Here is a 56,087-nt window from a genome sequence, read left to right on the forward strand (position 1 = left end):
CGGCGATGTAAACGGAGCACGGCACGTGTTCGCACCTCCGGTCGCACTAAAGGGGTGCGTGACCGGCGCCTTGCTCCGCGCAAGCTGCATTATAAGGAGGATGGCATGGCTGACACTAAGTTTTCCCAGCCCGTGATGGGTCGTCGCACCTTCGTCGGTGGCGCCCTCGCCACGAGCGCCCTGGCCGCTCTCGCCGGCTGCGGCGGCGGTGGCGACAAGGCCGGCAGCGGTGACACCGCTGCTCCCGCCGGCGACAACGTCATGAGCTTCTACCTCTCCGAGCCGGCGTTCATCGACCCGTATAACGCCCAGGAGAACCAGGGCACCGCCGTGGTGGTCGCCGTGTTCGACGGCCTCATGGAGTGGGATTGGGACAAGGGCAGTGCCGTTCCCGCCTGCGCCGCCGAGGCCCCGACCGTCTCCGAGGACGGCCGCGTCTACACCTTCAAGCTCCGCGAGGGCATGAAGTTCCACAACGGCGACCCGGTCGACGCCGAGTCCTTCGTCCGCGGTTGGAAGCGCGTCGCCTCCCCGGACATGGACACCCCCTCCGACATCTGCTATCACCTTGCCCCCGTTGCCGGCTACGCCGAGTTCAACGCCGGCGAGACCGATGAGTTCACCGGCCTCAAGGCCGTCGACGACCTGACCTTTGAGGTCACGCTGACCGACCCCATGGCCGATTTCCCGGCCGTCTGCTGCCACCCCGGCCTCGCCCCGGTTCCGCAGTGCGCCATCGACGACCCCAAGTCCTTCCTCGAGAAGCCCATCGGCAACGGCCCCTTCATGATGACCGACGCCTGGAAGCACAACCAGTACATCGACCTCGCCAAGTTCGATGACTACTACGGCGACGCCCCCAAGATCGACGGCGTGTACATGTCCATCCAGAAGGACCCGCAGACGGCCTTCAACGAGTTCCAGGCCGGCTCCATCGACTTCGCCGCCATCCCGTCCGGCAAGATCAAGGAGACCGTCGAGAAGTACGGCGAGTCCGAGGACGGCTTCACCTCCACCCCGGGCAAGCAGGTCCTGCTGGGCACCGAGCTCTCCACCTACTTCCTGATCCCCAGCCCGAACGACCCGGTCCTCGCCGATTCCAAGGTCCGCCGCGCCGTGTCCCTGGCCATCAACCGCCAGAACATCGTCGACACGCTCTTCGAGGGCTCCCGTATGCCGGCTACCTCCATCATGCCGACCTCCATCGACGACTCCGAGGAGAACGTGTGGGAGGATTGCCGCTACGACCCCGAGGCAGCCGGCAAGCTGCTGGACGAGGCCGGCTACCCGGCCGACGCCTCCGGCAAGCGCGGCGTTGAGATCACGCTGAACTACAACAGCGACGGCGATCACGGCGATCTCATGTCCGCCGTCCAGCTCGACCTCGAGGCCGTGGGCATCACCGTGACCCAGGCGTCGGTCGAGTGGGCTACCTATCTGACTCAGCTCTCCGACGGCGACTTCTCCCTCGGTCGCCTTGGCTGGACCGCCGACTACCCGACCATGGACAACTTCCTGTACCCGAACTTCTTCACCGGTGCTGACAACAATTACGAGGAGTACAGCAACCCGGAGATGGATCAGGCCATGCTCGACGCCCGTCAGATCCAGGACGACGAGGAGCGCAAGGCCGCGTGCCGCAAGATCTGCGCCACCATCGGTAAGGACATGCCGGTCATCCCGATCATGTTCTACGCTCACAACTACGTTGGCTCCGAGCGTCTGAAGAGCTTCATGTACGACGCCCAGACCAAGCCGTGGTTCCAGACTGCCGAGCTCGCCTAAGCGTTTGCCTCGACAGCTCCATAGCGCATGAACGGCAGGACATCACGCAAGCGGTGTCCTGCTTTTTTGGTCGCGTAGCCCGCGTGCGGAATGCATATCTACGCATAATCACCGCAGTATTGATAAATCGGTGACGTACAATTGCAATTTACGCTGCGTCGTACTGTAGCGAAGTGTAGTGTCCAAGAGACTAGGGAGGGTATCGCTGTGCTCAGGTACATCCTCAAGCGAATCCTGCAGTTCATCCCGGTCTTCCTCGGCGTCACGCTCATTCTGTTCATCCTGCAGAATGTCGTGCCCGGCGACCCGATCAAGCTGATCGCCGGCGAGAGGAAGATGGATCCCCAAACGGAGATGAACATCCGTGCGGCTCACGGCCTGATCGTGACCGACGAGAACGGCGACATCGTGTTTGACGAGAACGGCGACACGATCGAGACGCCGATGGTGAGCCGTTACTTCACCTACCTGGGCAACCTGCTCCAGGGCGACCTCGGCACTTCCTACCAGAAGGGCCGTGAGGTCAAGGATATGATCTTCGAGGCGTATCCGTACACGGTCCAGATCGCGGTGGTTGCCATCATCATCGAGGCGATCGTGGGCATTGGCGCCGGCATCATCTCCGCCATCAAGCGCTACTCCTTTTGGGACATCCTGGTCACGCTCACCACGTCCGCGCTCGTCGCCATGCCGGCGTTCTGGCTCGGCCTGCTGCTGCAGCTGATCTTTGGCATCTGGCTCAAGGACGTCACGGGCGGTGCCTTTGCGCTCCCCGTCTCCGGCGTCCCCGGCCCACACCCGCAGTTCCCCGGCTGGACCTACTACATCCTGCCCGCCGTCACGCTGGCGGCGGTATCCACCGCCTACACGGCGCGCATCATGCGCTCGCAGCTGGTCGAGGTCATGAACCAGGATTACATCCGCACCGCCAAGGCCAAGGGTCTCTCCAAGCGCTCGATCATCTTCCATCACGCGCTCAAGAACGCCCTCATTCCCGTCGTCACCTATATTGGTATGGACTTCGGCGCGATGCTCGCCGGCGCCATCCTCACCGAGACGGTCTTCAACTGGCCCGGCGTCGGACAGATGACCTACGTCGCCATCACGCAGCGCGACTGGCCCATCGTCATGGGCTCCATCACGGTCATCGTCATCGTGGTCATGATCATCAACCTCATTGTCGATGTGAGCTACGCGTTCCTCGACCCGCGTATCCGCCTTGGCAACAAGAGCGAGAAGTAGGGAGGGAAGCGCTATGCAGTATCCAATGTCCAAGATGGGCGATCAGGCTCGCGCCGCCGCGGCCGAGGCCCACGTTGTGGCCGACAAGTCCGATAAGCCCACGCGCACCCTGTGGGGCGACGCGCTCAAGCGCCTCAAGGAGAACAAGCTCGCGATGTTCGCCATCGTGTGGATCTTGTTCATCGTCGTCATCGCCGTCACCGCCGACCTCTGGGTTCCCCAGACGCTCGGCAACCCCACGGCGTCCGACACGGCCACCATGGCGGCCAACTCCCGCCTGGCCCCGTCCCTCGAGCACCCGTTCGGCACCGACACGCTCGGCCGTGACGTGCTCTCCCGCGTCATCTACGGCGCGCGCATCTCGCTGACCGTTGGTATCGTGGCCACGGGCATCTCCACCGCCATCGGTCTGGTGATGGGCGCCATCGCCGCCTACTACGGTGGCATCTGGGACACCATCATCATGCGCCTGGCCGACACGTTCCTCGCCTTCCCGTACACACTGTTCGTCATCGCCATGATCGCGGTCGTGGGCAACGGCATCCAGAACGTGTTCATCGCCATCGGTATCCTGGGCTGGCCGCAGATCGCCCGCGTGTTCCGTAGCGCCATCCTCTCCGTCAAGGAGAGCGACTACATCGATGCGGCGCGCTCCATGGGCGCCTCCGACCTCCGCATCATCGCCCGCCACATCTTCCCCAACTCCGTCGCCTCCATCGTGGTGTACGCCACCATGAACATCGGTGGTGCCATCCTGACCGAGTCTGCCCTGTCCTTCCTGGGCATGGGCGTCATCCCGCCGGATCCGTCCTGGGGCACCCTGATCCAGGAGGGCCAGAAGTTCCTGCAGACCGAGCCGTGGCTCATGATTCTGCCCGGCCTCGCCATCCTGACCACCGTTCTTGCGTTCACCTTGCTGGGCGACGGCCTGCGTGACGCTCTCGACGTGAAGATGAAGGACGCGTAAACCATGGCTAAGAAGAACGAGAATTACAAGGACCTCAAGGAGCAGCCGATTCCCGAGGGCCAGCACCTGCTTGAGGTCGACGACCTCAAGATGTACTTCCACACCGAGGACGGCGTGGTGCACGCGGTCGACGGCGTGTCCTACACGCTCGATCGCGGCGAGACCCTCGGCGTGGTGGGCGAGTCCGGCTCCGGCAAGTCCGTGACCGCCATGACCATCATGGGCCTCATCAACATGCCTCCCGGAAAGATCGAGGGCGGCTCGGTGACCTATCGCGGTCACGATCTGCTCGCCATGTCCGAGGAGGAGATGCAGCACGTCCGCGGCAACGACATCGCCATGATCTTCCAGGACCCCATGACCTCCCTGAACCCGGTCTACAAGATCGGCCGTCAGGTGGGCGAGGGCCTGCGTCTGCACCGCGGCTACTCCAAGCAGGAGGCTCTCAAGCGCGCCACCGAGCTGCTCGACCTCGTGGGCATCCCCGAGCCCGAGAAGCGCGTGAACCAGTACCCGCACCAGTTCTCCGGCGGTATGCGCCAGCGCGTCATGATCGCCATGGCGCTCGCCTGCGACCCCGACATCCTCATCGCCGACGAGCCCACCACGGCCCTCGACGTGACCATCCAGGCGCAGATCATCGAGCTCATGCAGGAGATGCAGGAGAAGAACGGCAACGCCATCATCATGATCACGCACGACCTGGGCGTCGTGGCCGACATGGCCGATAAGATCATGGTCATGTACGCCGGTCACCCGGTGGAGTTCGGCACCGCCGACGAGATCTTCTACGAGAGCCGCCACCCCTACACCTGGGGCCTCATCCGCTCGATCCCCGAGCAGGCGACCGACGAGAAGAAGCCGCTCACCCCGATCCACGGCAACCCGCCGTCGCTCGTGAACCTGCCCCAGGGTTGCGCCTTCGCGCCCCGTTGCCCGTTCGCCACGGAGCTCTGCCACAAGGAGCGCCCCAAGAAGTTCGTCATGGGCAACGGCCACTACTCCGAGTGCCACTACGCCGATGATGACGCGTTCGTCAAGAAGTTCGCCCCGGACACGTCCCGCTCGCGCGGCACCATGCCCACCGCGATTCCCGATGACGCAAGCGTTGCAGCCACGAAGGGAGGCGAGGCCTAAATGGCAGACACTTCCATGCCCCTGCTCAAGGTCGAGCACCTGACCAAGGAGTTCCCCACCGGTTCCGGCTTTTTGGGCGGCAAGCTCTCCAAAAAGGTCGTCTCCGCGGTGAACGACGTCTCGTTTGAGATTCGCGCCGGCGAGACCTTCGGCCTGGTGGGCGAGTCCGGCTGCGGCAAGTCCACGACCGGCCGCGCCATCATGCACCTCGACCCGCCGACCTCCGGCAAGGTGTACTTTGAGGGCAAAGACGTCTCCAAGATGAACAAGGCGCAGCTCAAGGACATGCGCCGCGAGATGCAGTTCATCTTCCAGGATCCGTACGCGTCCCTGAACCCCCGCATGACCATCGGCGAGATCATCTCCGAGCCCATGGTGATTCACGGCATCGGCACGCCCGAGGAGCGCATGGATCGCGTGCGCGAGCTGTTGGACGTCGTCGGCCTCAACCCGGAGCACATCAACCGCTACCCGCACGAGTTCTCCGGCGGTCAGCGCCAGCGCGTGGGCATCGCCCGCTCGTTCATCCTGCGCCCCAAGCTCATCATCTGCGACGAGCCCGTCTCCGCGCTCGACGTGTCGATCCAGGCGCAGGTGCTGAACCTGCTCAAGGACCTGCAGAAGGAGTACGGCACCGCCTACCTGTTCATCGCGCACGACCTGTCCGTGGTCCAGCACATCTCCGACCGCGTGGCCGTCATGTACCTAGGCAAGATGGTCGAGCTCTCCGACTGGAAGAGCCTGTACGCTGAGCCGAACCATCCCTACACCCAGTCGCTGCTCTCCGCCGTGCCGATCCCCGATCCGGACGTGCAGAAGAGCCGCAAGCGCATCATCCTCGCTGGCGACCCGCCGAGCCCGATCGACCCGCCGAGCGGCTGCCGCTTCCACACGCGCTGTCCCATCGCGCAGGCCAAGTGCTCCGAGAGCGCGCCTGAGTTCCGCGAGGTCGGCGAGGGCCATTACTGCGCCTGCCACTTTGCCAAGCCGTTCCCCATCAAGGAGTCGCACATCGACCTGTAACGGTTTGCATGCCGCGCGCGATGCGTTCTGAGCTCGCGCGTTCGCTGGGGAGCGCCAAGGCTCCTGCAAGCGGCGAGTTCTTTACGCTTGCGCCATGCGCTTATCGAGAGGCCACCTTCGGGTGGCCTTTCTGCTATCGCGGCTGAATACTGCGTGGATTACGCGGCTGTGTGCGCCTTTTGCTTTAGAGTGGAGACCATGATTAACGCAAGAGCCGGGAGGGCCCGAGATGATCGATAGGCGTACGTTGCTGGGCGGTGCGGCGGGTATTGCCGCCGGCATGGGGTTGTCCGGTTGCGGTAGGGCTGGTAGGGGCTCGGTGACGAGCGCCGAAGACGCCCCCGCCACCTGGGTGACGGTTCGCGTGGGCGTTCCCCAGGCGATCGATCCGCTCCTCGTGTCCGACCGGGCTGGACTGCAGGTCTTACACGCCCTGTTCTGCCCGCTCACGCGCATCGAGGACGGTCGTGCGGTGGGCAACGCGGCCCGCTCGTTCGAGGTGTCCAAAGACGCGCGCACGGTGACGTTCCATCTGGTCGAGGGGGCGACGTTCCATACCGGCGGCGTCGTGACCGCGTCGGCGTTCAAGCGCGCGTGGGAGCGCATCGTCAAGCCGCTTGATCAGGATGAGCGCTCCGGCAAGGACAAGCGGGATGAGGACGCCGAGGAGTTTGCGCACAGCCGATGGGCCGAGCTTCTCTCGGCCGTCGAGGGCTACGAGGCCCTGCATGAGGGGCGAGCCTCGGAGTTGGTGGGCCTGCGCTGCCCCGACGACAACACGCTCGTCGTGACGCTCAGCCGCCCGTTCGCGGGGTTCGCGGAAGTTGCGTCCCATCCGGCGCTCGGCCCCGTTCCCGCCAGTGCCGATCAGGATCCGGAGGCCTTTGCGGCCCAACCCGTCGGCAACGGCCCGTTCGCGCTCAAGGAGCCGTGGGATGGCAAAACAGGCCTGGCGCTCGCCCGTTTTGACACGTGCGCCTATGGCGTGGCGAGCGTCGAGGGCGTGCAATTTGTCATCGCGGGGGAGACCGTGAGCGGCTACCACCAGTTCCAGGCGGGAAACCTCGACATCTGCGACGTCCCCGTGGACCAGCTCGAGGACGCTGAGGAGACGGCGGGAGCCTCTGCGAACGCGTTCGACATGTATCCGGGCGAGCGGCTGGTGCACGGCGCGGAGCCGGGCTTGACGTATCTGGTGTGCAACACACGCGTGTCCCCGTTCGACCGTGCCGAATTCCGGCGCGCGGTGTCCTGCGCGATCGATCGCGAGACGTTGTGCCGCAAGGCCCTCAACTACAGCGCCGAGCCGGCGTGGAGCCTCGTTGCCCCGACGGTCGGTGAGATGCCCTCATGGGAGGCATGCACGTTCGATGCCGAGCGCGCCGTCGAGCTGGTGGAGGCGCTGAGGAGCGAGGCGGTCGACGCGGCGGAGGCAGGCACGGATCCCGCGATGGGCTCCGCCGAGGCCGACGGTTCCGTTGGGGCCGCCGGCTCCGCGACGGCTCCGGAGGACTCCGAAAACTCCGCCGTGGCCGAGCCCGCTGCCGAACCCCTGGAGCTCGACTTCACGCTCTTGCGCCGCAAGGGCGGGGTGCAGGGGCATATCGCCGACCAGGTGACGGCCGACCTCAAGGACGCCGGCGTGACGGTCAAGACGGAGGCGCTGGACGCGAGCGACCTGCTCGAGCGCCTGAGCCAAGGCGAGTTCTCCTGCGCCGTGGTGACCTGCGACCCGGTGGCGGCCACGCCTACGGCGACGGTGGAGGCGCTGTTTGGCGCCTCGGCAGGACGCGCTGCCTGGTCGGGCATGGACGCCGGCGAGAGGTCCGCGGCGGTCGATGCGGTCGAGGCGGCGGCTGACGACGCGGCGCGCGAGGAGCGCGTGCGCGAGGTCGTCACGCTGGCGGGGGAGAGCCTGGACGTGATCCCGCTTGTGCACCCCGCATACACCAAGATCGCGACCGAACGCGTCTCGCATGCCCGGGTCGACCCCTGGGGTGCCGTCGATTGCGCCACGGTCGAGCTCGCCTAGGGCGTGGACGCCCGCCGCAGGCGGCGGTTGGCCGCGGCGCATGGCGGGTTGCCAACTGCAGCCGACGCGTACCGCTGCGTTGAGCGGCGATATACCGGCTCAAGCGCGGCACCGGGATTGACCGCCCGCATGCGCAAAAACTTTTTTGAAAAAGGTCTTGCGCGCTCGGCCAAACTCGGGTTATTATCTTCCACGTTGCAGACGCGGAAACGCGAACACAACAAACGTCGGAGTGGCGGAATTGGCAGACGCGCTAGCTTGAGGTGCTAGTGACCGCTTTTTGGTCATGCGGGTTCAAGTCCCGCCTCCGACACCACGCAATAGACACGCGAGCCCCTTGCGGGTTCGCGTTTTTGCTATATATCGCACGCGATTGTGCGATGCGTACGTCATCTTGCGCGCTCGCGTCGTTTGGACATGGCGGAGGTGGCGCATGGAGCACATGCACAACGAGGAATTGAACGACGTCGCCCGCCTGGTCGAGGTGACGAGCGATGCCGTCGCCATATGCGACGAGGACGGCTCTGTCCGCCATGTCAACCGCCAATTCCTCGCTCTGCGAAAGTCCGGCAGGGCCCAGCTCGTGGGGACTGACATAAAAGACCTGCTGTACAGCACGGAGTTCGAGCGCTCGACGGGGCACCAGATGCCCTTTTCCGCCGACGGCGAAGAGAACACGCTCATGCTCAAGCTCCCCGATGGCTCGTTCATCCCCGTTCGCGTGCGCGCGGTCGAGCTCGGCGAGGGCGGGCAGGGCGACGCGCCCGGCCACCGCTACGTCGTCGCCATCCGCAGCCTTGAGGAGCAATACGCGCACGATCGCAAGACGCAGCGCCTGCTCTCGGAGCTCCAGGCGGCCAACAAGCGCCTCTCGGGCACCCTGTCGGTCATCATGTCCACCGTGGGCTCCAGCGATATGGCCACGCTGCTCGACACGGTGCTCAACCGCATGACCGAGACGCTCGACGCGACGGGCGCCACCATGTACTTCGCCGAGGGCGGAGGCTTTAAGCTGCGCGGGGTGAGTCACGCGCTCGCGGGTCTCTACGTGCCCGATTTCATTCCCTACGGCGCGGGCATCCCCACGCACGTGCTGCGCGAGCAGCGCGCCTGCCGGCTCTCGCTCGTTCCCGCCACGCCCGCCGACCCCACGGCCCCCGGGTCCTTCTACGACTTGGACGCGCGCGTGCGGCACAACTTGCGCCTCCAGGATATGCCGCCCTTCAAGACCATGATCGCCGTGCCCGTGTACTTTGGCACGCAGGTCCTGGGCGTGGTGGAGCTCGGCTGGGCGCGCCCGTGCAATCCGCGCGTGTACGACGTGCGCGTGCTCGAGGTGATTTGCGACTACTTGTCCATCGAGCTGGTGGGCGTGGTGAGCAGCTTGCGCGCGGCGCGCGCCTCGGGGCTCACGCGGTCGCTCAGCCGCATTCGAGAGCTGTTGTACGCCCACGGCAAGGAGCCCCTCGCCGCGTGGACCGAGATGACCGATGAGGTGCGCGATCAGCTCTCGTGCAGGATGCTGCCCGTCCTGCACGATCTTGAGCGCGGCGTGTACGTCATCGACTTCGACGGTGGGAGCAAGGTCGATTTGCCGCGCGATGTCGAGGAGATGTTCTTCTCGGTGACCGCGCCCGCCGCGCGCGTGGGAGCCCCCGCCTCGGCCGACTTGCTGGTGGACGAGACGGGCCCGCTCGCCGTGCCGGCAAAGCCCAAGCAGATCCGTCTGGCGCGCGTGGATCGCATCACCTGGGTGGGCGAGTGGCTCGAGCGCCACGGGCTGCCCTGCCAGGGCGTCTTTGTGGATATGGGGCACGAGTCCGACGAGGGGGCGTTCGTGGAGGACGACGGCCCCTTCGCCGCGGTCCTGCCGCCCCGCCGCTTCCTGCTGCTGCGCGACGGCTCCCAGGAGCCCGTGGACGACATGGAGTTCGATTACCTCACGCACCTGGCGCACGACTTCGAGCTCATCATGGACGGGGCGCTGCAGCAAAAAAGCGAGTGCAGGATCGCGCAGACCCTGCAGGCCGGCATGCGCAACGACCTCGGCTCCGTTCCGGGCATCACCGCGGACTCGCTGTACTCCTCCGCGACGCGCCAGGCGCTCGTGGGTGGCGACTTCTACACCCTCATCCGCCTGCCCGACGATCGGGCCGTCATGATCTTGGGCGACGTCTCGGGCAAGGGCGTGGAGGCGGCGTCCATGTCCGCGCTCGTCAAGACGGCCCTGACCGCCTATGCGTGGGAGGGGGCGAGCCCGGCGCGCATGGCCCGCTCGCTCAACCGCATGGTCATGAGCTTCTCGCGCGTCGAGACGTTCGTGACGGTGTTCATCGCCAAGCTCGACCTGCGCCACGGGCGCGCGACCTACTGCTCCGCCGGCCATCCGCCCACCATGCTCCTGCGTCTCGACGGCGCCGGGCAGGCGGAGGCCGAGCTGTTGAGCGTTCAGTCGGGCGTGGTGGGCGCGTTCTCGACCATGGCGTACGAGAACGGCACCTTCTCGTTTGCCCCCGGCGACATCCTGTTCATGTATACGGACGGCGCGATCGAGGCGCGCGATGCGGGCGGGGACTTTTTTGGCGAGGAGCGCCTGCGCGAGGTGCTGCTCCGCGCCGCCGCCGGTGGGGTGGACGGCCTGTGCGGGAAGGTCCTCGATGAGCTCGACCGCTTTACGGGTTCCGCGCTCGACGACGATATTGCCCTGGTGGCCCTGCGCTTTGATCGAGAGGGGCGGACCGACCGCGCCGCGTTGTAGCGCGCGGTGCGGGGAGGACGGAGGGTTGGCCGGGTCGGTGCGGGCCGGGTGCCGGGGCGGTTGTCCCGTGCCACACCGCGCCGCCCCAAGTCGCGTTGTGCATGCGGGGAAGACGATGGGGGTGGCCGAATCGGGGCCGGGCCGGTTTGGGCACGTTGTGGCGGACGATGCGGGCCGCGCAGGTGCCGGGGTAGGTCAGTGCCGAGCGGCGAACGCGCGGCGCCGGCGAGGCGTCAAGGCGCGGACATGGGGGTATCGAGTCGCGGCGAATGGGGAACCATAGCACCATGAACGAGTGGAACGACATAGCCGTCATAGCGCCCGTGAGCGATATCGACATCGCGACGGTGCCGCGCCTGCGCGAACAGCTGGACACGCTGATCGCGGGGGGCGTGCGCCGCGTGCTGGTGAACTGCCAAAACGTCGCGTTCATCGACTCCACCGGCTTGGCGTTTTTGCTCTCGCGGGCGCGGATGCTCCTTGCGCGAGAGGGCCTGCTCTCGCTGGTGAACACGTCGCCTCAAGTGACGAGGTTCCTCCAGATAGCGCGCCTGCTGGACATCCTGCACGTCTCCGCCTCCGAAAAGCCGCCCATTCCCGTGCTTGCCCCCAACACGCCCCCGCTGTGGAGCAAGACGTTTGTCATCCGCGAGGGCGTTGAGAACCTGGGCTCGTATCGCCATCGCGTGGCTGAGCTGCTGGGGACCTTGCCGCTCTCGCGTGACGATTGCTTCGATACGGCCCTGGCGGTGGGGGAGGCCCTGTCCAACGCGTACGATCACGCGTGCGGCGGCGTGGGCAGTTCCATGACCATCGCCGCCTATGCGGACCGCGTGGTGGTGGATGTGCGCGATTGCGGCTGCGGGTTCGAGATCGCTCCTGACGAGGAGCCGCCCGAGAGCCGCGAGCGCGGACGGGGCATTCGTCTCATGCGGATGCTGGTGGACAGCGTTGAGGTGCGCCGCCGCACCGATGCCCCGGGCACGCGCGTCCGTCTGATCAAGCTGATTGGGTAAGCAAGCGCCCCGCCTGTAAGCGAGCGCCCTGCCTGTAAGCGAACGCCCTACCTGTAAGCAAGTGCCCTGCCTGCAAGCGAGCACCCGGCTTGTAAGCAAGCGGTCGGCTTGTTTGGGTAAGCAAGCGCTCCGCCTGTAAGCGAACGCTCGGCTTGTAAGCGAACACCCTACCTGTAAGCAAGCGCTCAGCTTGGGTCGCAGTGCGCTTCGGATCGTTCCATGGGGATAGGCATAGTTGGTTGCAAAGGCGTTGAGACGGTGAAAGACGCCGGGGCGGTGAAAGGCACTTGAATAGCAAAAAGGGCATCCCGCAGGACGCCCTTTTCTCAAGGTGATGGAGGCGGCTCCCGGATTCGAACCGGGGGTAAAGGCTTTGCAGGCCTCTGCCTTACCACTTGGCCAAGCCGCCGATATAAAAAGAGCCGATTAATCAACCGGCTCCTTGCAAACAATGGAGCGGACAACGGGGCTCGAACCCGCGACCCCAACCTTGGCAAGGTTGTGCTCTACCAACTGAGCCATGTCCGCTTGCGAAGAAGTACTATACGCAAACCGCGCGCATTGCGCAACCCCCCAAATGCAAGTTTGTTTTGCATCGTTCATAACCTGGGCGAATCCTAGCCTTTTGCAAATCGAGGGCGTGAACGTTGAGGATTTGGCGGTTGGAGGATATGAACGATAGGAGGATATGAACGATTAGAAGATATGAACGGTCTTCTCTTGTAGGCCCGCTTGTAAACCACTATTTGCGCAGGTACATGGCATGGTAAAACAGGAGGATATGAATGATTCGCTCATATCCTCTGTTGCTGCCAAGAAAATCGCTCATATCCTCCAACCGTTCATATCCTCATCTGCAGGCCGGCATGTGCAACGACCTTGGCTCCGTTCCGGATATATCAAATTTGAGGTGTGGAGGTGGGAGTCTGGAGCGTTGTGGAGGGTGATGGCGCATTTTTGGATGCATGCGGTGGCGATTCTTCGCGTCGATGTTCATCAAATCGATGCCTCATGCCCCTTGCCGACCCTCTTCTCCGTGGGGTAATAGGCTTGGGCGCTGGAAGAGGTGGACCTGGGCGCCAGAGGAGATGCGTCTTGGCGCCAGAAGGGGTCCGCCTCGGCGCTAGAGGAGACGGGTCTGGATGCTACGGGAGGTCCACCTGCACTCTGGAGGAGATGGGAATGGACGCTAGGGGAGGTTCACCTTGGAGCTGGAGAAGATGGGACTGGATATTTGGGAAAAGCGCGTCGGGGCGTTTGGGGCGATGCTGTGGGAGGGTGTGCATCTGGATAAAGAGAACCGCCTCCCATGGATCCCGCTTTAACGGGCATTGACATGCGATTTTGCTGAAAGAGACTCGGTTGAGGACCGCTCTTCGACACGCGATTCAAAATTTTTTGGAAAAAGTTGTTGCATCATGTTTTGAGCTTCGCTATAGTTATCCCCGCGCTGAAGCGCACCTGAGTTGGGCGATTAGCTCAGGGGGAGAGCACTTCCCTGACACGGAAGGGGTCACAAGTTCAAATCTTGTATCGCCCACCATATGCGGACATGGCTCAGTTGGTAGAGCACAACCTTGCCAAGGTTGGGGTCGCGGGTTCGAGCCCCGTTGTCCGCTCCATTGTATGCGCCAGGGCCGATGAGAGTCGGCCCTTTGCATATACGGCGAAGTGGCCAAGTGGTAAGGCAGAGGCCTGCAAAGCCTTTACCCCCGGTTCGAATCCGGGCTTCGCCTCCATAGACTTGCGGTGGACGTCCTAAGGGCGTCCATTTTTTATGGCGGGTCTTCCGCCGACCGCCATCACAACATGTAGGCTTCCTGCGGTTCTTCTGACGGCGCTCTGACCGTTCGCCGACCACAAACGGAGAACTTGTGGATGGCCCCCGCTCGGCGGCGCACGCGCCGTGTGGGATACCTGCAGGTGGGGGCTTCGTGTACGAACCTCCCCGTTCTGTCAAGTTGCGCGCCGTCAAATGAGCATGAAAATAAGCACATTGCGCTGACCTGCATAAACACAATATGTAGTGGTAGCCATTAAGAGTCACACCAGATGTTGAGCACAAAATGGCGTATCATACCCATACAGGCAATGACGAGCCTCGATTCCCGTCACAACCGATTGGTCGCGCGGGGTCGGGGCTTTCCTATCCAAGCACGGAAGCACGTACGTTCAGGGTCGCGGAGGAGTTCAATGAAGATCATCAAGCGCAGCGGTTCGGAGGTCACGTTCGACCTTCAGAAGATCATCAACGCCATCAATGGCGCCAACAGCGAGGTGAAGAGCGGGGAGCGCCTCACCGACCGTCAGGTTCGCTACGCTGCCGAGAACGTCGCCGAGCGCTGCGAGACCGCCGGCCACACCGTCTCCGTCGAGGAGATCCAGGACATGGTCGAGGACGAGCTCATGGCCCTCGATCGCTTCGAGGTCGCCCGCCACTACATCATCTACCGCTACGTGCAGGGCCTGAAGCGCCAAAAGAACACCACCGACGACAAGATCTTGTCCCTCATCGAGTGCAACAACGAAGAGGTCAAGCAGGAGAACTCCAACAAGAACCCCACGGTCAACTCCGTGCAGCGCGACTACATGGCCGGCGAGGTCTCCAAGGACCTCACCCAGCGCGTGTTGCTGCCCGCCGAGGTGGTCGAGGCCCACAACGAGGGCATCATCCACTTTCACGATTCGGATTACTTTGCGCAGCACATGCACAACTGCGACCTCGTGAACCTCGAGGACATGCTGCAGAACGGCACCGTCATCTCCGGCACGCTCATCGAGCGCCCGCACAGCTTCAGCACGGCGTGCAACATCGCCACGCAGATCATCGCCCAGGTGGCCAGCTGCCAGTACGGCGGTCAGTCCATCTCGCTCACGCACCTTGCGCCGTTTGTCGAGGTCAGCCGTCAAAAGATCCGCCGTCAGGTGGAGGCTGAGCTCGTCGAGCTTGGCGTGGATGCCCCCGAGGAGAAGGTCGTCGAGGTCGTTGAGGGCCGCTTGCGTGATGAGATCCGCCGTGGCGTGCAGACCATCCAGTACCAGGTCGTGACCCTTATGACGACGAACGGCCAGGCTCCGTTCGTGACGGTGTTCATGTATCTCAACGAGGCTCGCAGTGAAGCTGAGAAGCGTGACCTCGCCATGATCATCGAGGAGACCCTGCGTCAGCGCTACGAGGGCGTTAAGAACGAGGCCGGCGTGTGGATCACGCCCGCGTTCCCCAAGCTCATCTACGTGCTCGAGGAGGACAACGTCCGCGAGGGCTCCGAGTACTTCTATCTCACCCAGCTCGCCGCCAAGTGCACCGCCAAGCGCATGGTGCCCGACTACATCTCCGAGAAGAAGATGCGCGAGCTCAAGCTGTCGAAGGGCGAGACGGAGGGCAACGGCGATTGCTACACCTGCATGGGCTGCCGCAGCTTCCTCACGCCCGACCGCTCCGGCAACGGCTACGACAACGTGGCGCGCGCCAAGAACTACGAGCCTGGCAAGCCCAAGTACTACGGTCGCTTCAACCAGGGCGTCGTGACCATCAACCTGCCCGACGTGGCGCTGTCCTCGCATCAGGACATGGATGCGTTCTGGGAGATCTTCGACGAGCGCCTCGAGCTCTGCCACCGCGCCCTGCGCTGCCGCCATGAGCGCCTGCTGGGCACCCTGTCCGACGCCGCCCCGATTCTGTGGCAGTACGGCGCCCTGGCGCGCCTGGACAAGGGCGAGACCATCGACAAGCTGCTGTACGGCGGGTACTCCACCATTTCCCTGGGTTACGCGGGCCTGTACGAGTGCGTGAAGTACATGACGGGCTACAGCCACACCGACGAGCACGGCACCCCGTTCGCCATGGCCGTCATGCAGCGCATGAACGACAAGTGCGCCGAGTGGAAGGCCGCCGAGAACATCGACTACTCGCTGTACGGCACGCCGCTCGAGTCCACCACCTACAAGTTCTCCAAGTGCCTGCAGCGCCGCTTTGGCATCATCCCGGGCGTGACGGACAAGGGCTACATCACCAACAGCTACCACGTCCACGTCTCGGAGGAGATCGACGCGTTCGACAAGCTCAAGTTCGAGAGCCAGTTCCAGCGTCTGTCCCCGGGCGGCGCCATCTCCTACGTCGAGGTACCCAACATGCAGGATAACCTCAAGGCCGTCATCCGCGTGATGCAGTACATCTACGACAACATCATGTACGCCGAGCTCAACACCAAGAGCGACTACTGCCAGGAGTGCGGCTACGACGGCGAGATCAAGATCGTGGAGGACGACGGCAAGCTGGTGTGGGAGTGCCCCCACTGCGGCAACCGCAACCAGGAGACGCTGAACGTGGCGCGCCGCACCTGCGGCTACATCGGCACGCAGTTCTGGAACCAGGGCCGCACCGAGGAGATCCGCGACCGCGTGCTGCATTTGTAGGTGGATTTAGCGTGTGGGGCCTTGCGCTCCCGCTTGATTTGCTTGGACGTGGGTATAGTTAATGACGCAAGCCCCGTGTGACCGCTGGTTTCCATGTCACCGGGGCATCGTCTTATTTTGGAGGTGTAGATGACTCTGGATATTGAGAAGAGCGCTGCGCCTTTGATGTGGATGGAACGCTGGCTTTCTGAGCCACGTCTCAGGAGATATCTTGATGTCTGTCAGGGAGATTTCGCTCGTGCGTTGGAACTGTATGAGTGGAATCTCGATCTTGGCGCCGCGCTCATGAAAGACATCGCGTATTTTGAAGTCGCTCTGCGCAATGCGTATGATCGGATGATGCGTGAGCGATATGTTGAGGGTGGGAATTGGTTACTTGACGACCAATCTCCCGTCAATCGGGAGTTGCCGCGTAAAACCCGTTCCGGAAGCGTGCGTGATGCCAACGCCTTAAATCGGAAGGCAATCAAGGACGCATTGACGCCGGGACGTCGAGAGGCAGCTCCGGGAAGCGTTGTCGCACATCTTCCATTTGGATTCTGGGCGCATCTTTCGGATCGCGCACACGAGCGCGTTCTTTGGATACCTTACCTGCAGCGTGTGTGGCCGCGTGGAACCAATCGTGCCGAGCTTGATGCTCGGATTCGTCTAATCAATGAGCGCCGTAATCGCATCGCTCACCATGAGCGTTTGTTTCAGTCGTCAAAGGCCGAGCTAGAACCTGTTGCGGTCGATCGCATCATCGTCGACCTTCTTTACCAGCTTGTTCCCGAGGGCTCGTGGTTGCTTTCCGATGGGGAAACGCGGGTCGAGCGATTCTTACGCGAGCATCCCCTCGACGCCATCATTTCTTCCAATTGTTCCAAAGCGACATCTACCCAAGAAAGAGCGATTCAGGATTATTTCGCCATGTGGGTCACGCGCGACTTTTCGCGTTTTGATGAGCTGTTTTCGCCTTGTTGCCGGTACGAGGAGTGCTATGGCCCTATTTACGAGGGGACTGAGGAACTTCATCGCTGGATAGAGCATATGCTTGCCATCCAGCATGTGATGGCATGGGATATCCACGATATGGTGTTTGCCGCAGACGGGCGGAGTGTCACCGTTGCATGGACATTTGTCGCGACGGAGCGGGAATCCTACACATTCGACGGCTGTTCGGTCATTCATTTTGACGAGCAGGGTCGCATCGATTCCATTCGGGAATTTGAGGCGAAACATGAACGCCGCTTTCCACAGCGGCGGAAAGAGGGGGCCGGGCAGTGAACTACGCTGAGATCAAGCATTTCGATATCGCCAACGGCGAGGGGGTTCGTACGACGCTGTTCGTGTCCGGATGCCGCCGGGGGTGCAAGAACTGCTTCAACGAGGTGGCGTGGAACTTCGCCGCGGGCAAGCCGTTCACGCGCGAGGTCGCCGACGAGATCATCGAGAGCCTGCGGCCCGACTACGTGGACGGGCTCACGCTGCTGGGCGGCGAGCCCATGGAGCCCGAGAACCAAGAGGGCCTGGTCGAGTTCGTGGAGCGCGTTCGCAAGGAGTTTCCGCGCGGCAGTGGCAAGACCATCTGGTGCTTCACGGGCGACACGTGGGATGTCGAGCTCGTGGCGGGTGGGCGACATCACGCGGAGGTCACCGACCGCCTGCTCGCCTGCGTTGACGTGCTTGTCGATGGCCCGTTCGTGCAGAGTCTCCACGACATCACGCTGCGCTTCCGCGGTTCCTCGAATCAGCGCATCATCGACATGCCCGCCACGCTCGCCGCGCTCGCGGCGGGGGAGGCCCCCGCGGACGCTGTGCGTCTGTGGGGTGACGAGCGCGTCTACGCGACCCATGCGATGGACTGACGATTTTGCCGAATATGCCGCCTGAATGCCGCGCCCCTTTGGGTGTCTGGGGCGCAGTTTTCGGCCGTCTTACTGCGGTGCCGCCCGGCGATCGGTCGGAAAACCGCGGTGGGTGTCGGCGTCCACGGCCTTCCCAACCGCTCCCCACGTGATTTCGTACGTTCACCGCTGCTCTCTATCATTACAACGTAATAACAATATTATGAAGATAATCAGGATGCCATGGGGCGCCCTATCCGGTAGAGGAAGGACGAACGCATGATTACGCTTTGGCAAGCTGCGTTGATCGGCCTTGTGGTGGTCGCAACGCACCTAGACTCGCAGTTGCTTGGCGAATGTAAGCTCCGCGAGCCCGTCGTGACCGGTTTCCTGGTCGGTCTGATCCTGGGCGATGTGACCCAGGGCCTCATCATCGGCGCTCAAATGCAGCTCATGTGGATGGGAGCGACTGCCATCGGTCCAACCGCCGGTCTCGATATCGGCACGGGAGGAACAATCGGAGTCGCGGTCGCTTTGACCACCGGGTCCGGAGTCGAAAGCGCCATCATGTTCGGCGTGCCGGTCTCAGTTGTCATGCAATTCGTCAACACTCTTTTGATGGCCCTGTTTTCCGGGGCTATGGCAATGGCTGATAAAGAGGTCGACAAGCTCAACTTCCGCGGTCTTGCCATGATTCACTGGGGATGCACCATCTTGCTGGTCGCCCTTTACTGGATCCTCACCTTCTCCCTCATGTATTTCGGCAGCGGCATCATCGACACGATCGTCAACGGTCTGCCGGAGTGGGTCAGCAACGGCCTCAACGGCGTCGCCGCCCTGCTGCCCGCGCTCGGCTTCGCCCTGCTGATGAAGATCATCATGAACGGCTCCCTGTGGCCCTATTTCATCCTCGGCTTCGTACCCGCTGCCTTTGTCGGCTTCGACATGAACATGGTCGGCATGGCTGCCGTCGCGGTCGCCATTGCGCTCATCATATTCCAGATCAAGAGCGGTCAGGGCCAGGCTGTCCAGCCCGCGGTCGCAACTTCTGTCACCGATATCGCTTCCGACGACGAGTGGGAGGACTAGAACATGTCTGAGATTCTCAATAACGAGGCGACGGCTGCCGATAATGGCCATGTCCTCACCAATGCGGATTTCCGCGGTATCACCCTTCGCAGCTTCACCCTCATGAGCTCCTTCAACTACGAGCGCATGCAGTCGCTGGGCTTCCTATACGGCATCATGAAGCCGCTGCGCAAGATCTACGCCGGCGACGACGAAGGTCTGCGTGAGGCGATGCATCGTCACATGGCCGCCTTCAACATGACCTGCGCCCCCTCGACGTTCGTCATGGGCATCGCGCTCGCCATGGAGGAGATGTACGCCAAGGACAAGACCATGGACACCTCCGGCGTCAACGCTATCAAGGTCTCCCTCATGGGACCGCTGTCCGGTATCGGCGATACGTTCTTCTGGGGCATCTTCCGTATCCTCGCCTGCTCGCTCGGTGTCAGCTTCGCCGCGCAAGGCAACCCCATCGCCCCGTTCATCTTGCTGTTTGTCTTCAACCTGCCCAACGTCCTGGTGCGTTGGTTCGGTATCAAGCTCGGCTACACACAGGGCTCCAGCCTGATCGAGAAGCTCGAGAAGGGCGGTCAGATGCAGCTCGTGACCCACTGTGCCGGCATCATCGGCGCGGTGTCCATCGGCACCATGATCGCCATGTGGGTCTCCATCAACTGTCCGCTCGTTTTCCAGATCGGTGAGATGGAGATCATCATCCAGGACTACCTGAACCAGATTTTTCCCAAGCTCCTGCCGCTCGCCGCGACGCTCGGCGTGTACGGTGCGCTCAAGAAGGGGCTTAACACCTCTGCCATCATCGGCGGCATCGTCGTGATCGGCTTCGTCCTGGGCGTGCTCGGCGCCGTCTCGATGTAGGGATGTGGGTGCAGTGGCTATCGTAGACGCTCGCATCGATGACCGCCTGATCCACGGCCAGGTGTGCAGCTTTTGGATTCCAGAGTATCGCGTCGACCGCATTGTGATCGTCGATGACGATATCGCCAAAGACGAGATGCGCAAGACCGCATTGAGGTTCGGTTGCCCCGGTGAGTGCAAGCTGTCAATCTTCGACACTGAGAAGGCCGCCGACAAGTTCCTCGCGAACATCGACCGCGGAATCCGCGTGATGATCTTGTGCAACCGCCCCCAGCCCATCCTCGCCATGGCGCGCAACGGCTTCAAGGTGGACCATGTCACGGTCGGCAACATGTCGACTAAAGACGATGCCAAGCAGGTGCGCAAGACGGTGTTCGTCTCGCCTGAGGAATGGCGGGCGTTCCATGACCTTGCAGAGGTGGGGATCCCGATCTTCGATCAGATGATCCCCACCGACGCGCGTGAAGAGATCACGAATTTGTTCAAGTGACGTGTGGGCGGGGTCGCGATCGAGCGCCCGCCCCCGACTGATTGGAAGGCAATCATGGCAGAAATCGCCCAGACGGTGCTTGATAACATCAGGTACCAGCCGACCGTGCTCCCCGAGGTGCTCGCCGGCCGCTCGGCGTTCGTCGACCCGTTCGTCGAACTGGTCCAGGAGCATGACATCAAGAAGGTCATCTTCTTCGGGTCCGGTACCTCCTACAACGTCTCCCAGATAGCAGCGTACTATTTCAAGCATATCGTCGGCATGGCCGCCGAGGCCCAGTACCCCACCGTGTTCAAGCATTATGAGAAGCCCGATTGGACCGGCCTGGTGCCCAACAAACAGATCCTCATGGTTGGCATCAGCCAGTCGGGCACGTCGGTCTCCACGTGCGAGGTAATGCAATACGGCCGCGAACTCGGATGTCGAACCCTCGCTATCACGGGCGACCTGGAGAGCGAGATCACCCATCACGTGGACCGCTCCGTCCATCTGCTCGTTGGCGAGGAGCTCACGCCCCCCGAGACCAAGGGCTACACGGTTTCGGTGCTGAGCGTCTATCTGTGGGCGTTGGGCGTGGCTCGCGCCCGCGGCGCCATGACCGCCGACGAGCATGCCGCGGCCATCGCCGAGGCAGAGGATTTCGTGAACGATTTCCAATCAATCATCGATGAGAGCGAGGCTTGGTACGAGCGCAACAAGGCCTCCATCGCGCACAGCGACCGCCTGTATGTGATTGGCTATGGCGTCGATTACGGTTCCATGCTCGAGGGCATGCTCAAGGTGGGCGAGATGTTTCGCGTTCCGACCATCGGCTATGAGCTCGAGGAGTATAGCCATGGGCCGACCATGGCGCTGCGCGACAACCAGACGCTTTTCATGATCGGCTCGGATGAGGCGGAGTTCGAGCGCATGCTCGTATTCCGCGAGGCATATCTGCGCTACACGCCCCGCGTGCATGTGATCACCTGCAAGGACCTCGCCGACGCCGACGACCGCGATCTCGTGTTCACGCACAAGGTGAACAAGTACCTTGCGCCCTTGGCATACACCGTGCCATTCCAGTTTGTCGCCGCGAAGGGTGCTCGAGATATCTTCATCGATACCAACGTGAACCCCTTCAAGGAGCCCTTGGCTCACTACGCCTCCGACGACGAGTAGGAGAGGCAGATATGATCCGCTTGCTGCTTGCCGGCCATGGGCGCTTCGCGACGGGAGTCCTATCCGGAATAGAGATGATTTTCGGACCTCAGGGCGATATCGAGACGGTCGAGTTCGTCGACGGTGAGACGAAGACGGAGCTCGATGCCAAGATGGACACCGCCCTCGAACGACTTGAGGGCGCCCAGGGGGTGTTGCTGCTGTGCGATGTGCTTCAGGGCAGCCCATTCCAATGTGCTGCGGAGCGCGCCTTACGCGACGAGCGGATTCGCGTCGTGTATGGCGCTAACGTGCCCATGGCGCTAGAGGTCGTGGCACGGCTGATGGGCGGTGTCGATGATATCGACGAGCTTGCGAATGCCGTGGTCGAAATCGGACGAGAGCATATCGGAATGTTCGATCGAGCCTCCGCTTCCTGTGATGATGATTGGTAACTTAGGGGGTCGGTAAGCACCGGCATTGCTCGCGTATGGCGGCCCCGTTCAGGCGGGGCCGCTGCTATAGTATTGAAGCGTGCCGATTATTGCGGCGTTCTTCACGAGAATGGATCGGCATGCACTTCGATTATGTGACGATAGACCGGTCGTCTCCCATACCCCTTCACAAGCAACTCGAGGATTCCATCACTCGGGCGATAGGCTCTGGTGCGCTCAAGGTCGGCGACAAGCTGCCGACGGAGGATGATCTGGCGACGGAGTTCGGCCTGTCTCGGCCTGTCGTCCGACAGGCATACGGTTCATTAGTGGGGGCGGGCCTGCTGGTTCGGGAACGTGGTCGTGGCAGCTTCGTAAAGGCGCAAAACTATGGCATGTTTGCCCATAAGATTCTGAGTTTCTCTCAGGAGATGCTCCTGCTTGGTCATTCTCCCGCCACACGAGTTCTCTCGTTTTGCCATGCCCCACTTCCGGAATATGCAGCAGGGGAGCGCTGTCCAGCTGGTGGCGATTGGCTATATTTGGAGCGGTTGCGTTATACGGACGGTACTCCTTCGGTGTATTTGAGAACATGGGTTCCTGCCGACCGCTTTCCGGCAATCGAGGGGTACGACTTTTCTACAAATTCTCTGTACTCAACCATCAAATTGCTTTATGACGTGCGCCCTGCGCACGCCGATCGCTCCGTATGGGCCGTTAATGCGGACGAGCATCAGTCCGACCTTCTTAGCCTACCGTTGGGTACGGCGCTTGAGGTCATGCATAGTTTTGTGGAGGATCAACATAACGAGCTGATGGAAATCAGCATCGAATACTTTCCGGGCAAGTCCTGTCGATTTAACTTCTCTGTTGACGCTGAGTAGAAGCTGGAATTGCGCTTCCGTTGCACGCCCCATGCGGACGACCGGGCCGACTCATCGCGCCGTTGCCATGTGGGGTCGTCGGGTTGCGGCCTTTTGTCGTGGTACGATACCCTGCATATGAAACAACACGGAAAGCTGGTAGAGATGGTCGATCAGGAAAAGGCGCGCGTGGCGGTCAGGATGCTGCTCGAGGCCATCGGCGAGGACCCGGATCGCGAGGGGCTCGTCGAGACTCCCGATCGCGTGGCGCGCATGTATTCCGAGCTTTGCGACGGCATGGATCGAAGAGCCTCCGAGCATCTGTCCAAGACCTTCGCCGTCTCCGGCGACGACCTCGTCATCGAGCGCGACATCACCTTCTACTCGCTGTGCGAGCACCATATGCTGCCGTTCTACGGTAAGGCAGCCATCGGCTACATCCCCAACGGACGCGTGGCGGGCCTTTCCAAGCTCGCGCGCGCGGTCGAGGTGTTCGCCCGTCGTCTGCAGCTGCAGGAGCAGCTTACTGCTCAGGTCGCCGATGCGCTCATGGCCGAGCTCGACTGCAAGGGCGCCATCGTGTATATGGAGGCCGAGCATATGTGCATGACCATGCGCGGTGTCCAAAAATCGGGCACAAAAACCGCCACTCTCGCCCGTAGGGGTGCGTTTGTCGAAAACCCAGAGCTCGAGGCAAGATTTTTCCGTATGCTAGATAGGTAGGGTTGTTTTACCCGCTGAATCTGCTGAGGCGGCGCGTTGACGGGAGTGCCCGCACGCGCCGCCTTATTCGCATATGTGAGGGGCCTCCAGCGGAAGAGGGGATCGAGATGGGGGAGAATTTGCCGCTCATCGAGGTGGTCGATGAGATCGGTTCGACCAATGCCGAAATGAAGAGGCGCGGCCGTGAGGGCGCGCCGCATGGCGCCGCCCTTCGTGCGCGCGTCCAGACTGCCGGCCGCGGTCAGCGCACCCATATGTGGGCGTCTCCCGCCGGAGGCCTGTATCTCTCGGTCCTTCTCAGACCCGATGTGTCCGCCACCGCGTTGCCCGCTTTGCCCGTTGCCTGTGCGATGGGCGCCATGGGCGCATTGCGTGAGGCGGGTTGCCCGGGCGTGCGTCTCAAGTGGCCCAACGACATCGTCGTGGGTGGCCGCAAGCTCGCGGGCGTGCTCACGGAGCTCGCCATGTCCGACGAGGGCGCGTTCGCCGTGTGCGGCATCGGTGTGAACATCGAGACTCCCGAGCTCCCTGCGAGTGACGGCGCCTTGGCTCCGCTGCCGGCGACGGGCCTGCGCGATGCCCTCGCCCCTGGGGCCTCCTGTCCCGATTTGGACGTTCTTGCCGATGCCATTCGAGACGGCATCCTTAAGTTCGTGGAGGGCTGGTCGGCGGCCGACCGTTGGAATCGCAAATACCCGAGCCCGGATAGCTCCGCGCAGCAGACGTCGAGTGCCGAGGTCGATCGTTGGATCAAAGATCCCGTGCGCGGCGGAGCCGAAGGCCCTTTGGCGCCGCTGCTTGCCGCATATAACGCCTCGTTGGCGTTTATCGGCACGCGGGTCCGCGTCATCACCATCGAGGGCGAGGAGTTGGTCTGTGGACTGTTCTTGGGCGTCGATGGGTATGGCTACGCACTCGTTTCGCACGATGGGGGCATCGTGGACACCTACGACGCCGTGGATGTCTGCATCCGTCCGGCGTAGACCCTACTCGCTTCATAGAACGTGGTCCGTGGCCCGCGACGTTGCCGTCGCGGGCCACGGTGCGTTCGGGCCGCGCGGGCAAGCCTCTGTTCGACCGGGTATGGAGGTCGAGCATGAAAAAGCGGGCGCCCGCGAAGGAGATGCGGGCGCCCGCCGTAGGGAGACGCTATGTCTCGCTGTCTTTACGCCACGTCGATGGAGACGCTGACCTCTTGGACGGGGACGTCGTAGAACGGGTCCTCGCGCCGGCCGAGGAAGTCGCGCGCCTGCTCGGGGAACAGGGCGTAGGAGAGCACGTCCTCCTCGGAGCGAGCGTAGGCCGCGATCTCCTCGCGCAGGCGCGGCATCGCGGGCTCGATTAGGTCGGCGGGGCGGCAGGTGATCACCTCGTCGTCGCCGATGATCTGGCGGCGGATCTTCTCCGAGATCGTCACCGGCGGGCGTCCGTACTGTCCGCGCACGTAGTCCTTGATCTCGGCGGGGACCACCTTGTAGCGCTCGCCGGAGATGACGTTCATGAGGGCTTGGGAGCCCACCATCTGGGAGAGCGGGGTCACGAGCGGCGGGTAGCCCAGGTCGGCGCGCACGCGGGGCACCTCAGCCAGCACCTCGGCGTACTTGTCCTCCACGTGCATGTCCTTCAAGTTGGCGAGCAGGTTGGAGAGCATGCCACCGGGGACCTTGTACAGCAGCGCCTTGGGCTCGACGGCCATGACCTTGGGGTTGAGGCCGCCCTCTTCCAAAAAGCGGTTGCGGATGGGCAGGAAATGAGCCGCCACCGCCTCGAGCTTGTCGATGTCCAGGCCGGTCTTGTAGCCGAGCGCCTCCAGGGCGATCGCCATGGACTCGGTGGCGGGCTGGCTCGTGCCCTCGGCGAAGGGGGAGGAGCAGGTGTCGATGATGTCGGCGCCCGCCTCCACGGCCTTGAGGTAGGTCATCTGGGCGATGCCCGCGGTGCCGTGCGTGTGCACCTGTAGGGGCAGGTCGCAGGAGGCCTTGATCTCGCTCACGAGCTCAAAGGCGACGTCGGGGGTGAGCACGCCCGCCATGTCCTTGATGCAGATGGAGTCCGCGCCGGCCCGCGCCATCTCGTTTGCCAGGCTCACAAAGTAGCGCACCGTGTGCACGTCGCTCGTGGTGTAGGAGATGGCGGCCTGCACCTCGCCGCCGGCCTCCTTGGCCGCGCGGATGGAGGTCTGCAGGTTGCGGGTGTCGTTGAGCGCGTCGAAGATGCGGATGACGTCGATGCCGTTCTCCACGGACTTCTTGACGAGGGCCTCGACTACGTCGTCGGCGTAATTGCGGTAGCCGAGCAGGTTCTGGCCGCGCAGCAGCATCTGCAGCTTGGTGTTCTTGACGTGCGCGCGGATGGTGCGCAGGCGCTCCCACGGGTCCTCGTTGAGGTAGCGCAGGCAGCTGTCGAACGTGGCACCGCCCCACACCTCGAGCGCCTCGAAGCCGCAGGCGTCGAGCGTCTCCAAAATGGGCAGCATGTCCTCGATGGGCATGCGCGTGGCGATCTGGCTTTGCTGGCCGTCGCGCAGGACGGTCTCCATAAAGCGAATCTTGCGGTTCATGACCTTATGCCTCCTTCGACGGCGGGAAGAGCCGCGCGAGCGCGAGCGAGATCACGTAGATGACGAACATGACGATGAAGATGCCGCCCCACCCCAGGATGAGGATCTGGATGGCGAGGGACAGGTCGGTGGAAAGCCCGAGCGAGGCGATGAAGTCTGCCATGGTCGACACTCCTTTCTAGAGCAGAAGTCCGAGCACGAGACCGCCGGCGACGACCGAGGCGATCTGCCCCGCGACGTTGGCGGCAGCGGCCTGCATGAGGATGAAGTTGCCGGGATCCTCCTCGGTGGCGAGCTTTTGGACCACGCGCGAGGCCATGGGGAAGGCGGAGATGCCCGCGGCGCCCACCATGGGGTTGATCTTTTCCTTGCGGAAGAGGTTCAGGAGCTTGGCGAACATGACGCCGCCCACGGAGTCCATGATGAAGCCGACGAGGCCGAGACCCATGATGATGAGGGTGTCGAACTGCAGGAACTCGCTGTACTCCATCTTGACGGACACGCAGAGGCCCAGAAGGATCGAGATGAGGTTCACGAGCTCGTTTTGGGCGGAGGCGGACAGCGAGTTGAGCACGCCGCACTCGCGCAGCAGGTTGCCGAACATGAGGAAGCCCACGAGCGGCAGGGACACCGGCGCGATGAGGCCGGCGACTACGCAGATGGTGATGGGGAAGAGGATCTTGGCCGTTTGGGAGACCTGTCCGGGGCGGTAGGTCATGCGGATGGCGCGCTCCTTCTTGGTGGTGCACGCCTTGATGGCGATGGGCTGGATGATGGGGACGAGCGCCATGTAGGAGTACGCCGCCACCATGATCGCGCCCATGTACTTGGACCCGAGCGAGTTGGCCACAAAGATCGAGGTGGGTCCGTCCGCCGCCGCGATGATGCCCGCGGAAGCCGCGTCGGCGATGTCGAAGCCGAACACGCCGGTGGCCACGATGGTCACGAAGAAGATGCCGAACTGCGCGGCGGCGCCGAACAGCAGCAGGAACGGGTTGGCGAGCAGCGGGCCGAAGTCGATCATGGCGCCGATGCCGATGAACAGCAGCAGCGGGAAGAGCTCGGTCTCGATGCCGGCGTCGAACAGGATCTGGAACGGTCCGGGCTCGGTGCCGGTCATGAGGACGCCGGAGGCCGGGATGTTCACCAAGATGGTGCCCAGGCCCATGGGCACGAGCAGCGTGGGCTCGTATTCCTTTTTGATGCCAAGGTACATGAGGACGCAGCCGATGAGGATCATCGCGATGCGCCCGGGCTCGGCGATAAGCGCCTGCACGCCGTCGAGTAGGATTTCCATAGTGCCTCGTTTCTGGACGAAAACGCCGCCTTGCCGGCGGCGCGTTGGTGGTGTGCGCTTACGCGAGGGTGAAGAGCGTGTCGCCCGGGTTCACCATGGCGCCCTTCTCCACGTTGATGGAGGCGATGGTGCCCGCCTGCTCGGCGACGACCTCGTTTTCCATCTTCATGGCCTCGAGCACCATGACGGGCTGGTTCGCGGCGACGACGTCGCCGACCTTCACGTGGATGTCGAGGATGGTGCCGGGCATGGGGGCGGTCTGCGCAAAGGACCCGGCAGCAGCGGGGGCGGCGGGAGCCGGTGCCGGCTCGGGAGCCGGAGCGGGTGCAGCGGCGGGAGCCGGGGCAGCCGGGGCGGGCGCAGGTGCCGGGGCGGCAGGCGCGGGCGCGGCGTCGGCGGGCGTGGGTTGCGGCGCGCCGACCTCCTCCATCTCCACCAGGTACTGGGTCCCGTCGATCGAGATCTTGAATTTACGCAGCATGGCTGCCCTCCTCTTTCATCTTGTAGATGTTCTTGACGGTGAACGAGCTCTGCTCGAGTGCGCCGGCGGCGAGCGCCGTGGCGATGATGGAGACCGTGCGGTGCTCGGGGTTGGCAACGAGCACGCGCTTGATGCGGAACTCGCTGGTGGGATGGTCTCCCGCGGCGATGGCGGAGGCGATGACGCAGGCGTGTGCGTGCTCGCGCGCATCGACGGGCAGGTACGCGGGGAGCAGCTCCCAGCTATCGTCCGCATCGGGACGCGCCGGTGCGGCGGCTGGCTCCGGTGCGGGTTCGGTGCTCGCCGGCGACGGTGCCGCGCCTGCATTCGACTGCGCGCCGCCGCGTCCGGTGTGCCTCTTGATCCAAGAACGTAGTCCCATGGCCCTTCCTTTCCCGTGGGGCGCATGCCGAAAAACCGCGCTTGGGGCATGGCCTCACGACCGCCTATGCTAGCGAGATTTGTAGGAATTGTGGCGCTCGCGGGCGGCTTCTTCGGCGACTGGTAGGAATTGGGCGGGGAGGTGGTGTTTCGTTTTAGCACCTTCCTTAGTTGGCGCGGCTCCGGCGGCCCGTGGTGGAGTGGCGAGGCGATTTGCGCACCGTCCGCATGCCCGTCGGGCGGCGGAGTGGGTACAACAAGACAATGAGTGTCGCTTGTGGGAGGTGGGCCGTGGAGCGCGTCGAGGCCATTCGCAACAATCCGCTGTTCCGCGCGAGCATGGAGCGCATCGAGCGCGCCGAGTCCGAGCGGGAGTTTTGCCGGCACGGCATGTCGCACGTGCTGGACGTTGCCCGCATCGCGTGGATCACCGCGCTCGAGCGCAGGTGCCGCGTGTCGAAGGACGTGGTGTATGCGGCGGCCCTTTTGCACGATGTGGGCCGTGCCGAGCAGTACGCCACGGGTGAGGACCACGATGTCGCCGGCGCGCGCATTGCCGGGGAGATCTTGAAGGGACTTCCCGCCTCCTTGCAGTTCGATGCCGCCGAGCGCTCGGCGATCCTCGCCGCCGTGGCGGGGCATCGCGGGCCGGCTGCGTCCGAGGCGCATGGGCGCGCTCCCGGTGGGGAGCTGGCGGGAGCGGTCCACGGCTCCGGTGAGGCGGACGCCGGGATGACGGGGCGCGCCCCCGAGGGCTCGCTGCCCGATTCGTCTGCCCAAGAGCTGGGCGAGGTGCTAGCGCGCCTCGTCAAGGAGGCGGACAACCGCTCGCGGGCGTGCTACGCCTGTCCTGCGCGGGACGCCTGCTATTGGCCCGACGAGCGCAAGAACCTGTCGCTCGATATATAAGTGCATGCATGCGCACGCGCGCGGGTGCATCTACCCGGCGGGTGCGCGAACGACCGTGAGGAGTGGAACATGGATACCAAGCATCTACCCGAGAACATCGTCGACGACCGCGGGGCGCTCGCCCGTCGCGAGGCGGGCCTTCCCGCCACGCGGACGCAGCTGGCCCGCACCGAGCCGGAGCGCCTGCACGCGCTCGACAAGATCTCGATTGAGGGGCTCGAGGTCTTTGCGAACCACGGCGTGTTTCCCGAGGAGAACGTACTCGGCCAGAAGTTCGTGGTGAGCGTGACCCTCTATATCGATACGCGCCGCGCGGGGGAGACCGATGACCTCGCGGCATCCATCGACTATGGCGAGGCCGCGCACGCGGTGGACGAGTTCATGCGCGCGCACACGTTCAAGCTCATCGAGGCGGCCGCCGAGGGCGTTGCCGCCATGCTGCTCGACCGCTACCCGCTGGCATACGGGGTGCGGGTCAAGCTGGAGAAGCCCTGGGCTCCCGTGGGCCTGCCGCTGCGCACCGTCTCCGTCGAGATCGAGCGCACCCGCGCGTAGCAGGCGCGCCCCGCGGGCGGCATGGGCGTTACGCGCGGATGGCGGGGCTCGGTCGTCGCTGTGATACAGTCGTGCGCAACACTGGCGGCCCGTGAGGAGGACGTTATGGATGCTCGTTGCGATCGGCAAGACGAGGCGGGTGTTGCGCACCCGCCGATGCGTTCGGGCGCTCCCGTTCCGCCTGCGGGGCTCGAGTTCATGTACCATGAGCCCGCCGGGGGAGAGACTTCGCGCCCGGCGTCCGATGGGGCGCCATCGAGTCCTGAGGGCTATGGGGTCCAATCGAGCCCTGAGACCTCATGCATGGCGGCGTCAGGCGGCATGCCAAACCCCATGTCAGATTTCGCATTAAATCCGGTGGTGGGCTCAGCGCCAGACCTCGTGTCGAGCCCCGCGCTAAACCCTGCGCCAAGCACCATGCCGAGTCCGGCGTCGAGTCCTGCGTCCGGCCCTGCATCCGCACCCACGTCCGACCCCACATCGAGTCCCGCGCTCTGTCCCACGTCCGGCACCACATCGAGCCCCGCGCTCGGCCCCACGTCCGATCTCGCGTCAAGCTCTGCTCCAAGCCCCGCGCCAAATCCCGCCTCGTCCGCCTCGCCAGCGATGCACGCCGCCAAGTGGGTCCTTGCCATGGCCGGCGTTGCCGTGCTGTACCTCGCGCTCCAAATCGCGGTCGCCATGATGGGCGGCACGGTGCTCGCCTTCGTCGAGGTTGCGCTGCACGGCGATGAGGGCGCGTATGGGGAGGCGCTCGCCAAAAGCGCGATATACGGCAACGGCATCCAGGTGGTGCTCGTCGCCTTCCAGCTCATCGCCGTCGCGGTCTTTTTGCCATGGTGGCGACGCATGCGTCCGAGGTCGTTTGCGCAGCGCCGCGAGGACTTGGCGCCCAAGGGGGCGTCGCGTGTCAAGACGGTCGCGGCGCTTTTGCTCGTCGGCATCGCCGCGCAGTTTTTCGTGAGTGGGCTGCTGGGCCTGGTGGAGATGTTCGCCCCCGAGGCCATCGCGGAGTATTCCGAGATGATGGCAGATTCGAGTACGGGTATCTTCGTGCTAGTGACCTCGGTGTCGACCGCGATCCTCGCACCCATCAACGAGGAGATCGTCTGCCGCGGCATCATGCTGGAGTACGCCATGCGTGCGGTGAGCCCTTGGTGGTCGGCACGCGAGCGCGCACGCCGTCATGCCGTTTCCGCACGGGCGTTCTGGGTCGCCAACATCCTGCAGGCGCTTGCGTTCGGCGTGCTGCACATGAACCTCATCCAGGGGAGCTACGCGTTCGCCCTCGGCATCGTGGAGGGCTGGGTCTTTTGGCGCACAGGCAAGCTGCGCTACTCGATCCTGCTGCATTTCGCCCTAAACGCCTCGTCGTATCTGGTGGCACCGCTTGCCCCGTATATCAACATGCTGCCCGCGCCGGTGATGTTCGCCCTGTTTGGGGCGATGCTCGCGGCGGGCATCTGGCTGTTTGACAACACCTGGGCACCTCAGGCACCTCAATTTAGGGACAGTCCCTAAATTGAGGTTTAGGTTGCGGACGAACTGTGCCCCGAGAGTTAACTCTCGGGGCGCTTTTTTGCCGTATCTCCGGTAAAGCTGCCGCGAAAGTTAACTCTCGAGGAAGACCTATCAATCCCTGGGAAGCCCCCGTCGGCTGTCGGGGAAGCCCCGGGGTCACCGTGTACGTCATAGGAGGGCGAGCGTCTTGGCGCAGTTCTCGCTCACGGGGCCGAGCATGCGTTCGCGCAGCTCGGCAGCGCCCGGAATGTTGTCCGTTTCGGCATCGTCAAACACCTCTGCCATGCTTATGGGTATCTCTTGCGCAAGGTCGGCCATGACTGCCGTGCAGGAATCTTCCGTGAACCCGGCTTTTTCGAGTGCCACGGCGAGTACGGGGTCGTTTCCGCCCGCATATCGATGGATCGCCCCTGCCCCCACGCGACCGAAACGATTCTCCCCTCCTATCGCCATGGCGAGGCGCCCCTTGCGGCGGAGGTTTTCGTAGGCAAGCCCGGATGCGACGTCGTACATGGGGGCGAGCACGGCGTTTCGACCGCTGCCGAGTATGAGCGAGTAGTTTTTTGCGTGCGCGTCAGGGGCACCAATGAGGCAGTTGTAGAACAGCATTTGCGTAAAGAGCAGCAGGTTGAGATGGGCGTTTCTTGTCGAGCAAAGCAGTCTGAGCGCATCGTGGGTGGTGGGGCCGCCTTCGGCCGTGTACTTCCGATTTGGCATGACGCCGAGCGCTTGGCAAAAATCTTCTTGATGCAGTCGCGCGATTTGCCCCGACGCATCGAGGACACGGTCATAGCGCGACACGATGAGGGCGGGCTCGTCTTCAAAGAAGCGATATTCAACACCGGCCGCGTTGATTCCCGAGCGAGCTGCCGTCTTCATACACACGTACTCATTAAGCGCCTGGAGTTTGAATCCCACGGCCCCATTTTTGAAAATGTGCGTTGTCGCGGCGGCGCCAATACATTCGCACCATGACTCATCGTGCAGGCCAAGCGCGAATTTGCCCTGGTTTCCACCGAGTGACCAGCTTTCCTCGCTGCCCATCCAAGAGGCGGTTTCGTCTTGGCGGATGGAGGAGAGCCGTTGGGCAATTTCATGCTCGCTCAGCGGGCTGTACCTCCCGGTCCGGTTGAGTACCGTTTCGAGGTCGGTCTCCTTGCAAAACTGAACGCCGCCTGGGCAGTCGCGTCCGATATGGGTGAGCAATTCTATCGGATTGTTGGGGCGGACTTCGAATTCGAGAGCGATTGCGCGCCGCTGCGTCTCGCTGTCGGGGAGCAGTCCGAACAGATACGGCAAAAGGACATCTTGCGAGTAGATGCGATTCGAGACGGGCATGGAGAGCGAGAGGGGAGCACCTCGATAGCTCTCGTCGTAACGAAAGCTCATGAGCCCCGCTTCGTTCTGCAAAAGTCTCCCCGCGACCGTGCCGCTCACGATTGTCTTGAGTGAAGTTGTCGCCATGGTCTACCTCGCAATCCCGATGAAGGGAGGCGTGTCTGCTGTAGCCAGCTTTATGCCTTGGTCGCGCGCGATTTCCGCAAGGAGATTCTGGTAGGCGATGGAGGGGTCGGGCGTGTGCCCGCTGCTTGAGCTTTGCGCCGGCGTACGTCTGTTCCGTTTGCCAGGCGTCGTTTGCGCAACGCCGTTGGCCGCTGTTTTTGGATGAGGGGTCGATGCGGCCTGGGAGCCGTTGTCGGCTTGCGCTTGCCCGATACTCTCGCCCTGCGCGGCGAGCCCGATGCCGAGCGCGCTGAAGACGGCCAGGAGTTTGTCGAGGCGGATTCCGGTGGCATCGCCAAGTTCGAGTGAGGCGAGCAGGCGCTCAGAAACGCCGGCAGCCTCTGCGAGCTGGGCGCGCGTGAGACCCTGGTGCTCGCGCGAACGGCGCACGTAGATGCCGGCTTGGCGCGGCGTGACGATTGGCAGCGTATCCATGGGAGCCTCCTCATGCAAAAGAATGCAGTTTAGTCTATCTGCAAAAGTCTGCATACGCAAGCAGGATGCACCCACCTCAAATTAGTGCCTGTCCCTTTTTTGAGGGGGCTTCTACTTGGAGCGTTTGGGTTTTTGCGGGACCGCCCGGGCGGGTCGTGCGTTGGCGGTGTCGTGGACGTGCGTCACCGCCGCACGTTCGAAAAGCGTGAAAGCGTCGAGCACCTCATCCGCGGAGAAGATGTTGCTTTTTTTGTTGCGGGCATTTTGCACGAGAACGCCGTTATCAACGAGCGTCTGTATAGCGTTGCGTGCCGCCTCGCGGCTGCGGCCCGTCAGCCGTGCGGCGGACTGTATGCTCACCACGGGTGTTCCCGGAAGCACGTCCAACAAGCGCTCGGCAGCCGATCCCCTGCGCGGTCGCACGCGCTCCACCCAGGATGCGCGCAGGCATTCGATGCGCTCCTCAAAAGATCGCGCAAGCCCGCAGGCATCCACGACGGCGCTGCAGAAGTACCGTATGAATGCCTCCTGCGCTGAGCGCAGCTCGTCATCTTCGGTGCAGTGCAACTTTTCAAGAGCGTCGATATACGCCCCGCGATTTGAGGCGATGGACATCGATATGGGCGGCAGGGTTCGCTCCATGAGACCACCCGACCGCAGGACGAGCAGCGTGAGGGCTCTTCCGGTGCGTCCGTTCCCGTCGGCAAACGGGTGGATTGACTCAAATTGCGCATGCGCAAGGGCTGCCTTCGCCACGGAGGGCAGTCCACTGGTATTGCAGAAGCGCAGAAGGTCGTCGATGAGCCGAGGCACCTCCTCCGGCATGGGGGGAATATAGGAGGCTCCTACGGGGTCGAGCGCCGATCCACCAATCCAGTTCTGCTCCGTGCGCACGATGCCTCCATGGTCCTTAAGGGGGCCGTCTGCCAGGAGCTCCGCGTTGATTCGCTTGAGGAGCGTCAGGTCGATGGAGTCGCCATGATGTGCGGAAAAGACGTGCTCGTGCATGATTTGGATATTCGCGAGAATCGCCGCTTCGGTTGAGTCCGGGCGCGGGGTGACGCCAATTTCCACGAGCGCCTCGTGCTCCAGGAGGCGTTTGGCGCTCATGGAGAGGCCTTCGATACGCGATGACGCAACAGCCTCGGAGCGCGTAAGGAGCCGTGCCAGGGGTTCGGTGTTGGTGAGGGTGACGCCTTGCGAATCGAGGCGGATGATCGCCTCGGAGGCCCGTGAGACGGCCAGCATGGTTTGCTCGGAAAAGGAGAATTCTCGATTGGAGAGCGTATCCGGAATGTAGGGCGAGTAGGGGCCGCTCGGTCGGCCAAATTGAGTTGAATCCCAGAATTTCTTTACGTAAACACCCATACAGACACCTTGTAACATTGTGTGTTGATCACCGATTCGCAAGGTTATTATATAACCTTGCGATGTGGGAGAGAATTCGCAAGGTTACGTCAAAAGCTTGCGAATCGCGTACTTCATGGTAAGGTTATCCAACCTCAGAAAGGGGACAGGCGCTAATCTGAGGTTGGGGGCAGCGGGAGGAATCGCTGACGGCGCTGATCCGAGGCGCCACCCCTGCCGACACCGATTCGGGGCATCTTTTTCAGCTCCCCCTGGGAACGCGTGGCCGAGACACGGGCGAACCGTGCCCCGAGCCCCGAGAGTTAACTCTCGGGGCACGGTTTTGCCGTTTTCCAAGTAAAACTGCGGCGAAAGTCAACTCTCGGGGAAAGTTTTTTCGCACGCGAGGAAGGCCTGTCGGTGCTGCCCCAGAAAATCGAGGGCATCGCCGCTCGGTGCCGCTTTGCGGCACGCCCACCTCAAATTAGTGACTGTCCCTTTTTTGAGGGGGCGTCTAGGAGCCGGACGCGCTGCGGCGAGTCGAGCGTGGTCGCCGCTGCGTGGGAGCGGGAATCGTCGGGCAGCTTTTGGAACGGGGTCCCGGCTGTTACGATGCTGTTGCCACTTACCGATGAATTATTGAATATATAACACAACACCCTATATTAATAACGAAGTGCGGATCGCTTGAATGGAGGATCATGAGGCTTGGTTCCCACATCGTTCGCTTTGACTTGCGGGGCATTCCCGTGGTGGGCAACACCATCACTGGCACCCTGGTGGGATTGACGCCCGAAGGTGCCACCCTGTGCGATGCGATGCTGGAGCGCGACGTTGCCGGGAAGAACATTCCCGTTGAGTGCGAAGAGCTCGTGAGCTATCTGGCTACCCATGGTTTTGAAGAGGGTGCAGGGGCGAGCGAGACCTCTTGCCTTTCATCGGCTTACCTGCACGTGTCAAACACTTGCAACCTTTCGTGCGTGGGGTGCTATTCCGCCGACTGCAATCGCAATCGTGCGGCGGATCCGAGTCTTGAAAATCTATGCCACGCAATCGCCGCCTTGGCGCAGTTGGGCGTCACGCGCATGGTTGTCTCGGGCGGCGAGCCGTTCTTGCGCCGCGATCTGCCCGATATTGTGCGGAATGCGCGCGAGCAGGGCATGGAAAGCATCGCCGTCTTGACCAATGGCACGCGCTGTAGCGATAAAGTGCTTGCGCGCTTGGCGGGCAACGTTGACGTGATATCCGTTTCCTTTGATGGGACAAGCCCGGAAAGCGCAGCGTTTATTAGGAGAGAGCAACTGTTCGACACACTTGTCGACGCCGTTAAACGTATACAGACGGCGGGGATTCACGCGCATATGCTGCCCACGTTGCACGCCCGCAACGTTCAAGACGTCCCCACTTACATAGAGCTGTCAAAGTGGCTGGGCTGCACGGTGGGCTTTAGCCTGCTGAGCGGCGCGCGCACGAATTTGGGCGACCTTATGCCCAATGAGCCATGCCTTATGGAGCTCGCGGATACCATGGTTGTCGTTGCACGCAAGGGCGAGGCGGCCTCGATTGACGATGCGTTCAACCCCATGCGAGCCTTGTCCGTCCGCGCATGCTGCGGCGCCGGCAAAACCTCGGTGAGCGTCGCTTCGGACGGCACCGTATATCCGTGCCATATGCTCCATAAACCGGAGTTCGCGTTGGGGAATGCGTTCACCGACGGCGCATCGGCGATTGCGGACAATCTATCTCAGTCCACCATGCCCTCGGTGGATGAAATCGAGGGCTGCTCATCGTGCGAAAACCGATACCTATGTGGAGGTGGATGCAGGGCTCGGGCATACGATGAGCACGGCTGCATGGCGAGGCGCGATCCGTATTGCGCGTACTACAGCCATGCGATCGATCAAACGGTCGATGCGTTTGTAAGACGCGTTTGAGAGAAGGAGGGATATTATGTTGTTTGCTATTGAGGAGCAGGGTGTCGCTTTGAGCTACTGTAGTGATATCTTCGGCATCCATGTGGGTGTTTAGAGAGTCGGAGAACGCACAATGAACCAGTTTCCTGAGGGCAAGATGCCGCTCTTACTTAGACTGATCTGTTCTATTTTGATTGCGATTTCATTCTTTTTTGTCCTCAGTTTGGTGACGGGCATTGTCGCCTTGTCGGATGCGCAGATGGGTAGCGACATTTTCATTTTTATTCTCAACCATCTCATCACTGCCTCGATTACGGTTGTTCCGCTTTTGGTCTTTGTGAGACTGGTGCACGCCGTAACCGTTTCCAAGGAGTTCTTCTCCAAAAAGCAGAGCCAAAGAATGCTGACGATTGCGATCTGCTTTGCCATACGCGTTGTGCTCGATTTGCTCGCGCCTTCTATTGAGGTCCCCGCTCTGCCTAACGGGGCAGTCGGCCCTATGTCGGTTGGCCCCAGCCTGAATTTCACGACGCTTGCCATATCACTTATGTTCTTCGCGTTAGCTGGTGTTTTTGAGTATGGTAGAAAACTCCAGGAGGATTCCGATAACATCCTGTGACAACTGCTGAAAAACGTTCAAAGGGAGGACAGCCGAATGCCTATCGTTATGCGACTCGACCGTGTTATGGCAGATCGGAAAATGTCCTCCCTTGAACTTGCCGAGAAGGTCGGCATTTCTCCCGTCAACATTTCTCGCATCAAGACCGGCCGCCTCAAAGGCATCCGTTTTTCTACGCTTGAAGCAATGTGCGAGGCGTTGCATTGCAAGCCCGGCGACATTATCGACTGGATGGATGACGAGGAGTATATTGCGGCGTTCGGGGCGTTGCCTGAGGAGTAATTAGATTTGATGGCTACTCTTTGGCCGCATCGCTCAAGTATTATGTCCCAATGCTACCCAAACGAGCTGCGGTAGAGTGGACGGCGACATCCTCGTTAATTAATGTGGGTTCGCTCTTTAGCATTTCTGCGCGCCGCAGTTGTGTGCGCGGAGATTGGCGCGGTTGCACGAACGCATTGCAGCCAAGATATCAGTGGAGTGAGTTCGATATCTCGATACATGGTCCATCTTAGTTGTGGTTGGCTTCGCCGCGTGAGGACTCTGTAGCACGAGCTTGCATAAGTTTACTAAGCTCATTAATTGCTCAAACTGCATCAGAACGCGTACTTGCTACTGCCTCTTTTATCTCCATTTCTATGTCTTTTGAAGTTGGATCGATGGGGAGCTTGCTGCCGTTACCCTCCCTATCGATGTACAAAACTGCCGGCACAGTATCTATGTCATATCTGTTACGAAAGTCTGATAGTTTTTGGTTCGTCTCGCTGGCTGTGCTGTCGACATAGAATGCATCGATCCCCTCTTCTTCGAAGCATGCTTTAAGGGGGACAATCATTGATCTGCACCATTGGCATGTATTTCGACCGATGAAGGTATAGGTTTCTTCATGACTTTCTGCATAGTTTTCAAGTTCATTTTCTTGAACAACGCTAAATGAATTCACAGCGTGTTCATAGCCGATCAGTTCCATTTTGAGCGTCTGCTCATTTTGCCGCTTGCTTTCCTGTTTTTCCATCGAATGCTCGTTGCTGGGCATCGGGGGCTCTTCCGTCTCGCATCCGTGTACCGCAGTGGCAAGTACGATGCCTGCCACAAGTACGATGATGAAGCGGATTGTGACGATGCTGGATTTCATGTGACAAGTACCTTCCATGCCAAAATTCTGACCTTTCATCAGAATACTAAGTAATTATAAAGCAATATAAAACATAAATTGATAGAGTAATCTCATAGAGTTTCTTGCGAGTTCGAAGGAGGAACTATGAAAAAGAGCAAGAATTGCGCATTGGTAATCGTCTCCCTATTAGCATGCTGTTTCGGGGTTCCTTCAGTTGCTGCGGCGGCTGAATCGGACAATTTGTACGCGCCGTACAACAGCTTCGAAGAGGTGTATAACGCCTATTTTGAAGCAGTGGAAAAGGGTGATACCGAGCTTCAGGAAGAACTTTTGAAGATTGCAGACGAATCCCTTGAGACGGAAATGAACGAGGAGCCGCAGATTGCGCCATTTGTAAATCCCGACGAACAGTATTGGATCAGTTTATTCCCCAGCTTTTTCAATTACGGCCACTTTGCTGTCAACGGATTGGGCAAAGACAACTTGGCCCTTGGTCCAAAAAAGAATCCATGGCCCATGGGAGATACTGCAAACGCCTGGAATTCGACATACACGAAATTCCGCAAAGATTCTCGTTGGAAGAATACCGATAGCATGAAGGAGCAATTCTATTGTCACGCAAGGCTGTCGATATTTGCTGGAAAGGAATGGAATCTTGAGCCAGACAAGCCGTCGATTAACCCACTAACTTGCAATTAATTCATGTGGAGGAGATGCGTTTCATAACGTCCCCATCTATGGAGTTTGACTGATCTAGCATGACATTCGGCATGATTGGAGGGTTTGATGTTTACGTACGGATCTCTCGGTTTTGGCATTCTTGCTGTGGTGGTTCCGCTCGTGTTGCATCGAGTCAAGCGCGTGGAAATCCCCATCTTCTTGAGCATGGCGTTTGGCATGGTGTCGCTTACTTGCGTGAGCACCGTGATGGGGTTGAGTGCCCAAGCTGGGGATGGGAGCATGTTCTACGACACCGCGCCGACGTTCATGTACTGTTCAATCACGCTTCTTGTGCTGGTGCTCGCCGTTAACGGCTGGCTGTTATGGAAGGCGTCGCGCGCATAGCGCGTACGAAAGCGTAGCTTCGATTGGACTCACCGGGTTGTCTCGGTGGGTCCTTTGCGTTAGCGGGCATGCACCCGCACGTTTTAATGCCGGTTGGCACCTTGGCGCCCCTGAGCGGCGCGGTTGCGGTCGTGGGGGTGTTCGCAGCGCTCTTGCCGGTCGTACGACGCTCGGCTCGGTTTTGGGGCTGCGGGGCTGCCGGGTTCTCATTGTCGTGCTCTCTGTCGGCTCCTTGCTGCGGGCGCTCCGTCCCGGAACCCTTTGCGCGCTTTTCGGTGGCACCGGCTTTCACCAAAGAGTTGATTGCGTGACGTGCCGCCTCACGTCCTGAGCAAAAGCAGGGTGAGGGCTCGACCTGTGCGTCCGTTTCCGCGGTGATACACTGGGGCATGCAGGGTGGACGTTCTACACGAATGATTGAAGGGTCATATGGGGGACATGGTGCGGGGTGCGCGGATTCGTGTGGGCGCTAGCGTGTCGTCGATTGCGCTCGCCGCCTTGACCCTCTCGGTTATCCTGTTCAATCTCGTGGCCGCTTTTCACGGCAATATCTGGTTCGATGAGTCGTATTCGATGGCGCTGACGTCCCATACCTTGCCCGAGATAATTGCCATCGGAGCGACCGATGTCCATCCCGTTCTGTACTACGTCATGCTGCGGATCATCTACCTTGTGTTCGGGCCCAGCGTGTTGGCCATGAGGTTGTTTTCCGTATGCGGCATGGCGGCCTGCGTGCTTTTGGGGTGGGGTGTGGTTCGCAAAGACTACGGAAATGTGGCCGCAGCCCTGTTCATCGCCCTGGTCTCCATTTCGCCTTGGGCGGCCGCCGAGGCAGTCGATATTCGCATGTACTCGTGGGCCGCGTTTTTCACCGGTCTCTCTTTTCTGTACAGCATGCGTATTGTTCGCGTGCTCCTACCCCTCGAAGTTCGGTCAGATGCTGCGGAAACTGCCGTTCCCCGGCATTGGTGGGTGGTCGCGTTTGCAGCGGCGCTCGCTGCGGCGTACACGCATTACTTTGCGGCAATAGCTTCGTTCATGTCGATGTCTCTTGTGCTGGCATCTGCATGGCTCCATGCGCGGGCTGGATCAAGCTCGGCCGTCGACCGCGCCCCGCTCCACTTCTTCTGGCGCGGGGTAGGGTTGTGTCTGCTCGGGTACCTGCCTTGGATCATCGTCGTGATAGGGCAGACCGCTATGGTGAGCAGGGGCTTTTGGATCAAGCTCGACTTCCCCAACGCCCTGCTGACGTTGTGCACATTCCCCTTCACCTCCGAGGTTACGATCGATCTCATGGAAGGTGACGGCGGCGGGGCGCTTGCATGCGTCTGCTGGGCCGGTGCGGCCCTGGCGGCGGCATGTCTGTTGCGGGCGGCGACGTGCGCTTGGCGATCGCGTGCAGCCTCGCCGCGCACGTCGGGCGCGATGCAAGACCGGCTTGCCCGCGCCTTGGGCGATGCGGTTGTTCAAGGTGCTTTCGTCTTTTTTGGCACGGCTTTGCTCACGCTGGTCGTGGGCTTGCTGTTGGGTCAGGCCATTTTCATGACAAGATACATGGTGTGCGCCCTCATTCCGCTCTCGGTTTCGATTGCGGTTTTGTTGGCGCGTGCGAATAAGAAATGGGTGCCCTTCGGATTCGCCGTCGGCCTGATCCTGGTCTCGACGGGAGTCCAAGTGCGAAGTTGCCAGATTGCCTATGACGAACGCAACGCCGAACCGGTCGCCTATTACGACCAGGTCACTTTGGACGGGGGCCAGGGACGCCTGCCCGTAGTTGCGGGACGCAATCTGTTCGGCGATATCCAGGCGGTCGGGCCGCTCTCCGTCTTGGTTCCTGAAGCGAAGATCGAATATCTCGATGCATGGTTGGCTTACGACGCCTTCACGCCTACCGTCACGTTTCTTGAGCATGGGGCCGAGGCGCTCGATGGCTACGTTGGTCGCTTCGTGTATCTTGCCGGTCGATTGAGCGAGTCTGACATCGAGCGGCTGGAGGACGAGGTGGGGGCGAGCGTTGTGAGCTCTCGGGTCTTCGAGCGTCCGTATCGAGACACGTGCTGGACAATCGTGCTCATGGAACGCCGATAGGCGGGCGACATCCGAGGGTGTTGGGCGGTCTGCCGCGTGACATCGCATGGCGACCCCTCGATTCGCTGCTCGCAAATCACGTTGTCGCGGCATCGTGAAGAAATGGCCCTGTCCATGTCGCGGCATCGTGTAAAAATGGCCATATCTATGTCGCGGCATCGTGTAAAAAGACGGCATCCTACGTGGCGGCATCGTGATATGCCCTGGCAGTCGATCTAGTGCCGGTTCGCGCCCTGGCGCCCCTGAGCGGCGCGGTTGCGGGCGTGGGGGTTGGTGCCCGCAGCGCTCTTGCCGGTCGCGCAGCCTCCGGGCGTGCCGGGTGAGGGGCGGCCGTGCTGCATGGCTCCGCCGCGTCCGGTCGTGGGTGCGGAGCCCTTCTTGCCGGAGCGCGCGGCGGCTCGACGCTCAGCCCGGTTTTGGGGCTGTGGGACTGCTGGGTTCTCATTGCCGTGCCCTCTGCCGGCTCCACATTGCGGGCGCTCCGTTCCGGAACCCTTTGCGCGCTTTCCGGTGGCGCCGGCTTTGCTCGGGGCCGCGCCAGTCTTCTTGCCGCCTGCGCCCGGCTTGGGCGGAACGGGGCGGATCAGGCACTTGGACCCGTAGCCGATCAGGTCCTCGCGCCCGGCCTTCCGCAGGGCCTCCTTCACCAGCTTGTAGTTCTCCGGCTTGCGGTACTGGATGAGGGCGCGCTGCATGGCCTTCTCGCGCGGGTCGCGCGGGATGTAGACCGGCTCCATGGTGCGCGGGTCCACGCCGGTGTAGAACATGCACGTGCTCATGGTCGATGGCGTGGGGTAGAAGTCCTGCACCTGCTCGGGCATGTAGCCCATGTCGCGCACGGCCTCGGCCAGCTCGACGGCCTCCTTCATGGTCGAGCCCGGGTGGCTCGAGATGAGATAGGGCACTACGTACTGCTTGAGACCGTACTCGGCCGAGAGTCGCTCAAAGCGCTCGACGAAGGCGTCGTACACCTCGCGGCGCGGCTTGCCCATCACCGAGAGCACCGCGTCGCTCACGTGCTCGGGCGCCAGGCGCAGCTGGCCGCTCACATGGTGCTGCAGCAGCTCTACCAGGAACTTGTCGCTCGCGTCGGCCATGGTGTAGTCAAAGCGGATGCCGCTGCGCACGAAGACCTTCTTCACGCCGGGGAGCTGCCGCAGGTCGCGCAGGAGCTCGGCGTAGGCGTCCTCGTTGGTGTCCATGTTGCGGCAGACGCTGGGCCAGAGGCACCGGCGGTTCTTGCACACGCCATGGGTGAGCTGCTTTGTGCACGCGGGCTTGAAGAAGTTCGCCGTGGGGCCGCCCACGTCGTTGATGTAGCCCTTGAACTCGGGGTCGCGCGTGAGCAGCTCAGCCTCGCGGATGATGCTCTCGCGGCTGCGCACCTGCAGCATGCGCCCTTGGTGAAACGCCAGCGCGCAAAACGAGCACTCGCCGAAGCACCCGCGATTGCTTGAGATGGAAAAGCGGATCTCGTCGAAGGCGGGGATGCCGCCGGCCTCGTCGTAGTCGGGGTGCCAGTGGCGCGCGTAGGGGAGCTCCGCCACCTCGTCCATCTCGGCGGTGGTGAGGGGCACCGCCGGCGGGTTCTGCACCACGTAGACGCCGTTCGGGTAAGGCTCCACCAGGCGCCGCCCCGTGATGGGGTCCATGTTCTGCTGCTGGATGTTGAAGGAGTGGGCGTATTCCAAGCGGTCGGCTGTGAGGTCGTCCCAGCTGGGGAGCAGCTCGTAGTCGTATACGTTGTCGAGCGCCTGCGGCCCGCTCACGCGGTACACGGAACCGTTGACGAAGGTGATTTGCTCGATGGGGAGGCCCGCCGCCAGCGCGTCGGCCACCTCGACGATGGAGTGCTCGCCCATGCCGTAGAGCAGCAGGTCCGCGCTGGAATCGAGCAGGACGGAGCGCTTGAGCTTGTCCTGCCAGTAGTCGTAGTGCGCCAGGCGGCGCAGGCTCGCCTCGATGCCGCCGATGATGATGGGCTTGTCCTTGAAGGTACGGCGGATGAGGTTGCCGTACACGGTGACGGCGCGGTTGGGGCGCGCCCCGGCGCGTCCGCCGGGGGTGTAGGCGTCCTCATGGCGCGGCTTCTTGTTCACGGTGTAGTGGTTCACCATGGAATCCATGTTGCCCGCCGAGACGAGGAAGCCGAGGCGCGGCTCGCCGAGCGCGGAGATGCTCGCGGGGCCGGTCCAGTCGGGCTGGCAGATAACACCCACGCGGTAGCCGTGCGCTTCGAGCACGCGGGTGATGATGGCCATGCCGAAGCTGGGGTGGTCCACATAGGCGTCGCCACATACATAGACGAAGTCGCACTGGTCCCAGCCCCGGGCGTCCATGTCCGCGTGGGAGACGGGGAGGAACGCCTCGCGCCCCGGACGTCCCTTGGTGCCGGCGCAGCGCGCGCAGGCCGGTTTGGAATGTGGGGCTTTCGCCTTGGCGCGATTGCCGGCGGGGCGCTTGGGGGCCGTGCTGTTTTTGGCTGCCGTGCCGTTTTTAGCGGGATGCTTGGGCATGCTGCTCACTTTCGCTCAGGTTGCATGCGGTTAGCATACGCCATCTTCACGTGAGGGGAGCGGACGCGCCGCGCGGCGCTTTTAGTCTACGAACCAGAACCAGATAAAGAGCCCCAGATAGGGCAGGCTCAGCACGTACAGCACGGTTGCCGCGATGACAAAGCCCGTGCGCGCGCCCGCGCCCGAGCGCGTCCGCTTGATTTCGCGAACGGTGAGGACGATCGCGGCGATGAGCGCGATCAATGCCAGGAGGGCGAGTCCCAGCGACAATACGGCAAGGCCGATGCCCGCCGCCACGACCGGTGCCATGAGCAGGGCGCAACCGCAGCCGCCGGGGCTGTAGACGCGCTGCGAGGACGCGGCGCGTGGGCGCGGCGCCGTTGGGGGCGCGGCAGGGACCGGTGCGTTGGGGAGGGGCGCGTTGGGAAGGGGCGCGCCGGGAAGGGCTGCGGTGGGGAGGGATGTGCCGTTGAGCGGCGCGGCAGCCGCGCGCGTGCTTGCGATATCGTCCTTCGTGCCGGCGCTGCGCTTTGAGGGTCCCATGGCTCGCCCCACTTTCTAGTCGATCGTATCGCCGGCGTGGTTCCGGCCGACGATGCCGCGCGCCCCCACGAGGGTGCGCGTCTTGGGGTACCAGCGCACCTCCGCCATGGGCTCGTCTAGGACGGCCGCGACTTGCGGCCAGTCGGCGGCGTTGACGGAGAGGCGCGCGTCCGCCCGGCGATGCTTGACGGACTCGCCGTTCTTGTACAGGGCCACCTCGTACGTGGTGGGCGTGAGTACCGCGCCGCGTCCGCTCGGCTGGTCGATGCTGAACTCGTAAAACGCAAAGGTTTCCTGCCGCCATCCGCCGTTCAGGTCGTCGATAACCTCGCTGCAGGAATACGCGCCTCCCACAAGCGAGACGAGGGCAAAGACGCCGCAAAACGCGACGAGTGCGGCTGAACCGGTGTGCTGGTAGCTGATGGGGTGCTGTTTGCGGTGGCGCCTGTAGATGAAGGGAATGGCGCCGAAGGCGATGGTGAGCGCGATGCCGAACGGCCCCGTGCTGTCTGCGGAGGCCAGTGCCCCCATGGCGAGGAAAAACGGCACCACGTAGCAGAGAAATCCCAAAACGATGCCGAGCATCTCCCGGCCGAGCTGGCTGGAGTCGACGTGCTTGCGATGCATGCGTTGCAGGTAGACGCAGGGGGTGAAGAGCGCCATGGCGATGCCGAACAGCACAAAGGAGACGCCGATAGCGGAGCGGTTGTAAAGCCCCGCCATGCCGATGCTCGTGCAAAAGCGGCTGTAGACCATGATGCCAAAGGCGACGAAGAGGACCGCGCAACCGATGATGACGATGGTTGCCTGCCTGCGGCTGGCGGTGGAGGTGGTGTGTGTCATACGGACCTCGATCGGGCGTGCCGGTGGTATCGATAATCCCATGCGTGCGATGGGATTTGCTCAATGTAGCACAGCCCGCCCGCGCCTCCCGCCCGCGTTTCGGTGAGGTGCGGGCGGGAGGCCGGTACGTGCTACATCAGGCGGTCGAGTGCGGCTGGAAGCTCGGTGAGCGACGGCAGCACCTCGGCGCAGAGCTCGCGGATCTCGTCCGTGGGCTCGTTATAGTCGGGGACCATCACCACGCGCATGCCCGCGGCGGCGCCGGCGCGCACGCCGTTGAAGGAGTCCTCGACGGCGATGCACTGGGCGGGGTCGACGCCCAGGCGCTCGGCGGCGACGAGGTACACGTCGGGCGCGGGCTTGTGGTTCTCGATGTCCTCCTTGAACACGGTGACGTCGAAGGAGTCCATGAGACCAAAGCGCGTCATGTTGTTGATGGAGTACTCGCGCCCGCTCGAGGTGGCGAGCGCGACGCCAAGGCCGCGATCCTTGGCGGCAGCGATGGCCTCGGCGGCGCCGGGCTTGAGCTCGAGGTCGCGCTCCATGGCCTCCATGAAGATGCCCGCCTGGTGCTCGAAGAGGCGCTCCGTGAGGTCGGGGTCGCCAAATTCGGCGTTGATGATCTCCTTGGCGTTGGGGATGCTGCAACCCACAAAGGCGTGCAGGATCTCGCTGGAGAGCGTGATGCCAAGGTCGCTCGCCGCGCGGCGCCAGGAGGATTGGCTCACGCGCTCGGTGTCGATGAGCGTGCCGTCCATGTCGAAGATGACAGTTTGCATGAGGTGTCCTTTCGAGACGTTGACTGGGCAGCATGGTAGCAGGTTTTGCGCGCCCGCGGAGGCGTGCGGCGTGCGTGCGGCACGGTGCACGGCACGGCATGCGGGCGCGCTCGCTACAGCAGCTCCCCGTGAGCACGGACGTACCACGCCTTGGCGTTGCTCGTGAACAGCAGGTAGCCCGCCATCATCGCGGCGAGCACGCCAAAGAACGCAGCCGGCAGCGGCACGAGGCCGAGCGCCTCGCGCACACCGGGCACGTACGGCATGAGGGTGACGGCGCCCACGCCCAGCGCGGTGAGCAGCGTGAGCGAGGCGGCGGGCCTGCTCTGGACAAACGGCAGGCGCTCGGTGCGCAGCAGGTGGATCACCAGGGTCTGTGTCCACATGGACTCGACGAACCAGCCGGTCTGGAACACGAGCGCGAACAGCGCGCGCTGGTCGGGGGTGGCGAGCGCCTCCCACGGCGCACCCGCCACGAGCGGGCACACGATCCAGAACAGGGTGGCAAAGGTGAGGATGTCGAAGACTGAGCTCACGGGGCCGAGCCCCAGCATGAAGCTCACGACGCCACGCGCGTCCCAGGTGCGCGGCCGTGCCAAAAACGAGCTGTCCACCCGGTCCCAGGGCAGCGCCACGCAGCTCACGGTGTACGCCATGCCCAGCAGGAGCAGCTGCAGGGCGCTCATGGGCAGAAACGGCAAAAACGCCGCGGCAGCCAGCACGGAAAGGACGTTTCCGAAGTTGGAGCTCGCCGTGGTCTTGATGTACTTGATGGTGTTGCCGTAGGTGCGGCGGCCCTCCACGATGCCGCGCGCGAGCACGGTGAGGTCCTTTTTGAGCAGGATGATGTCGGCCGACTCCTTGGCCACGTCGACCGCGGTGTCCACCGAGACGCCGCAGTCGCTCGCGCGCATGGCCGCCGCGTCGTTGATGCCATCGCCCATAAATCCCACCGTGTGCCCGCCGCGCTCGCGCAGCACGCGAACGATGCGGGCCTTCTGCAGGGGAGAGAGCTTGGCGAAGAGCCCCGTGCGCTCGGCGCGCTCGGCCAGCTCGGCGTCGGTGAGCGCATCGATGTCGGCGCCGGTGAGCATGTCGCGGGCGTCGATGCCCACCTGCTCGCAGACGGTGGCGGCGACGGCGGCGTTATCGCCGGTGAGGACCTTGACGCTCACGCCCAGGCCGCCGAGCTCCTGCACCGCGGACTTGGCGCTCGCCTTGGGCGGGTCGAGGAACGCGAGGTAGCCGATGAGCGTCATGTCGCGCTCGTCATCGGCGGTGAGGTCGCGCACCGGCACGTCGTTCTTCTGCGCCACGCCCACCACGCGCATGCCGCGCTCGTTGAGGCGGCGCACGCGGTCGAGCACCTGCGTGGCGAGCTCCGGCGTGAGCGGCAGAACCTCGGCACCCACCTCGACCTCGCTGCACACGCCGAGCATCTCCTCGACGGCGCCCTTGGTGATGAGCTGACGTTTGCCCGAGCCGTCCTCGACCACCACACTCATGCGCCGGCGGTCGAAGTCGAAGGGGATTTCGTCTGTCAGACGCCACTGGTTGCGCGCGGCGGCGATCGCGGCGGCTTCGGGGGAGATACGCGTGCCGAGAGCGCCGGCGCCCGCTGCGATTGGAGATGCTTCCAGCGAAGAGCGATTGTGGGCTGCGTTATTGCCTGCGGAGACGGACTCCGGCGCTTGCGGTGAGAGGTTTTTGACGGTTGCGCCGGCGTTCGTTTCGGCTGTGTGCATCGGGGCGACTTCGGAATCGTTGCGCCCCTGGACCTCGCCCGCTCGGGCGTCCATGCTCGGCCCGCCTGCGGCAAGGGCCTCGGCGCGCTCGATGATCGCCTCGTCCATGAGGTTGCGCAGGCCCGTCTGGAACAGGCTGTTGAGGTAGGCGTGGCGCAGCACGCGGTCGCTCGGCGCGCCCAACACGTCCAGATGGCGTTCGAGCACGATCTTGTCGCGCGTGAGGGTGCCCGTCTTGTCGCAGCACAGCACGTCCATGGCGCCCAGGTTCTGGATGGACGAGATCTCCTTGACCACCACGTCGTGCGCGCGCATGGCCTCGGCGCCGCGCGCGAGGCAGGTCGTCACGATGACGGGCAGCATCTGCGGGGTGATGCCCACGGCGACGGAGATGGAGAACAGCAGCGCGTCGAGCCATTCGCCCTTGGTGAGGCCGCAGAGCACGAACACGATGGGGCACATGACGAGCATGAACCCCACGAGCACGCGCGAGACGGACGCCACGCCCACGTCGAAGCTCGTGGCGGTGGGCCGCGCGTCGAGCTCGCTCGCGATGCCTCCCAGGTAGGTGCGTGCGCCCGTGGTCACGACGACGCCCGTGCCCGAGCCGCTTTGCACGGTGGTGCCGGCGAAGGCGAAGTTCACGCAGTCGTCGATGGTGAGGGTGCGGTCACGTGGCGGCTCGACGGGAGCAGCCGTCTTCTCCACAGGGTCCGACTCGCCGGTGAGCGCCGCCTGCGTGAGGAAGAGGTCCCTGGCTGAGACGACGCGCAGGTCGGCAGGGATGATGTCGCCCGCGGCGAGCTCGATGAGGTCGCCGGGCACCACGTCCGCCAACGGAATCTCGGCCGCGCCCGTGTCGGCGCGCACGCAGCGGCAGGTGATGGTGACGAGGCCCTTGAGCGCGTCGGCCGCCGCCGCGCCGCGCGTGTCCTGCCAAAACGAGATGCCTCCGGAGATGAGCACCATGACGCCGATGATGATGGCGGTCGAGGGGTCGGCTTTACCGGGGGAGGCGAGGTAGACGTTGGTGTAGAGCGAGATCGCGGCGAGCGCGAGCAAGATGAGGGTGAACGGCGTGAGGAAGGCGCGGGAGAGGCGGGCGGTCAGCGGGTCGTGCGTCTCGGGCGCGATGATGTTGGCGCCGTGCGCGGAGCGGATGCGACGCGCCTGCTGCTCGGTGAGCCCGTGCGGGCTCGTGCCGAGCAGCTCCATGACCTTGGCGGCGTCGAGTGCGCCGATGCGTGCGATTTCGGGGTCGAGGTCCGAGGTGCGCGCGGCCGCGGCGTGCGTGCTCGTGTTGTGGCGGGCGTGTGCGCCCACGCTGCCCAGCACACGGCGGATGCCGCGGCGCGCGCGGGCCTGTGTTGTGCGGGCGGTCGGGGCAGGTGCGGCGCCGGCGGCGACGTTGGTCTTGCCGGTCGTCGGGGCGTTCGGGTTGTCGATGTGCTTCATCCAGATCATGAGGCACCTCCTTGACGTCGCGCCCGGTGGGTCCGGGCGGGTTGTCTGGCTGCAAAGGAGATGCGCCCATGCAGAGCGGCGATGCAAGGCGTGCGTGGCGTTGCGCTGGGGTTCAAGCTGGGAAATGCGTCGAGAGTTTACTTTCGAAGCGCATATGAGCCGATTTAGGCACTTTCAGACACCGAGAGTTAACTCTCGCGGAGCTCGCTGATTCCATTGGTGGGCGGAACCTCATGGCGGCGGGTTCGTAGTCGCGGGTGTGCGGATCGGACGCGAGGGGCATGTGCCCGCTCTCGTCTGCTGACGGGGTGCTGCCGGTAGAGGCCTCTCGGTTCTCGCGAGAAGCGCTCGTGTGCGTTGCTCGTCAGTTGTCTCCGATGCCCGCTGCACGACCGGTGCCGTCATGGCGCAATCGGGGCTTTGCCGTCTGCGGGGCGCAGCTACTGGCGGGGTGATCCATGACGCACCTCCCTCAATGTCGCGGCCGAGGCCTTCTGGAAGAATCGCAGGCTAGTGTAGACCGATTTGCGCGCCTGTCAACCTCAATTTAGGAACCTCAATTTAGGGACAGTCCCTAAATTGAGGTTTCAGGCGCTCAGGTGGCTCACCCCGGACGAGCACCGCCTCGCGCTGGGCTATGCCGTGTAGGTACAAGATAAAGTCCGCAATCCCGTTTGAGCGCCGGCGCGGATCGCCGAGCGCGGCCACCTCAAATAAGGGTCTGTCCCCAATCTGAGGTCGAGGCCCCAAATCTGAGGTCGCCCGTTTCTGCGTGTGGTTTTGATATGCTGCTTTGCATGTTGGCCCACGTTGAAAAGGAGAGCCGATGGTACGCTCCCAAAGGCAGGCAAAGCGCGATCTGGCGGTGCGCAACGTGAGCGTGTCGTTACTGCTCCTTGGAGCCCTGGGCATGCTCTATGCGTTCATCGGCCCATCCACGGGGGGCGCCGGGCTCTTCCGTCATGGCGTCAATGGGGTCTCAGGCTTGTTGTTTGGCCTGAGTTTTGGCTGCTTTGGCATCTATGTCAACATGGGGTCGAACAAGGGGCCGTACAAGGGCTTTTCCCTGTCGTCAGTGCTCGTCAATGTCATGTTCATCGCTCTGACGTGCCTGGGCTTGTTCATTGCGTTTACCACCTTGTCCGATGTTGCGGGAGATGCGCAAGACGGTCCGCAGGGCGTTCGCGTCGCCTCGTACGAGGAGGCTCTCGATCGTAACGGCAGCGGCCGCGTTCCCTCGTTCACGCCCGACGAATACGAGGTCGATTTGTTCGAGCACGTGGGCGACAGCACCCCCGTTGCGCACATTTCGGTCAAGCGCGGCGATTGGCCGCGAGTCCTTTCCGAGCTCACCAGCGCCGAGGCTGGGTCGACGGTGCTTTACTACCCTCGCACACAGGTGTTTTTAGGCATCGAAGAGGATTAGGGCTGTCAACCTCAATTTAGAACTTTAATTTAGGGACAGTCCCTAAATTGAGGTGGGGTGGCGTTCGCGTCATGGCATATGCTGTAGGGAGTTGCACTGACGGCATATTCGAGAGGGAGGGTGCATGCAACGCGCAAAGCAGGTTTCCGAGTCGATCGAGCTCGGCATCATCTTGGCGTTGGTCGGCGGATTCATGGATGTCTACTCCTACGTCGGCCGCGACGGCGTGTTCGCCAACGCCCAGACGGGAAACATCCTGCTCGTGGGTGTGCACCTTTCAGAGGGCGACCCCTCCCTCGCCATGCGCTACCTGCTTCCGGTCCTGTGCTTCTCCGTCGGCATCATGGTGAGCGACCTCGTACACGAGCGCTTCGCGAGCGTCATGCATTGGCGTCAGCTCACCGTGCTGGCCGAGGCCGTGATCCTGCTGGGGGTCGGCCTCCTCTCGTCCGAATACAACATGCTCGCCAACGGGCTCACGTCCCTTGCCTGCGGCATGCAGGTGGAGAGCTTCCGCAAGATCCACGGTCGTGGCATCGCGACCACCATGTGCATCGGCAACTTGCGCAGCGCCCTGCAGAACGTCGATGATTACATCGTCACCCACGAGCGCGGCTTTCTCATGAACGGCGCGCTGTACTTTGGCGTGATCGCCGTCTTTGTGTGCGGCGCGGTCCTGGGCAATTGGTGCCTGGAGCGCTTTGGCCTGTCCGCCATCGGGATCTGCTCGCTGCTACTTCTCGTGGCGTTTTTCTTGATGTTCTCCGACCGTGAGGGCGAGAACCCCGCGGCGTAGCGAGGGATTCCAAGTCCGTTGCGGCAACTCGAGAAGATGACCATGCTGGCGCGGCGTGGCCGTGGCGTCCTCCGGCACCTCGCGGGCCTGATGCTTTTGCAACTCCATCCGTCATGCTACTATCACTGTAGTGATACATCGAGAAAGGGCGCGTATGGAGCTGTGGCATGGTTCACCAGAGATCGTTCGAAAGCCCGTGCGCGCGCTGTGCCGACCCTACAACGATTACGGGCCGGGGTTTTACTGCACGCCATATCAGGACCTGGCATGTGAATGGGCATGCCCGCAGCGGGGGCGGGGCGGCATCGCCAACCAATACGAGCTCGACCTTGAGGGCTTGAACGTACTCGACTTGGAGTCGGGCGAGCACTCCGTCTTGCACTGGCTCGCGGTTTTGGTGAGCAATCGACCCGTGCAGGTCTCGAGCCCGATTGCGCGCGACGGCCTCGAGTATCTTCGTGCGGGGTTTGGCATCGACCTTGGTCCATATGATGTCGTCAAGGGGTATCGTGCGGACGACTCCTACTTCTCGTTTGTCCGCGCGTTTTTGAACAACACGTTGTCGGTGGGGCAGGTTGCGGCCGCGATGCGCCTTGGAGGCCTGGGGAGTCAGGTGATGGTGCGCGGCGATCGCGCGTTTGACCGGCTTCGTTTTCGCGGGTACACCGTGGTGTCTTCGCGCGACTATTATCCGCTTCGCATGCGGCGCGACGCTTCCGCGCGGCGCGCGTTTAGGGAAGAGTGCTCGACCGTTGATTATGACGGCCTCTACATCCGGGACCTGATGCGAGAGAGGGTGCGTGAAGATGACCCGCGCATACGATGAGGCATATGTGCCCGATGCGATGCAGTCGCTCGGGGAGTTTTTCGACTATGCGGTGAACGACCATGGGGCCGAAGGGGACGAGATCGCGGACCTGTTTTGCATGAGCGCCCTGGCGCAATCGTTTGGCAGGGGTGAGCCATGGGCGGTCGTCGGCTTGTGTGGATGTGAGCTATTCGTGCGTTTAAGCAGGGAGTTCGGCTACGACGTCGACGGGTTGGTCGAGCCGGGCGTGCGCATGGAGAAAACGCCCGAGTACTGGCTCGGGTGGGTCGCGGCTTATGTGCAGTGGAGATTGGGCGTGTCATTCGACACGTTGTTCAGCGCGGTGCCATACGACGAGTTTCTCGCTCTCTATACCCCATGGCACGAATCCTCGGAGGAGCGGGTCGCGGCGCTTGTCGCGGAACGACTGCGCAGCGTGAAGGGCGAGACGCGCCTGGCAAAGATGCGAAAGCGCTTGGGACTGAGTCAGAGGGAGCTTGCGTATCGTGCGGGCGTGTCGCTGCGCTCCATCCAGATGTACGAGCAGCGCAATAAGGACATCAATCGCGCTCAGGTGGGCTCGGTCGCGGAGCTGGCGCGCGTCTTGCATTGCTGCATAGAGGACCTGCTGGAAGTCGATGTCGGGCAATTGGACAACGGCGGCTGCGCGTGATAGGGGGAGCGCTCTTTGCGGCCCTTCATGCGCGGGACTCCGCCGTGGTACCTGCCTGATTGAGGTGCCGTCCGGTTGCCGTCCTTATTTGGTCGCCCGCACCACGGTGCCGCCGCCGAGGACGACCTCGCCGGCGTAGACCACGACGGCCTGGCCGGGGGCGACTCCGCGCTCCGGATCGTCAAAAGCGATCTCCAAGTAGCCGTCCTGCCCGTCTGCCGCCCTGCGCAGGCGCGCGGGCTGGGCGGGGTGGCGGTAGCGGATCTTGGCGCTCACGGGCAAGCCCTCGGCGCCCGCCTCGTCCAACAGGTCCTCCATGATCTGCGCCGGCGCGCTCCAGATCCAGTCGTTCGCAACGAGTCCGCTCGCCATGAGGTCCTCGACCTCGCCGAGCGTCACGGTGTTCGCCTGGGCGTCGATGCCCGTCACGTACACCGGATGCGCGCACGCCACGCCCAGGCCCTTGCGCTGCCCGACGGTGTAGCGGATGGCTCCCTGGTGGCGCCCCAGCACCTCCCCGCGCGTGTTCACGATATCGCCCTCCGGCAGCGCCGCGCCGCGCCGGCGCTCGATGTAGGTTGCGAAGTCGTTGCCCGGCACAAAGCAGATCCCCTGGCTATCGCGCTTGGAGGCGTTCTCAAAACCCTGCTCGCGCGCGATGCGGCGCACGTCGCGCTCCTTGAACAGGCCGCCGAGGGGCAGCAGCGTGTGGGCGAGGCGCTCTTGCGTGAGCGAGTACAGCACGTAGCTCTGGTCTTTCGAGGGGTCGCATGCGCAGGAGAGCGTGTATGCGGGGGCGGCGCCTCCCGTTGCGGCGTCGCCCGCGGTCTGCGCGATGCGCTCGAGCAGGCCCGCCTGAAGGGTGCGCGCGGAGCTTGCCGCTTCGACGGGATGCGGGCTGTTTCGCCCGGTGGGGCCGGGTGCGGTGTCGCTGTCTGGGGCCCCAATGCGCCCGGGGTTGTCTTTTGCCGCCCCGGGACGATGGACGTCAAAGTGCAGGGCCCTTGTGGCCCCCGGGCCCAGCGTTTCCCCAAGCGTCCGGATGCGGGCGTAGTGACCGGTCGCGATGTAGTCGCACCCATGGTCGCGCGCGTAGTCGAGCAATGCGTCGAACTTGAGGTGGCGGTTGCAGTCGATGCAGGGGTTGGGCGTGCGCCCTTGCTCGTAGGTCCGCACGAACTTCTCGACGACCCGCCGCTCGAACGTCGCGCGCAGGTCGATGACCTCGTGCGAAAAGCCCAGGCGCCGCGCGATCGCCGCCGCGTCGTCGGCATCGGAGCCGCTGCCGCATGCGCCCGGCTCGGCGTCGCCGTGCAGCAGCATCGTCGCGCCCAGGCATTCGTAGCCCGCCTGCTTGAGCAGATAGGCGGTGACGCTGGAGTCGACGCCGCCGCTCATGGCGACGAGCACGCGTTTGCGGGTCATGGGGCTCCTTAGGGATTGGACGGTCGATGGGGGCCGTCCCGGCGCGAGCGCGGGTCGGTCACGACGCGTGCGCGGGGAGAGCGGGTCGGTGCGGGTCGGGTTCGGAACGCGCATTGGTCGGGCGCGCGACGGGTGCGTCGTGCGCGGCGGAGCACGGTCCGGGGGCGGTCCGGGAGCGGGCCGGGTGCAGGTCGGTCGTGCGTCTACTCGGAGAAGAGCGCCGTGGACAGATAGCGCTCGCCCGTGTCGGGCAGCAGGGCGACGATCGTCTTGCCGGCGTTCTCGGGCCGCTTGGCCAGCTCGATCGCGGCCCAGGTCGCCGCGCCGGAGGAAATGCCTGCCAGCACGCCCGCCTTGCGTGCGAGCATGCGCCCCGTGGCGAGCGCGTCTTCGTTCACCACCGGGATGATCTCGTCGTACACCGCGGTGTCCAGCACGCTCGGCACAAAGCCCGCGCCGATGCCCTGGATGGCATGGGGTCCCGCAGCCCCGCCCGAGAGCACGGGGGAGCTTGCGGGCTCGACGGCGACGACGCGGACGGCGGGGTTTTGCCGCTTGAGGTAGCGGCCCACGCCCGTGATGGTGCCGCCGGTACCCACGCCCGCAACAAAGACCTCGACGGCGCCGTCGGTGTCCTGCCAAATCTCCGGGCCGGTGGTCGTCTCATGCGCCTTGGGGTTTGATGGGTTGGTGAATTGCCCGGCGATCCAGCTCTTGGGGGTCTCTCGCGCGAGCTCCTCGGCGCGCGCGATGGCGCCCTTCATGCCCTGGGCGCCCGGTGTCAGCACCAGCTCGGCTCCGTAGGCGGCCAAAAGCGCTCGGCGCTCGGCGCTCATGGTGTCGGGCATGGCGATGACCAGGCGGTATCCACGCGCCGCGGCGAGCGCGGCCAGGCCGACGCCCGTGTTGCCGCTCGTGGGCTCGATGATGGTGTAGCCGCTGTGCGGGGCGATGAGCCCGGCGGCCTCCGCCTCGTTGAGCATGTTGAGCGCCACGCGGTCCTTGACGGACCCGGCGGGATTTTGGCGCTCGAGCTTGACGAGCACGCGGGCCTTGAGGTCGAGTTCGCGCTCGAGCCCCGCGAGCTCGAGGAGGGGCGTCTTGCCGATGAGTTGGTCGACGGATGTGTACACAGCGCTCATGATGGACTCCTTATTCGCGCGGTCGATTGCTTTCATGATACTCGCAGTTCGCGAATGCGTGACATCATAAACCATACCAAGTTAGTAGGTTATAGGTAACCGTCTTGAAACATAGGGGATGCCTTTCGCGCCCTTAGCTGGCGCAAGGGCAATCTTCCTACCGGAGATAGGGGGTTATCTGCTATGCTTCGGGTGTCGAACCAATGTGGAGGGAGCGCGGACATCATGTTGGTATCCACAAAGGGCCGCTACGCCCTGCGGGTCATGGTCGATTTGGCAGAACACCGCGATGAGGGCAGGATTCCGCTCCGGCAGATCGCCGTCCGTCAGGATATATCTGAGA

Annotated in this window: 50 protein-coding genes and 6 tRNA genes (1 of these 56 only partly in view); 37 read left to right on the plus strand and 19 right to left on the minus strand. The window is 63.0% G+C overall.

Translation table 11 applies throughout. The features are described 5' to 3' along the window. Positions 1–105: 105 nt before the first annotated feature. The 9 genes from LK434_RS00975 to LK434_RS01015 all read left to right on the plus strand — a co-directional run bounded on the left by LK434_RS00975 (position 106) and on the right by LK434_RS01015 (position 11,960). Positions 106–1,785, plus strand: a complete 1,680-nt coding sequence (locus LK434_RS00975; protein WP_227917772.1) for a peptide ABC transporter substrate-binding protein — start codon at positions 106–108, stop codon at positions 1,783–1,785. A gap of 207 nt (positions 1,786–1,992) precedes the next feature. Then, on the plus strand, positions 1,993–3,027 hold the full coding sequence (locus LK434_RS00980; protein ID WP_006722111.1) for an ABC transporter permease: 1,035 nt from the start codon (positions 1,993–1,995) through the stop codon (positions 3,025–3,027). 25 nt (positions 3,028–3,052) lie between these two features. After that, a complete protein-coding gene (locus tag LK434_RS00985) occupies positions 3,053–3,994 on the plus strand; it encodes an ABC transporter permease (RefSeq protein ID WP_040361951.1) in 942 nt (313 codons plus the stop codon). Positions 3,995–3,997: 3 nt separating this feature from the next. Beyond that, positions 3,998–5,131 carry an ABC transporter ATP-binding protein gene (locus LK434_RS00990; RefSeq protein ID WP_006722109.1) on the plus strand — a complete coding sequence of 378 codons (1,134 nt, stop codon included), beginning with the start codon at positions 3,998–4,000 and terminating at the stop codon, positions 5,129–5,131. Continuing rightward, on the plus strand, positions 5,132–6,154 hold the full coding sequence (locus LK434_RS00995; protein ID WP_006722108.1) for an ABC transporter ATP-binding protein: 1,023 nt from the start codon (positions 5,132–5,134) through the stop codon (positions 6,152–6,154). A 229-nt stretch (positions 6,155–6,383) separates the two neighbouring features. Beyond that, positions 6,384–8,186 (plus strand): ABC transporter substrate-binding protein, encoded by a 1,803-nt coding sequence (locus LK434_RS01000; protein ID WP_006722106.1) that lies wholly within the window; start codon positions 6,384–6,386, stop codon positions 8,184–8,186. Positions 8,187–8,412: 226 nt separating this feature from the next. Next, positions 8,413–8,502: transfer RNA gene (locus LK434_RS01005), tRNA-Leu, on the plus strand. Between the two features lie 117 nt (positions 8,503–8,619). Further along, positions 8,620–10,944 carry a SpoIIE family protein phosphatase gene (locus LK434_RS01010; protein WP_006722104.1) on the plus strand — a complete coding sequence of 775 codons (2,325 nt, stop codon included), beginning with the start codon at positions 8,620–8,622 and terminating at the stop codon, positions 10,942–10,944. Positions 10,945–11,231: 287 nt separating this feature from the next. Further along, positions 11,232–11,960 carry an anti-sigma factor antagonist gene (locus tag LK434_RS01015; RefSeq protein WP_040361906.1) on the plus strand — a complete coding sequence of 243 codons (729 nt, stop codon included), beginning with the start codon at positions 11,232–11,234 and terminating at the stop codon, positions 11,958–11,960. Between the two features lie 335 nt (positions 11,961–12,295). Here LK434_RS01015 and LK434_RS01020 read toward each other — a convergent pair. Together LK434_RS01020 and LK434_RS01025 are read right to left on the minus strand one after the other, a co-directional pair. Continuing rightward, positions 12,296–12,369, minus strand: a tRNA-Cys gene (locus LK434_RS01020). A 43-nt stretch (positions 12,370–12,412) separates the two neighbouring features. Next, a tRNA-Gly gene (locus tag LK434_RS01025) sits at positions 12,413–12,488 on the minus strand. A 940-nt stretch (positions 12,489–13,428) separates the two neighbouring features. On the opposite strand from LK434_RS01025, the gene LK434_RS01030 reads away from it, so the two are divergent. The 14 genes from LK434_RS01030 (at position 13,429) to LK434_RS01095 (ending at position 24,776) form a co-directional block, all read left to right on the plus strand. Beyond that, a tRNA-Val gene (locus LK434_RS01030) sits at positions 13,429–13,503 on the plus strand. A gap of 3 nt (positions 13,504–13,506) precedes the next feature. Continuing rightward, positions 13,507–13,582, plus strand: a tRNA-Gly gene (locus tag LK434_RS01035). Between the two features lie 43 nt (positions 13,583–13,625). Beyond that, positions 13,626–13,699 (plus strand) — tRNA-Cys (locus LK434_RS01040). A gap of 454 nt (positions 13,700–14,153) precedes the next feature. Beyond that, a complete protein-coding gene (gene nrdD / locus LK434_RS01045; protein ID WP_006722099.1) occupies positions 14,154–16,376 on the plus strand; it encodes an anaerobic ribonucleoside-triphosphate reductase in 2,223 nt (740 codons plus the stop codon). 129 nt (positions 16,377–16,505) lie between these two features. Beyond that, the gene (locus tag LK434_RS01050; RefSeq protein ID WP_006722098.1) at positions 16,506–17,642 is read left to right on the plus strand and encodes a nuclear transport factor 2 family protein; all 1,137 of its coding nucleotides are present in this window, start codon (positions 16,506–16,508) and stop codon (positions 17,640–17,642) included. Then, positions 17,639–18,223 carry an anaerobic ribonucleoside-triphosphate reductase activating protein gene (gene nrdG / locus LK434_RS01055; protein WP_006722096.1) on the plus strand — a complete coding sequence of 195 codons (585 nt, stop codon included), beginning with the start codon at positions 17,639–17,641 and terminating at the stop codon, positions 18,221–18,223. Before LK434_RS01050 ends, nrdG begins: the two co-directional genes overlap by 4 nt. A 258-nt stretch (positions 18,224–18,481) precedes the next feature. After that, positions 18,482–19,291: a PTS mannose/fructose/sorbose/N-acetylgalactosamine transporter subunit IIC gene (locus tag LK434_RS01060; protein WP_006722095.1), complete on the plus strand. Its 810-nt coding sequence runs from the start codon at positions 18,482–18,484 to the stop codon at positions 19,289–19,291. 3 nt (positions 19,292–19,294) lie between these two features. Further along, on the plus strand, positions 19,295–20,146 hold the full coding sequence (locus LK434_RS01065; protein WP_006722093.1) for a PTS system mannose/fructose/sorbose family transporter subunit IID: 852 nt from the start codon (positions 19,295–19,297) through the stop codon (positions 20,144–20,146). 13 nt (positions 20,147–20,159) lie between these two features. Beyond that, a complete protein-coding gene (locus LK434_RS01070) occupies positions 20,160–20,636 on the plus strand; it encodes a PTS system mannose/fructose/N-acetylgalactosamine-transporter subunit IIB (RefSeq protein WP_006722092.1) in 477 nt (158 codons plus the stop codon). A gap of 54 nt (positions 20,637–20,690) precedes the next feature. Further along, entirely contained in the window at positions 20,691–21,794 is a 1,104-nt protein-coding gene (locus tag LK434_RS01075) for an SIS domain-containing protein (protein ID WP_227917773.1), read from the plus strand. Positions 21,795–21,805: 11 nt separating this feature from the next. Then, on the plus strand, positions 21,806–22,228 hold the full coding sequence (locus tag LK434_RS01080) for a PTS sugar transporter subunit IIA (protein ID WP_006722090.1): 423 nt from the start codon (positions 21,806–21,808) through the stop codon (positions 22,226–22,228). A gap of 119 nt (positions 22,229–22,347) precedes the next feature. Continuing rightward, positions 22,348–23,091, plus strand: coding sequence for a GntR family transcriptional regulator (locus LK434_RS01085; protein ID WP_006722089.1), 744 nt, complete (start codon positions 22,348–22,350; stop codon positions 23,089–23,091). A 144-nt stretch (positions 23,092–23,235) separates the two neighbouring features. After that, positions 23,236–23,793 (plus strand): GTP cyclohydrolase I FolE, encoded by a 558-nt coding sequence (gene folE, locus LK434_RS01090; RefSeq protein WP_040361902.1) that lies wholly within the window; start codon positions 23,236–23,238, stop codon positions 23,791–23,793. 107 nt (positions 23,794–23,900) lie between these two features. Beyond that, complete coding sequence (locus LK434_RS01095) at positions 23,901–24,776, plus strand: biotin--[acetyl-CoA-carboxylase] ligase (RefSeq protein ID WP_006722087.1); 876 nt, start codon at positions 23,901–23,903, stop codon at positions 24,774–24,776. Between the two features lie 182 nt (positions 24,777–24,958). Here the strand turns inward: LK434_RS01095 and LK434_RS01100 are convergent, their stop codons facing one another. The 5 genes from LK434_RS01100 to LK434_RS01120 are packed head-to-tail and all read right to left on the minus strand — an operon-like array spanning position 24,959 to position 28,513. After that, a complete protein-coding gene (locus LK434_RS01100; RefSeq protein WP_006722085.1) occupies positions 24,959–26,353 on the minus strand; it encodes an oxaloacetate decarboxylase subunit alpha in 1,395 nt (464 codons plus the stop codon). 4 nt (positions 26,354–26,357) lie between these two features. Beyond that, positions 26,358–26,516 carry an OadG-related small transporter subunit gene (locus LK434_RS01105; protein ID WP_006722084.1) on the minus strand — a complete coding sequence of 53 codons (159 nt, stop codon included), beginning with the start codon at positions 26,514–26,516 and terminating at the stop codon, positions 26,358–26,360. 15 nt (positions 26,517–26,531) lie between these two features. Continuing rightward, positions 26,532–27,650 (minus strand): sodium ion-translocating decarboxylase subunit beta, encoded by a 1,119-nt coding sequence (locus LK434_RS01110; RefSeq protein ID WP_006722083.1) that lies wholly within the window; start codon positions 27,648–27,650, stop codon positions 26,532–26,534. Positions 27,651–27,708: 58 nt separating this feature from the next. Next, positions 27,709–28,131 (minus strand): acetyl-CoA carboxylase biotin carboxyl carrier protein subunit, encoded by a 423-nt coding sequence (locus LK434_RS01115; protein ID WP_227917774.1) that lies wholly within the window; start codon positions 28,129–28,131, stop codon positions 27,709–27,711. Further along, entirely contained in the window at positions 28,121–28,513 is a 393-nt protein-coding gene (locus LK434_RS01120; RefSeq protein WP_006722081.1) for a hypothetical protein, read from the minus strand. The genes LK434_RS01115 and LK434_RS01120 overlap by 11 nt, the downstream gene beginning before the upstream one ends. Before the next feature lie 290 nt (positions 28,514–28,803). Here LK434_RS01120 and LK434_RS01125 point away from each other — a divergent pair, with 290 nt between their 5' ends. Both LK434_RS01125 and folB read left to right on the plus strand, forming a co-directional pair. Continuing rightward, positions 28,804–29,421 (plus strand): HD domain-containing protein, encoded by a 618-nt coding sequence (locus LK434_RS01125; RefSeq protein ID WP_227917775.1) that lies wholly within the window; start codon positions 28,804–28,806, stop codon positions 29,419–29,421. A gap of 69 nt (positions 29,422–29,490) precedes the next feature. After that, positions 29,491–29,976 carry a dihydroneopterin aldolase gene (gene folB / locus LK434_RS01130; protein ID WP_006722079.1) on the plus strand — a complete coding sequence of 162 codons (486 nt, stop codon included), beginning with the start codon at positions 29,491–29,493 and terminating at the stop codon, positions 29,974–29,976. A 269-nt stretch (positions 29,977–30,245) separates the two neighbouring features. Here folB and LK434_RS01135 read toward each other — a convergent pair whose 3' ends face one another. After that, entirely contained in the window at positions 30,246–30,611 is a 366-nt protein-coding gene (locus LK434_RS01135) for a hypothetical protein (protein WP_187371232.1), read from the minus strand. On the opposite strand from LK434_RS01135, the gene LK434_RS01140 reads away from it, so the two are divergent. After that, a complete protein-coding gene (locus LK434_RS01140) occupies positions 30,610–31,497 on the plus strand; it encodes a CPBP family intramembrane glutamic endopeptidase (protein ID WP_227917776.1) in 888 nt (295 codons plus the stop codon). The two genes, LK434_RS01135 and LK434_RS01140, sit on opposite strands and share 2 nt — an antisense overlap. A 168-nt stretch (positions 31,498–31,665) precedes the next feature. Here LK434_RS01140 and LK434_RS01145 read toward each other — a convergent pair whose 3' ends face one another. The 3 genes from LK434_RS01145 to LK434_RS01155 form a co-directional block, all read right to left on the minus strand. Then, positions 31,666–32,961, minus strand: a complete 1,296-nt coding sequence (locus LK434_RS01145; RefSeq protein WP_006722076.1) for a type II toxin-antitoxin system HipA family toxin — start codon at positions 32,959–32,961, stop codon at positions 31,666–31,668. A gap of 3 nt (positions 32,962–32,964) precedes the next feature. Next, entirely contained in the window at positions 32,965–33,435 is a 471-nt protein-coding gene (locus LK434_RS01150) for a helix-turn-helix domain-containing protein (protein ID WP_040361894.1), read from the minus strand. A gap of 111 nt (positions 33,436–33,546) precedes the next feature. Next, positions 33,547–34,803 carry a Fic family protein gene (locus tag LK434_RS01155; protein ID WP_040361892.1) on the minus strand — a complete coding sequence of 419 codons (1,257 nt, stop codon included), beginning with the start codon at positions 34,801–34,803 and terminating at the stop codon, positions 33,547–33,549. Positions 34,804–35,483: 680 nt separating this feature from the next. Between LK434_RS01155 and LK434_RS01160 the strand changes: the two genes are divergently transcribed. From LK434_RS01160 to LK434_RS01170, 3 genes are all read left to right on the plus strand, one after another. Continuing rightward, positions 35,484–36,716 carry a radical SAM/SPASM domain-containing protein gene (locus tag LK434_RS01160; protein ID WP_006722071.1) on the plus strand — a complete coding sequence of 411 codons (1,233 nt, stop codon included), beginning with the start codon at positions 35,484–35,486 and terminating at the stop codon, positions 36,714–36,716. A gap of 112 nt (positions 36,717–36,828) precedes the next feature. Then, a complete protein-coding gene (locus LK434_RS01165; protein ID WP_006722070.1) occupies positions 36,829–37,314 on the plus strand; it encodes a DUF2975 domain-containing protein in 486 nt (161 codons plus the stop codon). Between the two features lie 36 nt (positions 37,315–37,350). Further along, positions 37,351–37,596, plus strand: coding sequence for a helix-turn-helix domain-containing protein (locus tag LK434_RS01170; protein ID WP_006722069.1), 246 nt, complete (start codon positions 37,351–37,353; stop codon positions 37,594–37,596). A gap of 304 nt (positions 37,597–37,900) precedes the next feature. Here the strand turns inward: LK434_RS01170 and LK434_RS01175 are convergent, their stop codons facing one another. Beyond that, positions 37,901–38,449, minus strand: a complete 549-nt coding sequence (locus LK434_RS01175) for a thioredoxin domain-containing protein (RefSeq protein ID WP_006722068.1) — start codon at positions 38,447–38,449, stop codon at positions 37,901–37,903. Positions 38,450–38,575: 126 nt separating this feature from the next. Here LK434_RS01175 and LK434_RS01180 point away from each other — a divergent pair, with 126 nt between their 5' ends. The 3 genes from LK434_RS01180 to LK434_RS01190 all read left to right on the plus strand — a co-directional run bounded on the left by LK434_RS01180 (position 38,576) and on the right by LK434_RS01190 (position 41,584). Beyond that, on the plus strand, positions 38,576–39,130 hold the full coding sequence (locus LK434_RS01180) for a DUF2599 domain-containing protein (protein ID WP_006722067.1): 555 nt from the start codon (positions 38,576–38,578) through the stop codon (positions 39,128–39,130). Positions 39,131–39,217: 87 nt separating this feature from the next. Further along, positions 39,218–39,496, plus strand: a complete 279-nt coding sequence (locus tag LK434_RS01185) for a hypothetical protein (RefSeq protein WP_006722066.1) — start codon at positions 39,218–39,220, stop codon at positions 39,494–39,496. Positions 39,497–39,925: 429 nt separating this feature from the next. After that, on the plus strand, positions 39,926–41,584 hold the full coding sequence (locus LK434_RS01190; RefSeq protein WP_006722064.1) for a glycosyltransferase family 39 protein: 1,659 nt from the start codon (positions 39,926–39,928) through the stop codon (positions 41,582–41,584). A gap of 215 nt (positions 41,585–41,799) precedes the next feature. Here the strand turns inward: LK434_RS01190 and LK434_RS01195 are convergent, their stop codons facing one another. The 5 genes from LK434_RS01195 to LK434_RS01215 form a co-directional block, all read right to left on the minus strand. After that, on the minus strand, positions 41,800–44,100 hold the full coding sequence (locus tag LK434_RS01195; protein WP_227917777.1) for a YgiQ family radical SAM protein: 2,301 nt from the start codon (positions 44,098–44,100) through the stop codon (positions 41,800–41,802). Positions 44,101–44,181: 81 nt separating this feature from the next. Continuing rightward, positions 44,182–44,643 (minus strand): hypothetical protein, encoded by a 462-nt coding sequence (locus tag LK434_RS01200; RefSeq protein WP_006722061.1) that lies wholly within the window; start codon positions 44,641–44,643, stop codon positions 44,182–44,184. Positions 44,644–44,658: 15 nt separating this feature from the next. Beyond that, on the minus strand, positions 44,659–45,486 hold the full coding sequence (locus LK434_RS01205; RefSeq protein ID WP_006722060.1) for a hypothetical protein: 828 nt from the start codon (positions 45,484–45,486) through the stop codon (positions 44,659–44,661). Positions 45,487–45,617: 131 nt separating this feature from the next. Then, the gene (locus LK434_RS01210; protein ID WP_006722059.1) at positions 45,618–46,265 is read right to left on the minus strand and encodes an HAD family hydrolase; all 648 of its coding nucleotides are present in this window, start codon (positions 46,263–46,265) and stop codon (positions 45,618–45,620) included. A gap of 113 nt (positions 46,266–46,378) precedes the next feature. Continuing rightward, positions 46,379–49,474 carry a magnesium-translocating P-type ATPase gene (locus LK434_RS01215; RefSeq protein ID WP_227917778.1) on the minus strand — a complete coding sequence of 1,032 codons (3,096 nt, stop codon included), beginning with the start codon at positions 49,472–49,474 and terminating at the stop codon, positions 46,379–46,381. Between the two features lie 826 nt (positions 49,475–50,300). Between LK434_RS01215 and LK434_RS01220 the strand changes: the two genes are divergently transcribed. The 4 genes from LK434_RS01220 to LK434_RS01235 all read left to right on the plus strand — a co-directional run bounded on the left by LK434_RS01220 (position 50,301) and on the right by LK434_RS01235 (position 53,177). Next, complete coding sequence (locus LK434_RS01220) at positions 50,301–50,900, plus strand: hypothetical protein (protein WP_006722055.1); 600 nt, start codon at positions 50,301–50,303, stop codon at positions 50,898–50,900. Between the two features lie 124 nt (positions 50,901–51,024). Continuing rightward, entirely contained in the window at positions 51,025–51,696 is a 672-nt protein-coding gene (locus LK434_RS01225; RefSeq protein ID WP_006722054.1) for a YoaK family protein, read from the plus strand. 154 nt (positions 51,697–51,850) lie between these two features. Then, complete coding sequence (locus LK434_RS01230; RefSeq protein WP_006722053.1) at positions 51,851–52,522, plus strand: DUF3990 domain-containing protein; 672 nt, start codon at positions 51,851–51,853, stop codon at positions 52,520–52,522. Further along, positions 52,503–53,177 carry a helix-turn-helix domain-containing protein gene (locus LK434_RS01235; RefSeq protein ID WP_006722052.1) on the plus strand — a complete coding sequence of 225 codons (675 nt, stop codon included), beginning with the start codon at positions 52,503–52,505 and terminating at the stop codon, positions 53,175–53,177. Before LK434_RS01230 ends, LK434_RS01235 begins: the two co-directional genes overlap by 20 nt. Positions 53,178–53,261: 84 nt before the next feature. On the opposite strand, the gene LK434_RS01240 is transcribed toward LK434_RS01235, so the two are convergent. Further along, a complete protein-coding gene (locus LK434_RS01240) occupies positions 53,262–54,602 on the minus strand; it encodes an MnmA/TRMU family protein (RefSeq protein WP_227917779.1) in 1,341 nt (446 codons plus the stop codon). Positions 54,603–54,805: 203 nt separating this feature from the next. Next, complete coding sequence (gene cysK / locus LK434_RS01245) at positions 54,806–55,744, minus strand: cysteine synthase A (RefSeq protein ID WP_040361890.1); 939 nt, start codon at positions 55,742–55,744, stop codon at positions 54,806–54,808. Positions 55,745–55,969: 225 nt separating this feature from the next. Here cysK and LK434_RS01250 point away from each other — a divergent pair, with 225 nt between their 5' ends. Continuing rightward, on the plus strand, positions 55,970–56,087 hold the 5' end (the start) of the coding sequence (locus tag LK434_RS01250) for an RrF2 family transcriptional regulator (RefSeq protein ID WP_040361935.1). 323 nt of this gene lie beyond the right edge of the window; only the first 118 of its 441 coding nucleotides appear in the window; it begins with the start codon at positions 55,970–55,972; its stop codon lies beyond the right edge, outside the window.

It is taken from the genome of Collinsella stercoris DSM 13279 (assembly GCF_020735465.1).
Classification (GTDB): Bacteria; Actinomycetota; Coriobacteriia; order Coriobacteriales; family Coriobacteriaceae; genus Collinsella; species Collinsella stercoris.

Excerpts from the sequence above, each read along its gene's own strand:
- LK434_RS01100 (WP_006722085.1), bottom strand. The coding sequence starts at position 26,353 with ATGAACCGCAAGATTCGCTTTATGGAGACCGTCCTGCGCGACGGCCAG.
- LK434_RS01225 (WP_006722054.1), top strand. The coding sequence starts at position 51,025 with ATGCAACGCGCAAAGCAGGTTTCCGAGTCGATCGAGCTCGGCATCATC.
- LK434_RS01195 (WP_227917777.1), bottom strand. The coding sequence starts at position 44,100 with ATGCCCAAGCATCCCGCTAAAAACGGCACGGCAGCCAAAAACAGCACG.
- LK434_RS01120 (WP_006722081.1), bottom strand. The coding sequence starts at position 28,513 with ATGGGACTACGTTCTTGGATCAAGAGGCACACCGGACGCGGCGGCGCG.
- LK434_RS01165 (WP_006722070.1), top strand. The coding sequence starts at position 36,829 with ATGAACCAGTTTCCTGAGGGCAAGATGCCGCTCTTACTTAGACTGATC.
- LK434_RS01095 (WP_006722087.1), top strand. The coding sequence starts at position 23,901 with ATGGGGGAGAATTTGCCGCTCATCGAGGTGGTCGATGAGATCGGTTCG.
- LK434_RS01110 (WP_006722083.1), bottom strand. The coding sequence starts at position 27,650 with ATGGAAATCCTACTCGACGGCGTGCAGGCGCTTATCGCCGAGCCCGGG.
- LK434_RS01080 (WP_006722090.1), top strand. The coding sequence starts at position 21,806 with ATGATCCGCTTGCTGCTTGCCGGCCATGGGCGCTTCGCGACGGGAGTC.
- LK434_RS00975 (WP_227917772.1), top strand. The coding sequence starts at position 106 with ATGGCTGACACTAAGTTTTCCCAGCCCGTGATGGGTCGTCGCACCTTC.
- LK434_RS01075 (WP_227917773.1), top strand. The coding sequence starts at position 20,691 with ATGGCAGAAATCGCCCAGACGGTGCTTGATAACATCAGGTACCAGCCG.
- LK434_RS01220 (WP_006722055.1), top strand. The coding sequence starts at position 50,301 with ATGGTACGCTCCCAAAGGCAGGCAAAGCGCGATCTGGCGGTGCGCAAC.
- LK434_RS01145 (WP_006722076.1), bottom strand. The coding sequence starts at position 32,961 with ATGGCGACAACTTCACTCAAGACAATCGTGAGCGGCACGGTCGCGGGG.
- LK434_RS01135 (WP_187371232.1), bottom strand. The coding sequence starts at position 30,611 with ATGGCAAGGACCCACTTGGCGGCGTGCATCGCTGGCGAGGCGGACGAG.
- LK434_RS01060 (WP_006722095.1), top strand. The coding sequence starts at position 18,482 with ATGATTACGCTTTGGCAAGCTGCGTTGATCGGCCTTGTGGTGGTCGCA.
- LK434_RS01200 (WP_006722061.1), bottom strand. The coding sequence starts at position 44,643 with ATGGGACCCTCAAAGCGCAGCGCCGGCACGAAGGACGATATCGCAAGC.
- LK434_RS01160 (WP_006722071.1), top strand. The coding sequence starts at position 35,484 with ATGAGGCTTGGTTCCCACATCGTTCGCTTTGACTTGCGGGGCATTCCC.
- LK434_RS01180 (WP_006722067.1), top strand. The coding sequence starts at position 38,576 with ATGAAAAAGAGCAAGAATTGCGCATTGGTAATCGTCTCCCTATTAGCA.
- LK434_RS01190 (WP_006722064.1), top strand. The coding sequence starts at position 39,926 with ATGGGGGACATGGTGCGGGGTGCGCGGATTCGTGTGGGCGCTAGCGTG.
- LK434_RS00995 (WP_006722108.1), top strand. The coding sequence starts at position 5,132 with ATGGCAGACACTTCCATGCCCCTGCTCAAGGTCGAGCACCTGACCAAG.
- LK434_RS01050 (WP_006722098.1), top strand. The coding sequence starts at position 16,506 with ATGACTCTGGATATTGAGAAGAGCGCTGCGCCTTTGATGTGGATGGAA.
- LK434_RS01205 (WP_006722060.1), bottom strand. The coding sequence starts at position 45,486 with ATGACACACACCACCTCCACCGCCAGCCGCAGGCAGGCAACCATCGTC.
- LK434_RS01210 (WP_006722059.1), bottom strand. The coding sequence starts at position 46,265 with ATGCAAACTGTCATCTTCGACATGGACGGCACGCTCATCGACACCGAG.
- nrdD (WP_006722099.1), top strand. The coding sequence starts at position 14,154 with ATGAAGATCATCAAGCGCAGCGGTTCGGAGGTCACGTTCGACCTTCAG.
- LK434_RS01235 (WP_006722052.1), top strand. The coding sequence starts at position 52,503 with ATGACCCGCGCATACGATGAGGCATATGTGCCCGATGCGATGCAGTCG.
- LK434_RS01065 (WP_006722093.1), top strand. The coding sequence starts at position 19,295 with ATGTCTGAGATTCTCAATAACGAGGCGACGGCTGCCGATAATGGCCAT.
- LK434_RS01155 (WP_040361892.1), bottom strand. The coding sequence starts at position 34,803 with ATGGGTGTTTACGTAAAGAAATTCTGGGATTCAACTCAATTTGGCCGA.
- LK434_RS01230 (WP_006722053.1), top strand. The coding sequence starts at position 51,851 with ATGGAGCTGTGGCATGGTTCACCAGAGATCGTTCGAAAGCCCGTGCGC.
- LK434_RS01000 (WP_006722106.1), top strand. The coding sequence starts at position 6,384 with ATGATCGATAGGCGTACGTTGCTGGGCGGTGCGGCGGGTATTGCCGCC.
- LK434_RS01010 (WP_006722104.1), top strand. The coding sequence starts at position 8,620 with ATGGAGCACATGCACAACGAGGAATTGAACGACGTCGCCCGCCTGGTC.
- LK434_RS01015 (WP_040361906.1), top strand. The coding sequence starts at position 11,232 with ATGAACGAGTGGAACGACATAGCCGTCATAGCGCCCGTGAGCGATATC.
- LK434_RS01215 (WP_227917778.1), bottom strand. The coding sequence starts at position 49,474 with ATGATCTGGATGAAGCACATCGACAACCCGAACGCCCCGACGACCGGC.
- LK434_RS01240 (WP_227917779.1), bottom strand. The coding sequence starts at position 54,602 with ATGACCCGCAAACGCGTGCTCGTCGCCATGAGCGGCGGCGTCGACTCC.
- LK434_RS00990 (WP_006722109.1), top strand. The coding sequence starts at position 3,998 with ATGGCTAAGAAGAACGAGAATTACAAGGACCTCAAGGAGCAGCCGATT.
- LK434_RS01170 (WP_006722069.1), top strand. The coding sequence starts at position 37,351 with ATGCCTATCGTTATGCGACTCGACCGTGTTATGGCAGATCGGAAAATG.
- folB (WP_006722079.1), top strand. The coding sequence starts at position 29,491 with ATGGATACCAAGCATCTACCCGAGAACATCGTCGACGACCGCGGGGCG.
- LK434_RS01140 (WP_227917776.1), top strand. The coding sequence starts at position 30,610 with ATGGCCGGCGTTGCCGTGCTGTACCTCGCGCTCCAAATCGCGGTCGCC.
- LK434_RS00985 (WP_040361951.1), top strand. The coding sequence starts at position 3,053 with ATGTCCAAGATGGGCGATCAGGCTCGCGCCGCCGCGGCCGAGGCCCAC.
- LK434_RS01085 (WP_006722089.1), top strand. The coding sequence starts at position 22,348 with ATGCACTTCGATTATGTGACGATAGACCGGTCGTCTCCCATACCCCTT.
- cysK (WP_040361890.1), bottom strand. The coding sequence starts at position 55,744 with ATGAGCGCTGTGTACACATCCGTCGACCAACTCATCGGCAAGACGCCC.
- folE (WP_040361902.1), top strand. The coding sequence starts at position 23,236 with ATGGTCGATCAGGAAAAGGCGCGCGTGGCGGTCAGGATGCTGCTCGAG.
- LK434_RS01115 (WP_227917774.1), bottom strand. The coding sequence starts at position 28,131 with ATGCTGCGTAAATTCAAGATCTCGATCGACGGGACCCAGTACCTGGTG.
- LK434_RS01150 (WP_040361894.1), bottom strand. The coding sequence starts at position 33,435 with ATGGATACGCTGCCAATCGTCACGCCGCGCCAAGCCGGCATCTACGTG.
- LK434_RS01185 (WP_006722066.1), top strand. The coding sequence starts at position 39,218 with ATGTTTACGTACGGATCTCTCGGTTTTGGCATTCTTGCTGTGGTGGTT.
- LK434_RS01105 (WP_006722084.1), bottom strand. The coding sequence starts at position 26,516 with ATGGCAGACTTCATCGCCTCGCTCGGGCTTTCCACCGACCTGTCCCTC.
- LK434_RS01175 (WP_006722068.1), bottom strand. The coding sequence starts at position 38,449 with ATGAAATCCAGCATCGTCACAATCCGCTTCATCATCGTACTTGTGGCA.